This window comes from Spirochaetota bacterium (assembly GCA_038043445.1).
Lineage (GTDB): Bacteria > Spirochaetota > Brachyspiria > Brachyspirales > JACRPF01 > JBBTBY01.
Genome location: JBBTBY010000021.1, coordinates 1 through 57671 on the forward strand (window position 1 = coordinate 1; position 57671 = coordinate 57671).

The 57671-nt window shown below is 55.2% G+C and carries 34 protein-coding genes (1 of these 34 running past the window's edge); 19 read left to right on the forward strand and 15 right to left on the reverse strand.

Annotated features, from left to right (window positions below; genetic code table 11):
- Nucleotides 1–11: 11 nt before the first annotated feature.
- The 6 genes from AABZ39_03070 to AABZ39_03095 are packed head-to-tail and all read left to right on the forward strand — an operon-like array spanning nt 12 to nt 16459.
- Nucleotides 12–6329: a PKD domain-containing protein gene (locus AABZ39_03070; protein ID MEK6793731.1), complete on the forward strand. Its 6318-nt coding sequence runs from the start codon at nt 12–14 to the stop codon at nt 6327–6329.
- A gap of 12 nt (nt 6330–6341) precedes the next feature.
- Nucleotides 6342–9839, forward strand: a complete 3498-nt coding sequence (locus AABZ39_03075; protein ID MEK6793732.1) for a tetratricopeptide repeat protein — start codon at nt 6342–6344, stop codon at nt 9837–9839.
- A 10-nt stretch (nt 9840–9849) separates the two neighbouring features.
- Nucleotides 9850–12468 carry a hypothetical protein gene (locus AABZ39_03080; GenBank protein MEK6793733.1) on the forward strand — a complete coding sequence of 873 codons (2619 nt, stop codon included), beginning with the start codon at nt 9850–9852 and terminating at the stop codon, nt 12466–12468.
- A 2-nt stretch (nt 12469–12470) separates the two neighbouring features.
- The gene (locus AABZ39_03085; protein ID MEK6793734.1) at nt 12471–13694 is read left to right on the forward strand and encodes a hypothetical protein; all 1224 of its coding nucleotides are present in this window, start codon (nt 12471–12473) and stop codon (nt 13692–13694) included.
- Nucleotides 13695–13706: 12 nt separating this feature from the next.
- Nucleotides 13707–14483 (forward strand): ParA family protein, encoded by a 777-nt coding sequence (locus tag AABZ39_03090; protein MEK6793735.1) that lies wholly within the window; start codon nt 13707–13709, stop codon nt 14481–14483.
- Nucleotides 14480–16459: an adenylate/guanylate cyclase domain-containing protein gene (locus AABZ39_03095; GenBank protein ID MEK6793736.1), complete on the forward strand. Its 1980-nt coding sequence runs from the start codon at nt 14480–14482 to the stop codon at nt 16457–16459. Before AABZ39_03090 ends, AABZ39_03095 begins: the two co-directional genes overlap by 4 nt.
- An 18-nt stretch (nt 16460–16477) precedes the next feature.
- On the opposite strand, the gene AABZ39_03100 is transcribed toward AABZ39_03095, so the two are convergent.
- The 4 genes from AABZ39_03100 to AABZ39_03115 all read right to left on the reverse strand — a co-directional run bounded on the left by AABZ39_03100 (nt 16478) and on the right by AABZ39_03115 (nt 21178).
- Nucleotides 16478–17026, reverse strand: coding sequence for a GDYXXLXY domain-containing protein (locus tag AABZ39_03100; GenBank protein MEK6793737.1), 549 nt, complete (start codon nt 17024–17026; stop codon nt 16478–16480).
- The gene (locus tag AABZ39_03105) at nt 17023–18375 is read right to left on the reverse strand and encodes a DUF2157 domain-containing protein (protein ID MEK6793738.1); all 1353 of its coding nucleotides are present in this window, start codon (nt 18373–18375) and stop codon (nt 17023–17025) included. Before AABZ39_03105 ends, AABZ39_03100 begins: the two co-directional genes overlap by 4 nt.
- Nucleotides 18376–18429: 54 nt before the next feature.
- A complete protein-coding gene (locus AABZ39_03110) occupies nt 18430–20622 on the reverse strand; it encodes a LamG-like jellyroll fold domain-containing protein (protein ID MEK6793739.1) in 2193 nt (730 codons plus the stop codon).
- A gap of 106 nt (nt 20623–20728) precedes the next feature.
- On the reverse strand, nt 20729–21178 hold the full coding sequence (locus tag AABZ39_03115; protein MEK6793740.1) for a hypothetical protein: 450 nt from the start codon (nt 21176–21178) through the stop codon (nt 20729–20731).
- Nucleotides 21179–21297: 119 nt separating this feature from the next.
- Here AABZ39_03115 and fucK point away from each other — a divergent pair, with 119 nt between their 5' ends.
- Entirely contained in the window at nt 21298–22800 is a 1503-nt protein-coding gene (gene fucK, locus AABZ39_03120) for an L-fuculokinase (protein ID MEK6793741.1), read from the forward strand.
- A 983-nt stretch (nt 22801–23783) separates the two neighbouring features.
- Nucleotides 23784–24692: a Fic family protein gene (locus tag AABZ39_03125; protein ID MEK6793742.1), complete on the forward strand. Its 909-nt coding sequence runs from the start codon at nt 23784–23786 to the stop codon at nt 24690–24692.
- On the opposite strand, the gene AABZ39_03130 is transcribed toward AABZ39_03125, so the two are convergent.
- The 6 genes from AABZ39_03130 to AABZ39_03155 form a co-directional block, all read right to left on the reverse strand.
- The gene (locus AABZ39_03130) at nt 24689–26509 is read right to left on the reverse strand and encodes a DUF3604 domain-containing protein (GenBank protein MEK6793743.1); all 1821 of its coding nucleotides are present in this window, start codon (nt 26507–26509) and stop codon (nt 24689–24691) included. The two genes, AABZ39_03125 and AABZ39_03130, sit on opposite strands and share 4 nt — an antisense overlap.
- 35 nt (nt 26510–26544) lie before the next feature.
- Nucleotides 26545–27762, reverse strand: a complete 1218-nt coding sequence (locus AABZ39_03135; GenBank protein MEK6793744.1) for a cellulase family glycosylhydrolase — start codon at nt 27760–27762, stop codon at nt 26545–26547.
- Between the two features lie 26 nt (nt 27763–27788).
- Nucleotides 27789–30668, reverse strand: coding sequence for a beta-N-acetylhexosaminidase (locus AABZ39_03140; protein MEK6793745.1), 2880 nt, complete (start codon nt 30666–30668; stop codon nt 27789–27791).
- Nucleotides 30669–30768: 100 nt separating this feature from the next.
- Nucleotides 30769–32829, reverse strand: coding sequence for an SGNH/GDSL hydrolase family protein (locus tag AABZ39_03145; protein MEK6793746.1), 2061 nt, complete (start codon nt 32827–32829; stop codon nt 30769–30771).
- Nucleotides 32826–35687 carry a glycoside hydrolase family 20 zincin-like fold domain-containing protein gene (locus AABZ39_03150; GenBank protein ID MEK6793747.1) on the reverse strand — a complete coding sequence of 954 codons (2862 nt, stop codon included), beginning with the start codon at nt 35685–35687 and terminating at the stop codon, nt 32826–32828. Before AABZ39_03150 ends, AABZ39_03145 begins: the two co-directional genes overlap by 4 nt.
- Before the next feature lie 123 nt (nt 35688–35810).
- Nucleotides 35811–36773 (reverse strand): AraC family transcriptional regulator, encoded by a 963-nt coding sequence (locus AABZ39_03155; protein ID MEK6793748.1) that lies wholly within the window; start codon nt 36771–36773, stop codon nt 35811–35813.
- 212 nt (nt 36774–36985) lie between these two features.
- Here AABZ39_03155 and AABZ39_03160 point away from each other — a divergent pair, with 212 nt between their 5' ends.
- The 7 genes from AABZ39_03160 to AABZ39_03190 all read left to right on the forward strand — a co-directional run bounded on the left by AABZ39_03160 (nt 36986) and on the right by AABZ39_03190 (nt 47179).
- Nucleotides 36986–37888 carry a hypothetical protein gene (locus AABZ39_03160; protein MEK6793749.1) on the forward strand — a complete coding sequence of 301 codons (903 nt, stop codon included), beginning with the start codon at nt 36986–36988 and terminating at the stop codon, nt 37886–37888.
- Between the two features lie 12 nt (nt 37889–37900).
- Nucleotides 37901–39901 (forward strand): extracellular solute-binding protein, encoded by a 2001-nt coding sequence (locus AABZ39_03165; GenBank protein ID MEK6793750.1) that lies wholly within the window; start codon nt 37901–37903, stop codon nt 39899–39901.
- Between the two features lie 16 nt (nt 39902–39917).
- Nucleotides 39918–41165 carry an MFS transporter gene (locus AABZ39_03170; GenBank protein ID MEK6793751.1) on the forward strand — a complete coding sequence of 416 codons (1248 nt, stop codon included), beginning with the start codon at nt 39918–39920 and terminating at the stop codon, nt 41163–41165.
- A 167-nt stretch (nt 41166–41332) separates the two neighbouring features.
- Complete coding sequence (locus AABZ39_03175; GenBank protein MEK6793752.1) at nt 41333–43243, forward strand: CsgG/HfaB family protein; 1911 nt, start codon at nt 41333–41335, stop codon at nt 43241–43243.
- Between the two features lie 59 nt (nt 43244–43302).
- Complete coding sequence (locus tag AABZ39_03180) at nt 43303–43938, forward strand: SIS domain-containing protein (protein ID MEK6793753.1); 636 nt, start codon at nt 43303–43305, stop codon at nt 43936–43938.
- Complete coding sequence (locus tag AABZ39_03185) at nt 43938–45494, forward strand: ComEC/Rec2 family competence protein (GenBank protein MEK6793754.1); 1557 nt, start codon at nt 43938–43940, stop codon at nt 45492–45494. Before AABZ39_03180 ends, AABZ39_03185 begins: the two co-directional genes overlap by 1 nt.
- A 302-nt stretch (nt 45495–45796) precedes the next feature.
- Complete coding sequence (locus tag AABZ39_03190; GenBank protein ID MEK6793755.1) at nt 45797–47179, forward strand: hypothetical protein; 1383 nt, start codon at nt 45797–45799, stop codon at nt 47177–47179.
- A gap of 393 nt (nt 47180–47572) precedes the next feature.
- Here AABZ39_03190 and AABZ39_03195 read toward each other — a convergent pair whose 3' ends face one another.
- Nucleotides 47573–47947: a type II toxin-antitoxin system VapC family toxin gene (locus AABZ39_03195; protein ID MEK6793756.1), complete on the reverse strand. Its 375-nt coding sequence runs from the start codon at nt 47945–47947 to the stop codon at nt 47573–47575.
- Nucleotides 47944–48150 carry an AbrB/MazE/SpoVT family DNA-binding domain-containing protein gene (locus AABZ39_03200; protein MEK6793757.1) on the reverse strand — a complete coding sequence of 69 codons (207 nt, stop codon included), beginning with the start codon at nt 48148–48150 and terminating at the stop codon, nt 47944–47946. The genes AABZ39_03195 and AABZ39_03200 overlap by 4 nt, the downstream gene beginning before the upstream one ends.
- A gap of 356 nt (nt 48151–48506) precedes the next feature.
- Here AABZ39_03200 and AABZ39_03205 point away from each other — a divergent pair, with 356 nt between their 5' ends.
- Nucleotides 48507–48974 carry a hypothetical protein gene (locus AABZ39_03205; protein ID MEK6793758.1) on the forward strand — a complete coding sequence of 156 codons (468 nt, stop codon included), beginning with the start codon at nt 48507–48509 and terminating at the stop codon, nt 48972–48974.
- Between the two features lie 23 nt (nt 48975–48997).
- Here AABZ39_03205 and AABZ39_03210 read toward each other — a convergent pair whose 3' ends face one another.
- Nucleotides 48998–50365 (reverse strand): sulfatase, encoded by a 1368-nt coding sequence (locus tag AABZ39_03210; protein ID MEK6793759.1) that lies wholly within the window; start codon nt 50363–50365, stop codon nt 48998–49000.
- Nucleotides 50366–50373: 8 nt separating this feature from the next.
- Nucleotides 50374–50805, reverse strand: coding sequence for a hypothetical protein (locus AABZ39_03215; protein ID MEK6793760.1), 432 nt, complete (start codon nt 50803–50805; stop codon nt 50374–50376).
- A gap of 132 nt (nt 50806–50937) precedes the next feature.
- Here AABZ39_03215 and AABZ39_03220 point away from each other — a divergent pair, with 132 nt between their 5' ends.
- Nucleotides 50938–51837, forward strand: a complete 900-nt coding sequence (locus tag AABZ39_03220) for an AraC family transcriptional regulator (protein MEK6793761.1) — start codon at nt 50938–50940, stop codon at nt 51835–51837.
- Between the two features lie 6 nt (nt 51838–51843).
- Here the strand turns inward: AABZ39_03220 and AABZ39_03225 are convergent, their stop codons facing one another.
- Nucleotides 51844–52668: an AraC family transcriptional regulator gene (locus AABZ39_03225; GenBank protein MEK6793762.1), complete on the reverse strand. Its 825-nt coding sequence runs from the start codon at nt 52666–52668 to the stop codon at nt 51844–51846.
- Nucleotides 52669–52880: 212 nt separating this feature from the next.
- On the opposite strand from AABZ39_03225, the gene AABZ39_03230 reads away from it, so the two are divergent.
- Both AABZ39_03230 and AABZ39_03235 read left to right on the forward strand, forming a co-directional pair.
- Nucleotides 52881–54527 carry a sialidase family protein gene (locus tag AABZ39_03230; GenBank protein ID MEK6793763.1) on the forward strand — a complete coding sequence of 549 codons (1647 nt, stop codon included), beginning with the start codon at nt 52881–52883 and terminating at the stop codon, nt 54525–54527.
- A 112-nt stretch (nt 54528–54639) separates the two neighbouring features.
- Nucleotides 54640–57671: the 5' portion of a LamG domain-containing protein gene (locus AABZ39_03235; GenBank protein MEK6793764.1), read on the forward strand. It continues 259 nt past the right edge of the window; only the first 3032 of its 3291 coding nucleotides appear in the window; it begins with the start codon at nt 54640–54642; its stop codon lies off the right edge, out of view.

Consider the following 57671-nt stretch of genomic DNA (forward strand, 5'->3'; position numbering starts at 1 on the left):
TGACGAATTATGTGCACGGCAGCGTAATCGCGGGCACGATAAACATACGCGGTACCAACTATGAGAACTGGTCATCGATAACGGCGAATATGCTGTATACGAACGACGGATTCTATGGTGCTACTGCGGCGACATCGCCGTGGGATTTCGCGCTCAACAGCGGCTTGTTCACGAACGGCGTGCTGAAACTGGCACTTGTGACATCGAATGGTGTCGGTATGACTTTCACGAATACGTGGTCGAACTATGTGTCGAATGCCGGGCCTACGATATCGTTCACGAACCCTGCAGCCGCGATGACATGGATAACCAACGCCACGTATTCAGTGCAGGGCTGGGCAAGCAATGCCGTCGGTCAGATTACCGGCGTCTGGTTCTCGACGAATGCGATGACGCTCTTCAATCTAGCAAGCGGCAACACGAATTGGACAACGAATGTCGATGTGAGCGCGTTCCCGATAACGAATGTGTTCTACGCAGTGGCGAGCAATGAGTATGGCTATGTGACGACGAATTTCCAGACCAACCTGGTTGATGTGACCTTGCCGTTCGCGCAGCTGACGAACATAACATCAGGCGGCTATGTGTCCGGCATATTCACATTCCGCGGCACGAATTATGATGCTCAGAGCGGCATATTCGGTACGAGGGTCATCATTACGAACACAGCCGGTGCGGTTGCGAATATCGACGGTATGCAGAATTATCCGGAGTTAACGAACAATTGGAATTCGGCAGGTGTCGCTGACGGCAGATATTTTGCATACATATCAACGACGAACGGGGCAGGGATGCTCTCCAACGGCGCATCGACTATGTTCGTGGTGAACAATCTCGCTCCGGATATCAGGCAGACAAATATCACTCAGCTTGGAACGAATACCGGCACGCTTACTTTCATCGGCTATGCGACGAACGCTTTCAGCGGCATCGATCCTGCCGCGGTGTACATGATGACGAACCTCGGCACTTACGCCTTTATCACCAACGGCACGAACTTCGCGACGAATTTCAATACTACGCTGGTCACGGAAGGCACGAATCTGTTCATCTTCGCCGCGGTATCGTCGAATTTCAGGACGAATACATGGTATCAGACGAATATAATAGATAACAGTGCGCCGACTTCGGTGGTGACGAATTACGTGCACGGCAGCGTTATCGCGGGCACGATAAACATACGCGGTACGAATTATGAGAACTGGTCGTCGATAACGGCGAATGTGCTGTATACGAACGATGGATTCTATGGCGCAACAGCGGCAACTGCGCCGTGGGATTTTTCGTTCAACAGCGGCTTGTTCACGAACGGGGTCTTGAAGCTTGCACTCGTCACATCGAACGGCGTCAATCTCACGTATACGAATACATGGTCGAACTATGTATCGAATGCCGGGCCTACGATATCGTTCACGAATCCTGCGCCGATGGTGTGGATAACGAATGCGACGTATGCGGTGCAGGGCTGGGCGAGCAATGCCGTCGGTCAAGTTACTGGAGTATGGTTCTCGACGAATGTGACGACATTGTATAACCTTGCTTCCGGCAATACGAATTGGACAACGAATGTCGATGTCTCAGCATTCCCGATCACGAATGTATTCTACGCCGTGGCAAGCAATGAATACGGGTATGTGACGACGAATTTCCAGACGAATCTGGTTGATGTGACACTGCCGTATGCGCAATTGACGAATATCACATCCGGCGGTTATGTGTCGGGCGTGTTCGCCTTCCGCGGCACCAACTTCGATGCTCAAAGCGGCATATTCGGCACGCGCATCGTGATAACTAACACGGCTGGTGCGGTTGCTAACATCGACGGCATGCAGAATTATCCGGAGTTCACGAATAATTGGAACAGCGTTGCGGTCGCCGACGGCAGATATTTTGCGTATGTATCAACGACGAACGGGGCAGGGATGCTCTCCAACGGCGCATCGACTATGTTCGTGGTGAATAATTTGCTGCCGCAAATTATTCAGACAAATATCGGACAGCTCGGGACCAATGCCGGTATCCTTTCATTCGCGGGCTATGCAACAAATGCATACAGCGGCATCGATCCTGCTGCGGTATATATGATGACCAATGGCGGCACGTACTCGCTCATCACCAACGGCACGAACTTCGCGACTAACTTCGCCTCGACGCTGGTGTCAGAAGGCACTAACTTGTTCATATTCGCCGCGGTATCGTCGAATTTCAGGACGAATACATGGTATCAGACGAATATAATAGATAACAGTGCGCCGATATCGGTGGTCACCAACTATGTCCACGGCAGCGTGATAGCGGGTGGCATCAACATTCGCGGCACGAACTATGAGAACTGGTCGGCTGTCACGGCGAATGTGCTGTATACGAATGATGGATTCTATGGGGCTACTGTGGCAACTGCCCCGTGGGATTTCTCACTCAACAGCGGCTTGTTCACGAACGGCGTGCTGAAGCTGGCGCTTGTTACATCGAACGGTGTCAATCTCACATTCACGAACACATGGTCGAACTACGTATCGAACGCTGGGCCTACACTTGCGATCACAAACCCGGCAGTCGCGATGACATGGATAACCAACGCCACGTATGCAGTACAGGGCTGGGCGAGCAATGCCGTCGGTCAGGTTGCCGGAGTCTGGTTCTCGACGAATGCGACGACGCTCTTCAATCTAGCAAGCGGCAACACAAATTGGACAACGAATGTCGATGTGAGCGCGTTCCCGATAACGAATGTGTTCTACGCAGTGGCGAGCAATGAGTATGGGTATGTGACAACGAATCTCCAGACGAACCTGGTTGATGTGACCTTGCCGTATGCGACTCTGACGAATATCACATCCGGCGGTTATGTGTCAGGCGTCTTTACATTCCGTGGAACGAATCATGACGCACAGTCGTCGATCTCAGCGACAAGGATTTTCATTACAAACGCCGCGGGGATAACGGCTAATATTACAGGATTACAGAATAACGGAGAATTTACGAATTTGTGGGATACGACGGCGTTTGTAGACGGCAGATACTTTGCATACGTGTCGACGACGAACGGTGCGGGACTGCTCTCTAACGGCGCATCGACTATGTTCGTGGTGAACAATATCGCGCCGGACATCAGGCAGACGAATGTCACGCAGCTTGGAACGAACACCGGAACGCTCACATTCATCGGTTATGCGACGAACGCTTTCAGCGGCATCGATCCTGCTACGGTATATATGATGACGAACGGCGGTGCGTACTCGTTCATAACGAATGGTACGAACTTTGCGACGAATTTCGCAACGACGCTGGTGTCTGAAGGTACGAACATATTCATTTTCGCTGCGGTATCGTCGAATTACAGGACGAATACATGGTATCAGACGAATATCATCGATAACAGCGCACCGATATCGGTTGTCACCAACTATGTCCACGGTAGCGTGATCGCGAGCACAGTGGTGTTACGCGGTACAAACTACGAGAACTGGTCGTCCATCACGGCGAATGTGCTGTATACGAACAACGGGTTCTATGCGTGGACGAATGCTTCCGCGCCGTGGGATTTCATGCTCAACAGCAGCTTGTTCACGAACGGTGTCTTGAAACTAACACTTGTTACATCGAACGGTGTCAATCTCACATCTACGAATACTTGGTCAAATTACGTATCGAATGGCTCGACGCCGTTCGTTTATATCACAAATACAGTGCCGCTTGTATGGATAACAAATTCGCCGTACACATTACAGGGATTGGCGACGAATGTTTCTGGAGAGATGACCGGTGTTTATTTCAGTACGAATGCAGCAAGCGGTTATGGCTTTGTCGGCGGGACAACGACGAACTGGACGACGAATATAATTGTCGCCGGTTTCCCGATCACGAATGTATTCTACGCAGTGGCAAGTAATGAGTATGGATATGTGACGACGAACTTCCAGACAAACTTCGTCGATGTGACCCTGCCGTTCGTACAGCTGACTAACTTTACTTCAGGCAGCTATGTGTCGGGCATATTCACATTCCGCGGCACGAACTATGATGCACAGAGCGGCATATTCGGTACGCGCATCGTGATAACGAACACAGCAGGTGCGGTTGCGAACATCGACGGCATGCAGAATTATCCTGAGTTCACGAACAATTGGAACAGCGGTGCAGTCGCCGACGGCAGATACTTTGCATATGTGTCGACGACGAACGGGGCGGGGATGCTCTCCAACGGTGCATCGACGATGTTCGTGGTTAACAATATCGGGCCGGATGTGCGGCAGACGAATATCACACAGCTCGGCACGAATACCGGTACGCTCACATTCATCGGCTATGCGACGAACGCTTTCAGCGGCATAGATCCTGCCGCGGTTTATATGATGACGAACGGCGGTGCGTACTCGCTCATCACGAATGGTACGAATTTCGCGACGAACTTCGCATCGACACTGGTGTCTGAAGGTACTAACATTTTCATCTTCGCCGGGGTATCGTCGAACGCGAGGACGAATACATGGTATCAGACGAATATAATAGATAACAGTGCGCCGATATCGGTGGTGACGAATTACGTGCACGGCAGCGTTATTGCAGGGACGATTAACATCCGCGGTACCAACTATGAGAACTGGTCATCGATAACGGCGAATGTACTGTACACGAACGATGCATTCTTCGGCTGGACGGCAGCGACGGCGCCGTGGAGTTTCGCCCTCAATAGCGCGCTCTTTACGAACGGCGTGTTGAAGCTCACCGTGGTGACATCCAACGGCGTTGGGCTGACGTATACGAATACCTGGTCGAATTATGCGTCGAACGGGGCGCTCACGGCGGCGTTCACATCGGATAAGACGAATGTCTATACCTATACGCCGATAACGTTCACCGATCTTTCGACATCGGCGCTCTCCATTACGAACTGGCTCTGGGATCTCGGCGATGGATATACGACGAATTATACTTCGTTCATCCCGTCTTTCGCGCATACGTACACGCAGATGACGACATGCTGGGTCGTTCTCACGGTATGGGATACGCTCGGCAGCAATACGGTGAGCAATCAGTATGTCATCTCCAATCAGCTCCCGACAGCATCGTTCGTGCGGACGGCGGCGTCTGCATCTCCGTTCGTGACCAATTATTTCACGAATACATCGACGGACGCTGACGGCTGGATAACGAATTTCCGCTGGGAATTCGGCGATGGCGTCATCTCCAACGGCGCATCGTTCTCGAACATGACGCATCGGTACACGAACGGCGGCACGTTCAGCGTCGTGTTCACCGTGTGGGACAATAATGGAGGCGTGGCAAGCAATACCTCATCGGTCACGATCGGCGAATACGCGGCGTACTTCGTGATATACGGCTCGAACACGATGATCGCCGGCGATACGAACGAGATAACGATGATGGCCTGCGCGCCGGATGATTCGCGTGCGGCGTTCTACAACGGGTATAAATCGATGACGTTCGGCGGTGCGATGAACGCCCCCGACGGGACGACGCCGAAGGCGGAAGGGATATCGTTCGGCAGCACGGTGTTCGTCTATTTCACCAACGGCTATGCGACCAATCTCGATTTCACGATGGCGCTCTACCGTGCCGGTTCGTGGACGATAACCGCCTCGGACGGCGTTGCATCGACAGCGCCTGCGGGGACCAATGTGTTCACGGTGACGGTGACGCCCGGCGATATGCATAAGAACACGTCGGTGATAAGCGCATCACCCAGGCCGGGTTCGGTGAACACGAACGTGCAGATAACCATCGAGGGCTATGATGCGTTCCGCAACAAGACGACGGTGGCGGCGGTGCCGGCCGTAACGGTGACCGTGAGCGGAAGCAACAGCGCGGCGCCTCTCGTGGTCTACGCCGGCGGCGGCAATTACACGGCGGATTATACACCGACCGCGGCGGGCGAGGATATCATCGAGGCGTACCTCGGCGTCGACAAGATACTCTCCGATGCGGACGGCACGAGCGACGGCGTCTACCATCTCCCGATATCCGTGTTCGAGACGGCGCGCATCAGCGATCTTGCCAGGAAGGCGCGCGGTGTCACGCACGGCGGGAACATATCCGTCTTCAGCAGCAGGAACCCGGCGGCGCGCGGTGAGATCATCGATATCTACTATGAAGTGGTGACGAATTCCGTGGTGTCCATCGGCATCTATGACATGAGCGGAAAGCTCGTGAGCTCGGTCATCGAGAACAGGAAAGCCGATGTGCCCGGCGTGAGCATCGTCTACAATGTCACGGCGCCTGCGACGCGCGGGCTGTACCTGGTGGCATATACCTCGGTCGTCAACGGCGTCACGAAGCGCATTTACTGGAAACTTCTGGTAAAGTAGGATGCATAAATTATGATGACACGAATTCCGATAATACATCATATGGCCCGTATCCGATTCTTCCTTATTATATCACTGTCAGCGGCCGCACTTCACGCGAAGCCGATACCGGCGGTCTATCTCATCGATACGTTCCCGTCGTGGCAGCTTGCGGGCAGTGCATCGCCGTATTTCATGCCGTTAAGCGCAAGCATGCGCTATAACCCCTCGGTCATGGTGTTCATGCCGAAGAACGATGTGACTTTCGTGTATAAGCCGTTCTTTCTGACGCCGGAGGACATACCTATCGGGCTTTCGTTCACGCGGACGCTTTCGGAGGATATCGTCATCGGCGCGGTGTTCTCCATGTTCTCCACCGTGAATATCCTCAACATCGGACGCACCGCCGCGGATGATACGCTCACCGGCTATGCGGCATACCTTATCACGCCGTCGGTCGCATGGCGGATCAACAGCAATGTTTCGGTCGGCGGCGAGGTCGAGCTGCATTATCAGTCCTTCGCCAATGAGAGCTTCCTCGAGGTGGACTTCGGGCTTTCGGGAAGCTTCGTATACGGGAATTTCTATGCGGGGCTTTCGGTGCAGAACATCATTTCCCCGTTCGCCAATTGGGATATGCCGTTCATGATAATGAATTCTGAATCGCTGTCCTTCTTCGATAAGCGGCTCATCCTTTCGCTCGGCCTCTCGTTCCGCCTGCAGGACACGCATTTCGGCATCGCCGGCGGTGTGCGCTGGATACCGATCGATCTCATCGAAGCGTGCGTGGCGTACAATGACGGCAATATCTCCGCCGGGAGCGCGATCACCTTCGAGGCGTTCCGTTTCGATTACACCTTCGCGTTCGATATCTTCAACGTGCTTTCACCCTTCAAGCATACCGTGGGCGTTACGCTCTTCTATTCCGATCTTTTCGGCGGGGCGTCCGCTGCCGATCGGCTCGGTGAGATACAGAAGCTCATGTCGCAGGCGGATACCTTGTACTCTGCGCGGCGGTACCGCGAGGCGATAGCGCAGTGGAGCCGGGTGCTCTCGATGGATAAGAACCACGCCGAAGCGGCGCTGCGCATCGCCCGTACGAAGAACGACCTTGCGAAGCTCACCCGTGCGCTCATTCAGGACGGTCTTGCGGCGATGAAGAAGGACGATTACCCGACCGCGCTCTCGCTTTTCTCCGAAGTGCTCCGCAACGATCCCGATAACGCGGATGCGAAGACCTATATCGCGCAGATCGGCAAGCTCGCGGTGCAGGAGCGGGAGAAGTATCGGCTCATGGCGCAGAACTCCTTCGAGAAGGGCGATTTCGAGGAGGCGCTCAGGCAGGTCGATATGGCGCTCATGATGGACCCGGAGCACGCTCAGAGCAGCGAGCTCAAGGGGAAGATACAGGATTCGCTCGGACGGCAGGCGGAGATCGATAAGCGCCGTGATACCGGCCGTGAATTCGTTGCGAACGGCAGGCAGGAAGCCGCGAAGAAGAATTTCCCGAAGGCGATAGGTCTCTACGAGAAGTCGCTCGCCTATTTCGACGGTAAAGAGAAAAAGGATGTCGAGGAGCTCATTGCGAAGACGAAGAAGGCCGCCGAGGATGAGGGGAAGCTCCAGAACGCCCAGGTCTATTTCACCATCGGCAGGGAAGCGTATGCGCAGAACGACCGTGAACGTGCGGTGCTCAATCTCAACAAGGCGCTCGATATCTATCCGGATTATGACGAGGCGCGCGCACTGCTCGATGAGATAGATAAGAGCAGGAAAGAGAAAGTGAATTCGGCGCTCGCCCGCGGGAAGGCGGCGTTCGATGAGGGGAATTATACCGCCGCTTCCGCCGCGTGGCGTGAGGCGAAGTCGCTCGACCCGAAGAGCGCGCTTGCGAAGGAATATTTCGAGATGCTCGAGCGCGAGAAGGATGCGAAGCTCAAGTCGTTCACGCAGATAGCGGAAAAGGCGCTCGCAAAGGGCGATTATGCGACCGCGCGCGAGTATTACGAGAAGGCATCATCGCTCAGCCCGGAAGACAAGGCGATCGCGGACGCGTACAGCAAGGTCGTTGCCAAGGCCGTGGAAATGGTCGCGCGCCGGAAGGAATCGGCGCTCGCGCATGTGGCGGCGAGGGAGTACCGCAAGGCCGCCGAAACGTTCCAGGAGGTGCTGGCCCTTGAGCCCAATGACGATGTGGCAAAAAGCTATGTGAACGAGATACGCGCGGTCGAGAAAATGCCCGCGCTCTATGCCGATGTAAAACGCGCCGTTGACGGCAGGCGTTTCATGGATGCGAAGAAGCTCATCAATGAGATGACGAACACATCGTTCCGGTATCTCACCGATGCGGCCGGGGTGCTCACCGAGGTGCGTGCCGTCGCTGAGGCGGTCGATACGGAAGTGAAGAAGCAGGAGAAAGAGGATGCGCTCATCGTGCAGTTCGAGGCCGGTGCCGCGCACTTCAAGCGCAAGCGCTTCCGCGAGGCGATAGCCCTTTGGAAGGAGATGCTCGCACAGGACCCATCCAATGAACTTGCCAGGGAATATATCCAGGTGGCGGAAGAGCGCATAAAAGAAGAGGAAGATAAGAACTACAATAATGCCGTTGCGCTCATACAGAAAGGGGACTGGGCCGCCGCACGCGATGAGCTTGCCAAGGCGCTTTCGCTCAATCCTGATAATAACAATGCAAAGAACGAGATGACGCGCGTGAAATACGAGATCGATAAAGCGGTGCGCTCGCTCGAATCGGACGGTGAGGGCTCGTTCAAGGGCGGCGGGTATGCGGATGCGCACAAGGCCTTCGAGAAGGCGGCCGTGCTCGATCCGGAGAATTACCGCGTCAAGGAACGGATGATGCAGATAAAGGTCGCCGAGGAATATGCGAAGAAGGCCGAGGCGTTCGAGGCGGAGGGGAAATTCGCCGATGCCATGGCGGCGCTTGCTGAGATCATCGCCATGAACCCCGATGATGCCGCTGCGCAGGGAAAGATCATTGCGCACCGTGAACGCGTGCAGAAGGACCTTGAGAAGAACCTCGCCGAGGGGAGCGACTTCTATGCGAAGGGTGATCTCTACAAGGCGATCAAGCGGTGGGAGGCGATACTCCCCGTGCTTACGGGCAGCCGAAAGAACGATATTGCCGCGAAGATAGCCGAGGCGAAGCGTAAGATAGAGGAAGTGAAAACGGATATGCTCGAGACGGCGCGAAAATACAGCGCATCGCGCAATTACAGCGCGGCGATAACGGCGTACCGGAAAGCCATTGAGAACGACCCGCAGAACACCCAGCTTCGGCGCGAGCTGGAGGATGTGGAGCGGAGGATGTCTACCGCGGTGGTAGCGGCAAAGGCAGCGAGCGAAGAGGATGTGCGCAGGAAATTCGCCGAGGGTGTCGAGTTCTATAAAGCGGGCGATTACCGCCAGGCGATCGCGGCATGGCAGCGCGTGCTCCAGATGGACCCCTCCAACGAGAAGGCGAAGAGCTATATCGGGCGTGCGCGTACAAAACTGGAATTATCGGGTAATTAAGATGTGCATCATGCGATCGATCATCATCTCCGCGGCACTTTCCGTGTGCGCTTGTGCGGCGGACCTCTCGTCATTTGCCTGGAAACATTTCGGTGCCGAGCATGGTATCGGCACGGTCACCGCCCTCGCAGCGAAGGGCGGCAGCATCTATATCGGTACACAGAAAGGCGTGTTCCGCATGTCGGGGACGAATATCGCCCCGGAAAAACGCATCGCCGAGACGTTCATCAGCGCGCTTCTCGCCCTCGATGATGATATATGGGCCGGTTCTCCGGAGGGGCTGTATCTCTATCTCGGTGCGATCAGGAAGACGCTTCTCCTGACGAAAAAAGAAGGGCTCCTCTCCTCGGAAATAACCGCGCTCGCGTACGATGAATCGTTCGTCTATATCGGTACGAAATGGGGCATCAACTGCTACGACCGGCGGACGAAGCAGCTTTCAACCCGGAAATATACCGTGATAAACGGTCTGCCGTCGAACAAGGTCTATGCGCTCCATGCCGCACCGTCCTATCTCCTTGTCGGAACGGAAAAGGGGCTTGCGTGGAAGAAGAAATTCGAGGCGTCATTCGAGACGCCGGAGAAGGAATCGAACATCAAGGAGATACGCATCAATGCGGTGGCGCTCGTAGAGAACACGGCATTTGCCGCCACCGACGGCGACGGCGTATACCGCATCGATATCGATACCCTCGCGTTCACACGGTATGATGCATCGTCCGGGAAGATACCCGATAATTTCGTGAACGACATCTGCGCGGACGGGAGATATATCTGGGTGGCCACGTTCGACGGCGGCGCCTGCTATGACCGGACGGCGGACAGCTGGGCGCAATGCACCGATGTGCTCAGGAAGGGCAAGTCCGGGTCATCCGATGTGCCGATGAACGTGCTTCTCACTGACGGCGAGAACGTATATGCGGGTATCGAAGGGTTCGGGCTTTCCGTGACGACAAAGAACGTCCCGGGGCTTACACTCTCGCCGTACCTTGCATACCGCAAGCGCGCGAATGCCGCCGGCAAGCCTGCGGTGCTCTTCATCTACGGCACCGCGAGCGGAGCGTCACCGGTGAAGCAGGTGACGATCGCCTGCCGCGATGCCCTCTCGCGCAGGGAGATCACGAGCGGGATGACCGTGGAACGGCCGCGCGTCCTCGAGCATACGGGGAAGGCCGGGTTCAGCGATGACATCATCGCTGCGATCGACCTTTCCGAGAGCAGGCTCGCAGCACGGCTCTGGGATCTCATCGTCGATGTCGTCGTGACCGATGAGGCGGGGAACGAGAACAAGGTTTCGCAGCTATTCCTCTATGACGGCGAGGCGCCGTCGTTCAAGTATGTATCGTTCAAGGAATATACGGACGCAGAGACGGCGCTCATCGAAGGGCGCTGCCGCGACGCTTCGCTCTCATCGCTCGAGGTGGTATCGAACGCGGCGGTCGTCGAACGCAAGGAAATGCTCAATACTTTCTCCGTGTCGCTCCCGTTGCAAGAAGGGGTGAACCGGTATACTATGCAGGCAGCGGACGTCTGTGGGAACGTCGCCGCATACGAGATAAAGATAATCCGTGACACGCTCGCGCCGGTCATAGCGCTTGAATCGAGCGAGGTCGCCGTGCCGTGGGAGAACGATGTGCTCACCATTCCCTACAAAGAAGAGAATATCGACGACAAGCAGGTATATATCGTCAAGGAAGGCAAGCGCTTCATGTGCGATGTGAACAAGGGCGCATCGACGATAACCGCGAAGCTTGCCGCGACCGATATGCCGCGAAAGCATGTGCTTACCGTGTACGACCTCGCCGGTCACCGGACGGAATATCCGTTCAATCTGTTCCGCTCCGCGGAGATGGTCGATATACTGCTCGACCCCGTTGAGCCGGTCACGAAGAAACCCGTCGAGACGTTCCGCGGGAAGCTGTTCTCCAAGTCGGACGCGAGCGTTGCCGCACGTGATGCCGGTAATGCCGTGCTCCCGATAGCGTACAATCGCTCCGGGAAGACGTTCTCGCTCGAGTGTGCGCTCGCTCCCGGGACGAACATCATAACGTTGTTCGCGACGAACGCCGCAGGGTTCACGCGGGAAAAAAGGGTATCCATAGTTCATACGCCGGAGGCAAGAACGCTCATCGCTTCGGTAGACACGCCTCGTGCCGTGCAGACCAATGCGGACAATGAACTCGTCGAGCGCATGAAGCGGGAGAACGAGGACCTGCGCAAACGCAATGAAGAGCTCGCGAAGGCGGAGGCGAAGGCCGCAGCGACACCCCCCAAGGAGAAGGTGGTATACCGCACCATCGAGAACGAGATACCCGAGCAGTCGCCCGCTATCGTGCTCGTGTCGATGAATTTCGCCAATGAGAACGCATTGAGCGCCATGGTGAACAAGTACTACGGCAACCCCGGCATATTGGAATGGGTACTGGCGGTCAATGCATCAATACCCAACGAACAGTTGAAGCAGCGAGGGAAGATAGTCGTACCCAATAAGAAAATGGTGGAATTCCTCATCCTCAATAAAAAGAACGATTCCCTCCTGAGAAGGATACGCTCCGATGCGTACTCGCTTTTCACGAGCGGGGGGGCGAACAGGCTTTATACGCTTGAATCGCTCCTGTCGCAGCGGTAGGTATGGATACAGAGCCGGTCACCGAACACAAGCGATTCTCCGCGCCGTTCTTCGCGGTGTTCACCCTGATAGGGTTCGCGGGGGCATTGTGCGCGCTTTCCGCCGGGGCCATCGTTTCGGCCGCGATACTCAAGAAGGCCATCGAGAACCGCATTGGTACGGCGAACCGTGCGTTGATCCAGATGGCGGAGGCGCCGGAAATAAAGATGTTCAGCTTCATCGCATCGTTCAATCCATCGATGAACATGGTCGAGGAGAAACTGCGCGAGTTGAAGACATCGTGCGATGCGGCGACCTATGCGGCGATAGAGAACCATCGCGGTGCCGTCGTTGCTGCCGTTTCCTTCGACGGAAAAGCGGTGCGCACCGGCGTACCGCTTGCCGAGATGCCGACGATATCGATCGATGCCGGACGTCCGGTCATTACGCTGTTCAAGCCGATCAGCAATGTGTTCGGCGAACAGGTGGGGCGTGTCATTCTGAGCGTGGACATGGTCACGTTCTGCCGCCAGGAGACCGCCGTGCTCGGGCGGCTCTGCCGATATACGTTCGCGGCGAACAATGAGAGCGACCCCTATGTAACAACCCTTTCGATGCGTACGCACCCGCTCGGGCTCCTCGCGAAACAGCGCATCGATGCATCGCCCGGACGTGCATTCTCGCTCCTTGTCGTTCTCCGCTATCTGCATCTTGCCGCAGCACTCGCCGTTGTGCTTCTTATCGCGTTCGCGTTCGGGGGCATCCTCGAGGGGCTGCGCATGGCGCTCTACCGCCCGCCGGTCCAGCATGAGCATCATCGGCATCACCGTGCGGCGTGGGAAGAGAAAGAGAAGGAAGAGTTCATCAACAATCTCATCGATATAAAATCGACGATGCTCTCGGTGAGGAAGCGCCTGAGCGATATGAAGCATTCCGTACACGGCGGAAAACGATCGGTGCTGGAAAAGGCAATGACCATCGATGCGAATACGTACCTGACCGGCGGGAAGACGGCCATCATCGATTCCGCGGAGGATGAGCGCGAGATGGAGCAGAACGATGCCTATGATGAGAGCGAATATGAAGTGCTCGATATCGAGCGCTATGATGCGGCGTCCCGTATGGTCGTGAAAGAGAGGACCGGCGATCAGGAAGGGAAGACCGGGCTTTCGACGGAAGGCGGACCGCGGGAGATCATACATTCGCATGATGCCGCGGATTACGCATCCATTACGATACCATCATAACAAGGGCGGGTCATGGACAAGAACGCTATCGTCATCAGTGTCGGCAATCAGAAGGGAGGGGTGGGGAAGACGACATCCATCATCGCCTGCGCGCGTGCCGCGGTACAGAAGGGCGCTCGCGTGCTCGTCATCGATATGGATGCGAACGCGCTTGCGACCGCGATAATGTCCGGCGGACGCGATTTTCCCGACGGGAACACGCTTCATTTCCTCAAGGGCGGCGGGAAGAAGAACATCGTGCGCGCGGAAGCGCTCGGCATCGATTTCGTGCCGTCGCACAATGCGCTCACCGCCTTCGATACGGAACGCGGGAACGCGGGTAAGCTCAACCGTGCGCTCGATTCCGTCATTACACGCTCGGGGGTGCGCTCCGAGTACGACTATATCTTCATCGATACGCCGTCGACGGTGGGGCGCTCGCTCATGAACGCGCTTATCGCCGCGACGATAGTCCTGATACCCGTCTGCATCGATTACCTCTCGCTGCAGGGCGTCACGAAGATAGTGAATACCATACGCGCGGCTGAACGCGAGCTCGGGCGGACGATAGCGTATTTCTTCTTCGTCACACGCTACATGGAAACGTCCGAATCCAGGGAAGTGCTCGGCATGCTCACGCAGAAGCTCCGCGGTTCGCTCTTAAAGACGGTCATATCCTACGATGAGGTCTTTTCCCAGAGCATTGCGCTCGGGAAAACGGCCGCGGTGGAAAATTTCGCGCGATATGATACGATACTGAGCGCGGTGACCGGCATTCTCGGCAGGACATCCCCGAGGGAGGGGGCATGAGCGAATACACCAATGCACTTACATCGATAGTCTCCACCATTGAGAAGGAAGTTGCCGGCGAGGGGACACCGCCGGTATCGCCCGCCGCCGCCGCACCGGTGGTGAGGGACGAGAAACCGCCCTCGGTGGCATTCTCCATTCGATTGAAGCTTTCGCTCATGATCGTTTTCATCATCATCGCCGTCATCGTTTCGCTTTCCGCGACGTTCATCAATAACCAGAAGGCCGTCATGCTTGAGGCGATGGAGAGCAAGGGGCGCGTCATGGCATCGCAGATAGCCAAGGGCGTCCTTGAGATAATGATACAGCCGGAGATATACGACCCGAAGGCGCGCGAAGAGGTCGTGGTCATGAACATAAAGCAGACCCTCGATGAGAGCGCGCGGGAAAAAGAGATAATCTATGTGAAGCTTTTTGACAAGAACGACGAGCTCCTCTATGGCGCGGGTACGCACAATGCGAATGCGCTGCCCCTGCCGAAATATGCCGTGCCGCTGCGCGAGGACGGGAAGATAGACCATCAGTTCAAGATGATCGGCACCGGGAAGGCATCGGAGCCCTCCGGTGTCCGCATGCTCATCGGGAACATGCTCGCCCTCGAGAACAATCTTTTCGATATCGCGTACCCGGTCATGCCGCTCGGCGGGAAGCGGCATATCGGCATGGTGCATGTGGGCGTGAGTCAGGAAGAGAACAACAGGCGCATCATCCTTGCGGTACAGAACGCGCTCGTCATATCGCTCTTCGTGCTCGTCGGCGGGCTCCTCCTTTCGCTCATCTTCGCCACGTTCTTCACGAACCCCATACGGCGGGTAAAGGACGCGCTCGTCGCGGTATCGCAGGGCGATCTCGAGCAGCATATCCGCTCGCGATCGAACGACGAGATAGGGATTCTCACCTGGAATTTCAACCGTATGACCGAGGGGCTGCGCGAGAAGGAGAAAATGCGCGACAGGTTCGGCAAGGCGGTGAGCGAGGAGATCGTCGAGGTCATGATGAAGGGCGAGCTCAATCTCGGCGGCGAGAACAAGAGCGTTGCGATGCTCTTTTCCGATATACGCGGCTTCACCCGTCTCTCCGGCGACCTTACGCCGGAGCAGGTGCTTGAGATGTTGAACGAGTATTTCACCATCATGGAGGGTGTGGTCAAGCGCAATATGGGCGTCATCGATAAATATGTCGGCGATGAGATCATGGCCATCTTCGGGGCCGTCATCGAGCATCAGGATATCGAGGAGTGCGCGTGCCGCTGTGCCATCGAGATGATGGTCGCCCTTGAGGAACACAACAAAGCGCGCGAACAGGCGGGGAAACTTCCGCTGCGCATCGGCATCGGCATCAACAGCGGGACCATAACGGCGGGCATGATCGGCAGCCGTAATCGCATGAACTATACGGTCATCGGCGATACGGTGAACATGGCCTCACGCCTGTGCGATGCGGCGAGCAATCACGGGCTCGGACCCATCGTGATAAGCGATGAGACCTATCAGCGGGTGAAGGATTATATCATGGTGCGCTCCGGGGCGCTCATTGCGGTCAAGGGCAAGGACCACCCCGTTCCCATCTATGAGCTCATCGGCGTGCTCGAAAGGAAAAAAGCGAACAGGCTGAAACTTGAGACGCTCGAGAACAAGCCCCCCGAGCCCAACGACCCGCGGCGCGGCCATGAGCGCGTCAATGTGAACGTCGACCTTAAGGCGGAGTGGCGGCGCGTGAACGATGCGAACCGTATCCCCATTTCGCACATTGAGGACGTCAGTTTCGGCGGCATGAAATTCGTCACGAGCGAGCCGCTTTCGGAGAATGAGTGCATAGAGATGACCATAGCGCTCCCGAAGCATTCGATACGTTTCATCGCCGATGTGCGGCACGGCACGGCATCCGAGGGTACGCATACCGTCGGGGCCGAATTCGTAACGATATCGGGGATGGACCTTGCGGTATTGAGTTCGCTCATGAGCATGGTGAAGTAGCGCACGAAAGGTCCCGCGTCAGTTGCTGCCGTGTTTCCTGACGTATGCAAGTATCGGCATGCCTTCCACGATGACATCCCTGAGCACGGTCGTCCCGTTCCTGCCGACGACAACGAGCGCATGGGCTTCAATATTCCGTCTGCGCGCCGCGTTCCAATATGCCCGTTCTGCGGGAAGCGCCGCATCCTCCGGGAGATAATACCGGGAGAACGGGGGTACTACCCACACATGGCCGTTGTACGCCGAACTGATCTTCATGGTCATGTACGGAACCGACGGTACGGATGCCGAGATGTTCGTGATGACGGCATAGCCGTTCGTATCGACAGCGAGCATGGCATGGACGGACTGATGACGTGCGAAATTACTATGCCCGACATCGATGCGCATGCCGCGGAACGAAAGCGCGAGATAGCGCCCCTGGAAGATATCGACGGGATCGATCGGTGCGACGGGGAATCGATAGGCCGTGCCGGTGACGACGGTCATTTCATGCGAGATCAGAATGCCGGCGATGACGGCTATCTGCGCGAGAGCGACCGCGATGAAGAGCGCCGTACGTTTCATGCACGGCCCCGCTTGAACATGCGCGCAAGCACCGCGTTGGTCACGAGAAAGGACGCTCCGATGATGAGGAATATCACCGCGCGGATAAGGAGCGACATATGCATGTCCACGAATCGTGCGCCGATAAGCACGGCGAGAATGAGCATGCCGCCGTTGACGATGCCCTGCCGCGTATACCGTATCCCGTGCACTATCGCGGCGACGCCGAGCACGAATGAATAGAGGTTGAAGATGGATATCGGGTGGACGGGCGCCTTGAACATGGCGAGGAGATAGCAGCCAAGCGTGACGAACGGGAGCGCGCCGAAGACGAGTACGATGACGCGCCGGTGCTTCCGAAGGGCGACAATGAAGAGATGCACAGCGAGGGAGAAGAGGCCGATGAGAAGGATATAGTCCGGTATAGCGGCGAACGAGTGGAAGCGGCCGCCGGCGCGGTAATGGTGAATGCCGACATTGTACCAGCAGTCACCGAACGTGAAGATGAGCGATATGACGGCAGTGCCGATCGCCCCGATGATATAGAACGGACGCTGCCATATCGTGGGGGCTTCTTCGAACCACATGCCGCCGATGAGAAAGAGTATGGCGAGATATGAGCTGTAGATGATGACCCACAGCCCCGGCACGACCTTCTCGAGCGAAATGCCGATCGATACGCACGCGGCGAGCGAATATCCCCACGCGATGAACGATGAGCGGACGCTGTAGGGGTTCTCGCGGAAGTGGCGTATGAAATGCCATGCAATGACGGCGGCAAGCGGCCAGAAAATGAGCGCATGGCCGCCCTCGCTCTGCGCATACCCCGCCCAGGCCGTTATTCCAACGATATAAAGCAGCGCCGGTGCGCTTGCATTGAGGAGATACACGAGCGGTACGGCAAGGAGCATCCAGGTGAGCATGAACGCACCGGTATCCGCCGGGATATGGTATATCTGACCGATGACAGCGATGACGGCACCGATGAAGAGGAAATGCACCGTCCCCGCGCTTTCACCCCACGCCCGGGAGCTTCGCTTCACGAAATAGGCGTACGCGCTCGCGGCAATGCCTGCGGCAAGGAGGGCGAACGTGAGGACGGTCTTTATCGATCTCGTCATCGCCCCCCAGTTGTACGCGATGAGCAGCATGATGCCGAGCCCCACCAGCACGGACCCGGCGATACCGAACACGATGAACGCCGTGTTCCGGCGGTCGCCCGCTGCGCGCGAGTCGTAGTAGCGGCGTATATCGTCGGCGGTTTTTGCGGATATGACATTGGATGAGATGAGGACAGGCAGCTCGGAAAGAAGATGGTTGATGAACGACCGGCTCGGCGATGCGGTTTTCGGTGTATCGTCCCTATCCATCGGCATGCTTCATACTATATGTCTATCGATACGGCGTGTCAATCATGATCCTCGCTATTTCCGTACGGTAATGCCTGCCATGCTGTGTTTCGGCATATCGACGCTGAACATGCCGTCGGAGGACGGCAGCGTATACGCTACGATGCGCACCGGTTTCTCTTCGGCGCCCCAGCCGTCGAAATTCTGAGCGGCAAGCGACGCCCCGATGAGAAGCGAAACGGCGGCGTTCGCACCATCCGACCGAAAGCGCACCCGATTGGCGTTCTCCGGATCGAGATTGATGGCGATGCAGTAGCGGTTCGTCTCATCCTCTGACGCGAAAAGGTATATCGCCGGGATAGGTTCTCCGTCGATGTTCAATGCCGGCATGATATCGGTCCTGTGCAATGAGCGCTTCGTGCCCAGGTGATTCCCCCACAGACGAAGGGCGAGCATGGCAGGGTGCTCGAGCGGTGCGTCCTTTGCGAGCTCTTTCTTCGTCCAGTACCAGAGCGTCTGTATGTCACCGAGGGAATGGACGATCGCTATCTCATTCATGGTATTCTCGATGATCTTCCCGAGATAGTATGCCATAGTGATGCCGTTGCCGAGCGAATAGAAGAATCCCTGTTCGGGGCGTATCTTCCCGCTTGAACCCGGCACCGAGTACCCGAAATTGCATCCCCATTCGGTCACCGCGATGCGCACCGAACGGTCATAGGTGTTAACAGCATCGTACTGGCTCTGCATGCCCTCCTGGCGGGCGATCTTGGCGAGCGTTGCACGATACATCGAGGCGGCATCGGTGTTCGACGGGGCGGAGATATACGGATGCGGCGCAAGGAGATCGAAGCTCCCTTTGGCGATGGTGAAAAGCGCCTTGTTCCATGATACGGGCTCGTTCACCACGTTCGTGCGCGGCGTCCAGTTCGGGTCGTCCTTGAAGTTGAGCCAGGTCGCATTGAACGGACCCACCGTGCTGTTGCAGCCGCAGGCGATGATCTCGATCGATGGATCGACGGCTTTCATCGCTTTTGAATATTCAGCGACCGTTACGGCGTATTCCTCGGGCTTGAGCCATATCCAGACCTCGTTGCCTATCTCCCAGTATTTGACGTTCCATTTCTTCTCGATGTTCGCAACGCGCACCCACGCGGCGGCCCATGCGGCGGCGGCGTGTATGTCGGAACGTTTCGTCGGGTTCACGCGGTTGTCGATGGAGCCGCCTTTGCTCCCGGTGTTCACCTGGAATATCGGTTCGGCGTTCACCGCGCGGCATATCGCGATGAACTGTTCCGGTGTTATCACATTCGTTTCGCCGGTGGCGAAATAGCTCTTCGCGGGGTTGTCCCATATGTAGTGATCGGCCCACGTGCCGCCGGGGTAGCGGAGCATGCGTATCGGGACGCTTTTCCAGGTATCAAGGAGCGATGCGCTTTTCATGCGCGCGCGGACAGGCGTTGCGAAGAAATCGAATTGGCTTCCCGTAAGGAAGGGGCTTATCCGCTCATCCCCGGATCTCGTACGTACGGTGATGACCGCGTTCGGCGTTACGTGCGGTATGTGTTCCCTTGCCGCAGCGGATGATGCGTCGAGAAGTGACTTCCCTGCGGAAAGATCATCCCGCACTTCGTCGGCGCTGAGCGCGCGTGCGTATATCCCGACCTCATCGATGGTCCCGCTGAAGCCGCTGGTGCCGGACGCGTCGAACGCCCCGATGGAAAGATCCGCCCTTGACGGGAGTATATCGCCCGTACGCGGAAGTGTGCCGGCGGGCGCGCCGTCGATGTAGATGTTCATCGATGCGCCGTCATACGTACAGGCGGCGTGATGCCACTCGTTCATCGACAGAGCGCTGCTTTTGAGCGCATATCCCCACGGCTTTTCCGCCGAGGGTATCTGCCACGTCAGCGTGTTCGCTGTGCAGGTGATGCGATACCCTTCCTTCCCGGACGATTTTTTTGCAAAGATCTGTTTATCGCTCTCCGATCTCGCTATCCGTATCCAGAACATGACGGTGATATGCGGTGTGCTGAGCGCTTGGGCGTTCGGTATCGTGACGACGGATTTCCCATTGCACTGAAGCGCGGTGCCGGATATCCCGCGTGTCCATGATGCGCCGGAGGCTTTACCGTTCAAACCGTTCCCGCTCGTGTCGGCGATGATGGTGCCGCTCCCTTCATCGAATCGCAATGAGAGAACGCTGTCGTCGGCCGGAGCGAGCGTTACGCAGGCAATGGCGGTGATGAGAAAAAGATGCAGATTCATTCCATGCTCCGTGGATAACATGCGCTGCGGTTGTGAATAAAAAACGGGACCCATGGCCCCTCGACTTCGCGCGGTGACCGTGAGCCCCGTTCTCAATGCTGCATTGTTATTTCTTTTTGCCTGCGCCTTTTCCCTTGCCTTTCGCCTTCTCGTTCTTCGAGTCGGCTTTCGTTTTGAGCGCCTTGAACTCGGGGGAGCCCGGCTTTACACCGAGTTCCTTCGCTATCGCGCCCCAGCCTTTTGTCTTGTTCGCCGTATATACTTTCACGGCCTCATCGATGGGCTTTTTCGCGGCTGTTGCGAGTTCGGCGATCATGAACACTTCCGCCGGCTCCATTTTCTGCACGGTGATGAGCGAATCGAGCTTGACGACAGGGATCGCATAGGCAGCTGAAAGATCGGCGGTGAAGATCTTCACATCGGCCTTCGCGGTTACATTGAGATTGTTAAGCGAGAGATCGAGCGATGCGTCGCCCGTGTTGAAATTGAAGCTTCCCGTGATCTGTGCGGCGAGCATGCCTGCGGCCGCAAGGGAGAGAATAAAGAATTTCTTCATAGCGAACCTCCGAAAAATTGATGCTTGATTGTATCGCCGGGAGAATATATTGTCAATGTTCTGCTTGAAACCTTGACAAATCGGACAAGCGCGGTACTATCCGGAACAAGGAGCCTTCCATGAAAAAGACCGTCATCGTTATGGACTGCGGTGCCACCAATGTGCGCGCCATCGCCGTGAGCGAAAGCGGCGAACTTCTCGCCATGCATTCATTCCCGAACAATACGCAGCCGGACCCGGAGACGAAGGGCTGCCTCATCTGGGACGTGAACGAGATATGGGACAAGCTTCTGCGTTCGACACATGAAGTGCTGAAAAAGATAGACAAGAAGTCCATTGTCGGCGTAACCGTGACGACGTTCGGCGTTGACGGCGCACCGGTCAAGAAGGACGGCTCCTTCGTGTACCCGGTCATTTCCTGGGCATGCAGTCGCACGCAGCCGGTCATGGATGCTATCAGTAAATACATACCGCTTTCAGAGCTCTATCGTCTCAACGGGCTTCAGCCGATGCATTTCAATACCATCAATAAGCTCATATGGTTCAAGGAGAATCGTCCGAAAGTGCTCGACGAAATGGACAAATACGTTCTTATCCCGTCGATATTCCTCCATAAACTATGCGGCGAATACGTGACCGATACATCGATGGCCGGTACATCCATGCTTACCGATATCACGGGGCGCGGCTTTTCCGAACGTATCCTTTCCGCCATAGGCGTATCGAAAGAGAAGTTCCCGCGCATGGTGGAACCGGGTACTGTCGTCGGCAAGGTCACGAAAGAGGGCAGCGCTGCGACAGGTATACCCGAGGGTGTTGCCGTCATCGCCGCCGGTCATGACACGCAATTCGCCATCTTCGGTTCCGGCGCGAAAGAGAATGAGCCGGTCTTAAGCACAGGTACATGGGAGATACTCATGGCCCGCACGCGCGGCTACAAGGCGGACGACGGTACGCTCGCGAAGGGTGTTACCACCGAATACGACACCATGCCCGGGCTCTACAACATGGGCGTGCAGTGGATAGCGTCCGGTGCGCTTGAATGGATAAAGAAGATGTTCTATGCGAAGGAAGCGGACTCGAAGAACATATACGATACGATGATAAGCGAAGCGAAAGCCGTTCCTGTCGGATGCGACGGCGTTCACCTTCATCCATGTTTTGTTCCGAAGGTAGGCCCCTCGGCGATATACAATACGCATGGGAGCATGTTAGGTCTTACGCTCACATCAACGCGCGGTCATATCTATCGCGCCATGCTCGAAGGGCTCGCTGCGCAGACAAAGGAAGCGCTCGCTATACTTGAAACCGCCGGCAATTTCAAGGCGAAATCGCTCATCTGTGTGGGCGGCGGATCGAAGAATGCGCTCTGGAATCAGATGCGCGCGGATTTTCTCGGCATACCGGTGAAGCTCATCGAGCAGAAGGAAACGACGGTGCTCGGTGCCGCGCTCTTTGCGCTCGCGGGAGCCGGTGTGTTCAAGAATGCCGATGAGGCGCGCGATGTCATCAAATACGGCGGAGAGACGTTCACGCCGGGTGCTGATGCGTCGAAGTATGTGCCGGTCTATGAGCGTTTCGTGAAACTTGCCGCGGCATTGGCGCCGATATATCGCGCGTAGCGCACACGCTCGTTTACACTGCCCACACCGGGCTTGACCATCCGACATGGCCGTCGCGCTGAGTGCCGTCTCTATTCATCGTTTTTTCCTACGTCGCGTCTTTGCGTCGTCGCGTGATGCCTTCTTTTTCCGTATGGCATGGGAAGAATGATCTCGCAACGACGCAACGAAATTCATACCCATCCTTCTCTGCGCCCTCAGCGACTCTGCGAGCCCCCGTGTTTATTTCCATATATTCTGATTTTCGCCGCAAAACAAACACTCACCCCTCAGCTAATAAAACGTTGTTTAGAAGAAAATGTATTTGCCGCTCCCCTCTCTCACAGGGAAGTGAGAGAGGGGAGAACATGTCGGTATGCAAAAATACTTTCAGGCTGATTATTGATTTATTCCGTGTTTAATATTATGTGCAGCAAGGGGTATACCGACAACGTCACCCGTGGCGCCTAGGCCTTCCCTGGCCGGCACCAACTGCGCCCTTCTTGGCGCACGCGGAGAGATCCGCGCTATATAAGATCATGGAAGCGCATTACGACACGTTCCGTGAAGAGTATAATGTCGTCTACGGCGAGCAATACGGCACATTTATTTGAGCGCAGTAACGCTCAAATAAATGTAAGGGGGGAGATCATGCGGGCTCTCTGTGGGTGCGTTGTGAAGAAGTCAACATTCTTTGTCATTACATTTAATTTGAACGTACTCGTTCAAATTAAATGTGCGGGAAATAAAATATCGGTGACTTCGGGCGAAATGACGATGCGTGAAGGGGTGAGACGGGGTATGATCACGGATAGACGCGGGTGGACGATGGAACGGAGCTGAGCCGGGGTTGGATTTGACAGGAATTCGGCGGGTGGTATACTGGGCCGTGTAAGCGTGGCGGCTATGGCTATCCGTAGCGCCTAGGCCATCCTTGGCGCACGCGTGCGCCTGTAAGGCGCTGCCTGGCGGCGTAGCCGCTACGGAGGCGGCGATGGTGACGAATGAAAACTCCTTCTTCTCTTAATAAAATGAACAGGCAGCAAAAAATATCCATACGTTTTTTTGACGACCGTGAAGTACGAGCTTTATGGGACGAGAAAAATGCCAAGTGGTGGTTTTCAGTGCTGGATATTGTAGCCGTTCTTACCAACCAAAGCGACTATACCAAAACTCGAAACTATTGGAAATACCTTAAAGCCAGACTGAAGAAGGAAAATAGTGAAGTGGTTAGTGCCACTACCCAGTTGAAACTTCACGCACCAGACGGCAAAAAGCGTTTATCTGATATGCTCGATTATAATGGAATTATCGCATTAGGTAAACAGTTTCCTGGAAAAAAGGCAAACCGATTTATCGAATGGTTTACCTATAGTGATGAAAGCATAGACGGAAAAAGCAAAATAAAGGCCTATGCGCTGTTTGAAAGTTCATTGATCGGCAGCATAGAGATCGGTACGATCAAAGGTTTACAACAGATCCACGCGTATCTGCTTGGCGGCTTGTATGATTTTGCCGGGCAGATCAGGCAAAAAAACATTTCGAAGGGCGGTTTTCGATTTGCCTCATCACAATTTCTTGGGACCACATTAAAACAAATAGAAGCTATGCCGGAAAATTCATTCGATGAAATCGTCGAAAAATATATAGAAATGAACATTGCGCACCCATTTATGGAAGGCAATGGCAGAAGCGCCCGAATATGGTTGGATCTGATATTGAAAAAACGCCTGAGGAAATGTGTCGACTGGAGCAAAATAGCCAAAACGGATTATATGGACGCAATGGTAAAGAGCGCTGAAAACAGTAACACGCTGAAAAAGTTGCTGAAGAATGCACTTACCGGCCAAATCAACAGCCGTGAGATGTTTATGAAAGGAATCGATCACTCATATTATTATGAGGAAAATTAGTCGCAGGTCCACACCGGGCTTGACCATCCGACATGGCCGTCGCGCTGAGTGATCCGCACGTAATATGAGGCTTTTCCGCCGATGTCTTTCCATTCCATCGATACTTCATCGCGGTTCGGTGATGCGCTATACACAACCGTTCCGTTCTTTACAATATCGACTCGTTCTATCATGTCTTCGCCGATCGCCCGGACGCTTACGATATTTTCCTTTGCAAACGGAGTCTCGCTTCCCATGATCGCACCGTTCACGCGGAAGTCGATGAGCATGCGCGTCCCCGTTGTGCCGTAACATCGTCGTGCGAAAAGCGCGTCGAATATATTTTCCCTCGTGAGCGACGGCGCGAGAACGCAGGCAAGCCCGCCGCCTTCGAACGTACGATTGCCCTGACCGGGCCGTCCGATGTGACAGTCGGTGCCGGCGATGATGCCCATGCGTACACCGTGCGCAAGCGAGGATCGATAGGCGCTGTCATTCCCTTCTTCCGAAGATCCCCAGCCGCTGTATATTTCCACCAGACGCTGATGCTCGCCGTTCGCGATATTCCAGTCCGCAGCGGCGAGATATTTCGGATGATGCGGTATGGCGATGTACGGCGTGTGTTCGTCATTGAGCATTCGATAGAGTCCCGGCGGGGATTTGCTCGTCTCTCCGTCGGCGGGGAAACACTTTCCATCGGCGCCGCGATAGTAAATATTGATATGCGGTACGCCGCCCCATTCATAGCCGAGGAGTGTGACGAATCTTCCCGGCTCGTTGAAGCGGGATGCCGCATCCCTTGTCATATCCCATTTTCTGTCGGCGGGATATACCATGCTCGGCTGATGCTTCTCAAAATGGTCGGAGAGCGCTGCAAAATCGAGACCGAGCGTGTCGCGTGCGAAGCGGTAGGCATCGTCGGTGCTCCGTATCGCATCGGATAATTCGGTGTGCGTATGTATCTCACCGAAATATACATTGTTCCCGTCTGCCCAGACGCCGCGTACAGACGGATTGCTTTTGCCGGCAATGCCGGACGTCTCATTGATGACAGTCACACATCGATGCGTGTTCTGTTCATGTGCAATGATCTTTGTGGTGCCGTCAACGTCCGTGTGATTGAGCGATGCATCGACAGCAGTTGCGCGAAGGGGGAGCGTTTTTTCTGTGCTGCATGCCGGTACGGTCACTCGGTATCGCTCCGGCGTTCCGCCGACGACACGAACGGTCGGGTGGGGAAGGATCGCGGCGTATTGTCCGTCTCCGGCAGCGTCGACAGCGACATTGAAGTGATACGTGCCGTCAAAGTCTATCGGCAGTACGCCCTGCCCGCAGGTGTCGCCGATGACGAAATGAAGCGGCGTTCCCGCACGGAGAGGTTTATCGAGTATGGCGATATCGGCGACAACGTGAACCGAACCGGCGGAGGTGATAGTCCCTTCGATAACTGAGTCTCCCTCGCTGTGTGCGCTGATATGACTTGAAACATAACCGGGATAGGTGTTCGGCGAGCGCCAGAGAAAGAATGTCGTTGCGTCGCGTTCCTGCGCAATTCCGCCCCAGAATTCCGGAAGGAAAAGAATGATATGACCTCCGATGGAGATATCATGTTCTGCGGTAATGGTTATCGTTACGGACGAGCGTCGCCCGGAGATGACGGTGTCTGGCTCTGCATGCGCTTTCGCTTTCGCAGCCGGTTTTGTCAAGAGCTCGCGCCAGATCGAACGTATCTCACCGCGCGTCCATACGCGGCGGTGTTCTTCTGTCGGGAGGGAACTTGTGATCATGAGCGGCATCATGCCGTTGTTCCTGAATTCTGTGAATGTTCCTGTCTTCATACGTCACCTTCGATCATCGGTCCGCTTACGAGCGACTATCGTGTGTTCTTCTTCCATGCTTCAATGAGCACTTTCAAGCGTTCGGTCATTTCACCGCCGTCAGAATTATTGCTGCCTTTTGATCCTGCACCGAACGTGGGGTTCCATCCGTTCCATCCGCGATATGCGAAATAGGACCAGCTGATGCCGTGCTTTTCAAATATATCGATACAGTCTTTCACCCACGCCGCTCCGCCGGGGGCCCATCGGACCACGCTGAACGCCCCGCACAGCATGATACAGTCGTTCTTTTTCTTGAATGCGACAGCCTCGGCGATGTTCGCCTCAAGCTCTTCACGTCCGATGTGTACTGCGGGGTTGCCTTTGAAGTTACGAAGACCCCCCGGATAGCTTTTGTTCGTATAATCATCCCCGACATATCCGCCGATGCCCTGATGGACATAACTGTGCGGATAATAGCCATGGAACACATACACGATTTTCGGGTCTTTGACCGGCGTGAACGATGAGAACCCTCCCGGCAGTCCCCACGGTGCGGGCATGATGAGTATATAGGTGTTGGTGTCATGCCGGCGTATCGCGCTCGTGACGAGCGGAATCGTGTTCGACTGCCAGCGTTCCACTTCTTCCTTTGTATTGGGCTCGTCCATCAGATTGATCCCGAGAAGCATCGGATGATCCCCGAATTCGTATGCGATATACGACGCGATTTTCATGGTCTCGTCCTCAAAACGATAACCGGCGCTCTGCCCCGGTTCAAGTTTCCAGTTCACAGAACGGCCGATGATCTTTCCCGATGCGGCAGCGATTATTTTGATATCGTATTTTTCGCCAAGATGCAGGGCTATTTTCAACCCGTTCAAATTCTGCCGATACGGCAGAAGTGCATCATCCGCAGGCACGGGGGGCGCATCCGTTCCGCGTTTCACATCCCATGCCGACCCCGCATCGACTGAAAGCGATACGGTGATAAGATTTACGCCCCACTCTTTGAATTTCCGGAACTGCGCCTCTTTGAGAAATCCGCCGGGGTCCTGGGTGTTGGCTCCGATCGGTGCAATAGAGAATGTGTATATGCCCCGCATGCCGCTCTTCGGCCAGTGTTTCTCCGCCGTACTTTTCGTCAGCGGTTTTTCGATGAGTGAACGTGCCTCGTCGGACACATCCCCGGCAATGGGTGATGCTTTCGATTGTGCAAAAACGGATGCGGCGAGGCTCAAACCGATGGCGATGAGCGCATGTTGAATGCTCATGATTTGCTCCTTGGAAGATCCGAATATTATTGCACTGCCGTGACCGCCACGAGACCTATCATGAGCCCGGGAATATTCTGCTTCGCAATTAGCTCTATGGAATCGATAGCGTCGTCCGGGTTCTGGTTCACCCATTCGTACGACTGAAGGTTGATCGCATCGCTGGACCTTGTTGCACATTCCCACGCGAGCGATGCATCCCAAGTGTATTGATACGCCCAATGCTGCCAGCTGTTCTTCCGCGGTGCTCCGCTCAGCCAATGGACAGCATTTCTGCTGTTGATGGGTATTTCTGTACTACTCCCGTTCGCATACGTTACGCGATACGAGCCGTATGTCATAGGTGTTACCGACGGCACCAAGAGCGTAAGCCCATGAAGGAGGACAATGCTCCTTGCTTTTCTGTTGATAGAGATACGCTTGCCTGTTGCGGGTACGTCAAGCTCGGTATTTCCGGACACGACGCATGCGTTCGTGATTGCATAGTCGACACCGATCATACGCTGTGATCCCATCGGCAGAAGCGAGAGGTCCATGTGCGATCCCCCGCCGAACCAGGCATTGCCGCCGGTAAGCGTTCTGTTCGCCGATGCGGCAAGATTTATCGGCGTGAACCGCGCCCCGTGCATGCGCGAAGGCTTGTCCTTGTCGATGATAGCTCCGGCAAGTACAGCCTGCGGTGACCATGATAATGCTTTCGGCTCCGGCATCGATGTGTTCCACGCATACATGACACCGAGCATGGAGTTCGCCGCGGGTGAGCGTGTTGCGAGGAACCCCCAGTCGGTCACAAGCACGCCTTGCTGGCCGATTGACTTTATCACCTGCGGTATAAAGTAGTTGTTCTCATTCTTGAGCCATGGACAGCCGATGACTTGGAAACCGTTCGTCGAAAAATAGTTGAATGAGAGATAGGTGGTATCGATGCTCGGCCGGTAATTGTAATGCCAATCGGTTATGATGATATCTTTGTTGAGCTTCTGGAGCGCCGGGTGCACGATAAGACCGCCGTAGTGCGGATTGCCGCTGTTGCAGTTCTCTACCCCGAGCTTCTCCCAATAATCCTTTTCAAGGAGAAAGTCCCCCCATATCATCGTCCGCACATTGCGTTTTTCCAGAAAGTCACGCGTCTTGTTCACATCGTTCGCGAAGAGATCGGCGGGATCCTTTGTCTTGCACACGGGGCAGACGACCATGCCGGCTATCTCATCATGGGCGATATGCATTGCATCGCATTGTGTCGCATCGATCACTTCGTTCAGAAGATCGAACACGAGCGGATATGTCTTGGGGCGATTCGGGCAATACGCCCCGTGCGGCCATCCTTTTTTCTGCCAGTCGGGGTCCTCGGCTATCTCGGGATGCGACTTGAGGAGGTCCATCACTTTGCCGTAGGTGAATACCGCAGGAATGAAACGGAGATGATATTTTTTCGCATACGCGGCCATCTCGGCGAGACTGCTTACGGGCAGCGCATCTTTTCCCGCCACTTCGGGATGCGACTTCCATGCGAGCTCGCCCCATTTGACCTGATAGACTATCGTGTTCGCTTTGAAGTATGAATATACATTCCGTATGAGGCGTTTCATTTCCGGGCCAGAATTCCTTCCCCCGCCCTCGATATAGAATCCGCGGAACGGGAGATCGGGTCTATCCTTGATCCGTACGGCAGGTATTTCGGCGCCGTTCGCGCCCGCGCGGATAAGCTGCCGCAAGGTCTGAGTGCCGTAGAGAACACCGGCGCCGTCGGCCCCGGCGATAAGGATTTCCTTCGGCGTGACGACGAGCGTATATCCCTCTTTTTCTGTTTCGCGTTTTTCGGCGATACCAAGCCGCTTGCTTGCAGCCTCCACCGATGCATCACCGTTCACGCCCATCGTAATGGGCGCCGCCTCTGAGCGCGTCATCGATACGCCGAAACGGGAGAGATCCTCGGCGAGCACCTCGAATGCGGCCTCGTGTATTCCGCAGGCGATCGCGACTTTCTGTGGAACGGCGAAAAATCCCTTATCCTTGATGTATGTTTTCGGTTCCGGGATGATGGTGCCCGCGTTCGGGTCTATCCTGTTCTCAGTGCGGTCGGCGCTCACCTCGGCAAGGCGCTTTGAAAGCCATGCGGCGTTCTCTCTTGCAGTGGAAAACTCACGTGCGGGCTCGCTGTCGTATCGCGAAAGGAGCGATCTCATGTACGCGATCGCTTTCGCAGAACTGCGTTCTTCTACGGTGCTGAAAAAGTCCGCTCGGGGAGAGAAACGTATATCGACGGTGCACTGCGACTTCATCCCTTCTGCGGGGACGTTCTCTATCTGATGGAGAAGCGAGAATGTTTTTCTTTCGTCCGGTCCCCAGGTGCGGTCGCAGAGCGAGCGCAGTTTCCACGGAACGCCGTCGTCACTGGTAAGCGTGAACGTCCATTCGCCGGACTTCGCCGAGAGGGTAAAGCTCTCGACGTCGATGGTTTTCCACCCATCGGCGGTCAATGTTGCATCGGGCTGTTCTTGACGCTTGACGACGGCATCGGTGAATAATCCCCTCGTCAGGAATAACTCCCAAACCGCATAATGCGCGCCCGAGTTCGGGGGCACGGCCGCCTCGAGTACGGCTCGTATGCCGTTGCTTGCCAGTGTGTACGTGATGACCGCGGATACAGGCGCGTTCTTCGGAGAACGGAATACTGATTTCACGCCTTCGGCCTTTCCCTGATAGCTGTCCGTCGGCTGCGGATATATCTTTTTCCAGCTTTTATCGGCTATGCTGAAGACGTCGAAAAGCATGGCCTGTTCCATGCCGAAACTGACTGTCGCGCTCAGCGGCGTTAGATCGAGCGCCGCCTGTCCGACGACAAGTCCGTTGACCGCGCAGGGCAGGCACAGCATGAGAAGGATGAATGTTCGGCGAAAGTTCATCGGCAGCTCCCTCGGATATTCTATGCCATAACAGTATAATGTAAATTAGATGGATGAACTTTGCTGTCTTTTCCCGTCTGTTTGCTGGTTTTTATATATCCTACTGAGATTCGATCACATACTGCCGCTTTTTCGGCTTGTTCACGGTATAGACCTCATCGAAGAGAGCCGCGATGTCCGACTCATATGCAGCGGCCTTCGGCCTCACCGCATTGTATTTCGCGATATAGGCTGTAACGCGAGACTTGCCCGCAGGGGATTCGACGTACTTTTTCACCGATTCGGCGTCCGTGGTGTCGACGCCGTTCTGACGGAGTATGGCCTCGATGTACGCTGCCCAGCGCATATCCGTTTCGAGCGCATGACGCTTGGCGTTCACTCGTGCGACATCGCGAGCCTGCAGCATCTGCGGTGTTTCGAAGAGGGCGAGATTTATTCCGCGATCCAGTTCCGCTGCTGTGAATGCACCGACAGGCAGGGTGTCGATCGAAAGGGCATACGATCCCGACGGAAGGCCCTTGATGCAGAGTATTTCGCGGTTGCAGTCGTCGGTAAAAGGTACGATGCGAAGCGCCGTCCGTGCCATGGTTTCGACGGGGAAGGGAAGCGCACCGGCGAACATTGAGAACGATACTCCTTTGCCGGTGAACGACAGGTCGGAGACAGCACAGCGGTCGAATGATGTAAGCTTTTTGCTTTTTGCATCGATAGTGACGGCGGACACGGTGGAGGGCACGCGTTGCGCCTTGAGAAAACAGTATGCCATGACGAGATTGCCGACCTCATCGGGGTGAACGCGGTCGTTCCCGATGGCAGTGAAAGCACCGCCGACGCTTTTCTGCGCTGTTGCATTGATATGGGCTATCGCCCCGTGCATATCGATGATCGATGCCCCGCGCGAAATGGCGAGACCTGATACGAAATTCGCGAAGATCTCAAGCGTGCCGTCCTTCCCGGTGAGCACTTTCGATGTAATATGTGTCGCCGTTTCTTCATACGGCGTGGGCGTGAAGGCGATGATGCGCTTGCCGGTCATGGCCGCAAGGCGGTCGAACACGTTCGTCATATCGACGGCATAGGTCGCGAGCATTTTTTCGCGATAGGCATTGAGCGCATCCGGTTTCGATGCGGGCGAATAGACGGCGTCGTAACCGCTGTCATTCATGCCGAGCATGACGACAGAGGCGGTGGGCGCCGGGGACGCCGTTGCGATATCCCAGTCGAAGCGCTTAAGCACATTGCGAGCGCTGTCGCCGCCGATGCCGCGGTTGATGAAGCGGACGCGGCGGTCGGGAAAACGTGTCGCGTAGAAGTCGGCGATGTACTTGATGTATGTGCCGCGATGCGTGATGCTGTCGCCGATGAAGCAGACGACATCGCCGTCGCTGAACGGCGGTACGGAGCGTTCGGATGGAAAGAATCGGTCGACATTCGCCATTGCAAGTGTTGAAAGATCCGGCGGGAGGCCGCTGATGATAAGTGCACTGATGTCATCTGCGGCGGCATCGGCGGTCATCTCGAATGAACATGCGTCGGTAAGGCCGTTCGTGGTGATGTTCTCGATGCTGTAAAGCGCATCGAATGTGCGCAATTCCTCGGGCCTCCATTTTGCACCGGTCGACGAGCGAAGCGCCCACGCGCCGGTGCGGGCTGAACGCAGTGTAAGACGCCACGGTTGCCTTGCCGCGAACGATATTGTCTCTGCCGTAAGCTTGAGCGTTGTATTTGCAGGATCGAGCAGCATCGAAGTCCCGTCGATATTCGCCTGACAGCCGAGGAATATCTTCTTCGCGAGGAATACATCGATGACCGCGTAATGGATATCGGTGCCGGGAGGGATATCGAAGCGTATATCCGCGCGAATGCCGTTTGAGAGCGGTGTGTAGGAGACGGAAACGGCATACGGCGAGCTCGTCGTCATATGGAGTACGCCGCCGTTGGTGTGTACCGTCCAGTCTTCACGGCCGATCGGAAAGAGCTTGTTCCATCCCTTGTCGGAGAGATATATCTCCATTTTCTCCAGAATGCGTTCCCCGTTCCTGTCGAATGTGCCGCCGGTGCCGTCGACTACTGCTTTTGCGGTGCCGTAGGTCATTGTTGCGGTGAAGATCGGCAATGCGGCTGCCGCGAGTATAATGAGAAAGCGAACAGTTGTTTTCATTGCACCGCCGTGAGTGCGACAAGGCCTATCATAAGCCCCGGAAGATCTTTCGCCTGCGCCTCGACAGAAATGATGGTATCATTCGGCCGCGGATTTATCCACTCATACGCCTGCAAATTCACAGCCTCTCCCCTGCGGGTAATGCCTTCCCAAGCACATGTTGAGTTCCATGCGAATTGATATTTCCATGATCCCCAGGGATTGACGCGGGGGGTAGTGCTTGTCCAGTGGACGGCGTTTTCCGTTGTTATCGGCACAGTGACGGACGTTCCATCCGAATATGTTACACGATAGCCGCCGAATATCTGTTTGAACACTGTCGGGTTCTCCACCGATACCCCGTGCAGGAACACAAGACCTTTTGACTTTGCGTTCACTCCTATCTTTCCGCTCACTGCATCCCCGCGTTTCGTGTTCGCCGCTGCAACGACAACACCTTTATCGCCGATGCGGTAGGGTATGCCGAGGAGACGGATATCGCCTTTCGGCAGATACGTGAGGTCCGAGCGTACGCTCAGCCCTATCCATGCGTTCGAATCGCCGATAAGCATTCGGTTGGCGGCAGATCCCAGGTTCACCGGGGTGAACGATGCGCCGAACTTCTGTGACGAACGGTCGCGGTTAAGCACTGACGCCGCGAAAACCGCCTGCGGATCGTAGGGGAGTGCCGATGGTTCGGGCGTCGCGCTGTTCCAGGAATATACGGCACCGAGCAGGGCGTTCGCCGATGGTGAACGCACCGCAAGGAAGCCCCAGTCGGTGACAAGTATCCCCGCCTGGCCGATCTCGCGGACCGCTTTCGTCAATGAGTAGTTGTTTTGGTCGTTATACCAGGAGCAGCCGATGACGCGGAAACCTTTTTCCGCGAAATGGGCGAGGGTCGGAAAATTCGTCGATGCACTGTACTGCCAATCGCAGATAATGACATCCTTGTGTATCGTATCAGCCGCAGGGTGAACGATAAAATTCCCGTATGAGGAATGACCGCTGTTCGCGGTGAATCCTTTCCATCGCGCTGTTTCAAGGATGAAATCGCCCCATATCATCGCCTCCACGTTCTTTCCCGCGAGAAATCCGTGTATCTTGTTCACATCGTTCGCGAAGAGATCGGCGGGTGCCATTGCCTTGCAGACGGGACAGGCGACCATTCCGCTTATTTCATCATGTCCGATATGCATAGCATCACATTTCGTTGCGTCGATGATCTCGCTCATGAGATCGAATATGAGCGAATACGATGCCTCGTTGTTCGGGCAGTATGTCCCTGCCTTGCCGATCTTTGCCGCCGCTGCATCTTCAGCGATGTCAGGGTGTGATTTCAGGAGATTTCCCACTTTCCCGTATGTGAACACCGCGGGTATCAATCGCATCTTGTATTTCTTCGCATAGTCGGCAATTGCCGTCAGCTCGCTTAATGCGATCGCGTTCGTTGCTGATACCTCGGGATGTGAACGCCATGCGTATTTGAGCCAGTTGATCTCTACCATAAGAACATTCGCTTTGTAATATGAATAGACATTGCGTATGAGATGGAACAACTCGTCACGTGATGCCGATGCAGTATTTTCCAAGTAGTAGCCGCGGAACTGCATGTCCGGCCAGTCGACGATACTGCATGCGGGAACCTCGGCCCCGGCCTTTCCCGGGCGTATGATCTGTCTGAGCGTCTGGACACCGTAGAGTACGCCGCGCGGACCGCTTCCGGCGACAAGTATCTCAGAGGGTGTGACCGCTATCGCATAGCCTTCGGCGCGTGCGAATTCATTGGTGTCGATACCGAGCCGTACGCATGCCGCCGCTACTGATGCATCCTTCGAGGGGACACCGATACGCATTGCACAAGCCTTTTCAGATATATCGGCACGGGCGGCCGTTGAACCGTAACGGGCGAGATCGAGCGTAAGCAATTCCAGCGCCGCGTCATGTTCCGTGTTGCATGCAATGTCCGCTTTTTTCGGGATCGGATACGCGCCGATCTTTTTTACATACCGTTTCGGCTCGGGTATGATGACACCGGCACGCGGATCGAGCCTGCTTTCGGCGAGGTCGGCGGTCAATGCCGCGATGCGCTGTGCGTAGAAGTCTGCACGCTTTGCTGCATCAACAGGCATTTCACCTGTGTTCAGACGATAGCGGTCGAGTATTTTTTTCATTGAGGATGCTGCCGCTTCCGACTGCTGCAGCAATGGGTCATAGCCGGGGGCCGGGGTGAATTTCGCCTCGATGCGGAGCTTTACGGAAATGCCTTCGGCGGGGATATTCGCCATTTGATTGAGGAGGGTGAACGTTTTACGTTCTTCCGCGCCCCAGCCGCGGTCGCAGGTGGAGCGGAGCAGCCACTTTGCCGGTCCGCTTGCGGCAAGGTCGAATGACCATTCGCCGATGGCGGTTCGTATGGAAAAGCGCTCGACTTCTATCGTGTCCCACTTTGATGTGCGCAAGGGAAGCAGCTGTCCGCCGTGGAGGACGATCGCATCGGCAAAAATTGAACGCGTCAGGTACACATCCCATACACCGAAATGTGCGCCGGTATTCGACGCTATCGTGACCGAATATTCCGCCGTGAATCCGTTCTCTGCGGCCGTGAATCGCGACTCACCCGCTATCGCTGCGTTCTTTTTTGTGCGCTGTATGGCGGACGACCCGTCGACGGAGACGGCCTCAAGCGCATCGCCGAACTTCGCACAGTTCCCCCAGGTAGACTTTGCCGTGTAATACGGGTCCATTTCGAATATCTTCACCGGCCCGTGAATGACACTTATCGCTGCGGCGGATATCTCAATGACCGTATTCCCGGATTCCACCTGTACGCCGAACGATAGTGATGCGCATATCAGTGCTCCGATGATCTTTTTCATACGATTCTCCTCGCGTCGTTGTGTGCAGGGTATAGGGATGAACGTGAGTGCATGATGGTAGTATATGAAAATTTCGGCCGGACGGGTTTGCTGTTTTTTCGCGGCTGTGTTGTGTTTTTTGCATTATCGGCCGTCGAGGTGTTTCCGCTTCAGGCGGAACGCCCCCGGCGAACGGCGTAATACGCGCTTGAACGCCACATTGAAGTGCGAGATATTGTGATACCCCACCTCATGCGCGATGCGGTTTATCGGGAGCGTCGTCCGTTCGATGAGCTCTTTCGCCCTGCGGACGCGAAGCCCATTCACATAGCCGTGGAGCGTATCGCCGCTGATGCGGTTGAATATCGTGGAGAAGTACGCGGCGGAAAACCCGAAGTGTTCTGCCACCGATGCGGAGGTGATATCGCCGTGCGCATGCTCGCGGATATAGGCGAGTATCTCATGAAAGCGGGCATTGTTCGCCGATCCGGTCTCAGTCTTCGGTACGGCCATGATGAGCACGTTCTTCAGGGCGTTAAGGACGATCTCGCGTTCGCCGCCCGTGTGGAACGTCTCGAGCATATGGAAGGCATACCATGCGATGCGTTTGAACGTGTCCTCATCGGGGTGCACGACGGTGAAATGCTCATGCGCTTCATAGTCGGCGAAGGGGACGAGGAGCGCATAGTGATCGGCCACGCGTGCATCATCGAGCGAGGTGTCGCTGTAGCCGAGCGCCGAGGGGAGAAAGCAGATATCGACGACGCGGAAGTCCTCCGAGCAGGATGAGAAGTAATGTGCCGATGTATTGCTGGTGAATACGATATCGCCCCGCGATATTTCGACATTGTGCGTGCCGTTCGTATGGACGCCGCGGCCGGCGACCGCGATGACAAGCTCGAGGAAGGTGTGGGTGTGCGGGAGTTCCCCGCCGGCGATCTTCGGCGCATAGGCGATGGGGTAGATGCCGAATTCCCGGAGATGGGGCTTGAACGATATGACCTCTTTTCCGCGCGTGAGGTTCGCCTGGAAGAGCGCTATCGATGAAGCATCATCGGGTATGCGGAACTCCCCGAAGATGGGGTCGGGCATGAACGATATTTGCATTCAGCCATCCTATCACGCATGTCGGCATTATCAAGGGTTGCCTCGGTATGACAGGCACGACACCTGCGCAAAGCATTCTGGATGATCGCGAAAGAAAAGAAAACCACTCTTTGAGAATTTTGAGAGCCTGCGAACGATTGACATTGACGGGTAAAGAATGTATCCTGACCACATGCCGCCCGTGTGTTCTGCCGGGCAGAGAAGGAGACACTATGCGTACGATGATACTCGTTGCATCGGCGATGTTGTTCATTGCCGGCTGCACATCCGCCGTGAAGCTTACGCCGTCCGAAGCGGACCGGTTCTGCCGCGAGGGATGGAACACGTTCTCGCGGGGGCTTTTCTCCGCTGCGGAGAAGAATTTCCGCACCGTCGTTACCGGGGCGCCGGCGGGTTCCACCGCATCGATAGCGAACGCATGCTATGGTCTCGGCATGGTATACAATTTCGGCGACAAGATCGACCGCGCACAGGCGAAGCACTTTTATGAGAAAGCCGCTCAAGGCACCAACGATACCACCGCATGGGCGCTCCTGGCGCTCGCGCGTCTTAAGGAAGTAGTTCCGATGGGGCAGACGCCGGATTATGAGGGTGCGCGCAAGGGATATCGAGACCTTGGTGCGCGCTTCCCGGGGCACCCGGCGGCGGAAGAGGCGTTCCTGCACCTCATGACGACGTATCTCATCACCTATCGTATCGAGGACGCAAAAGTGGCGCTCGCAGAAATAGAGGAGTATCTTCGGGCGAACCCCGATACCCCGTACAAGGAGCGGCTCTACGATATTCTCGCGAGCGCGTACAATAATATCAGCATGAATCTCGGCGCGGGCTCGACGCCGGCGGAGCGTATGGCGTTCCGCACCAAGGGCTTGGCGATAAACGCCGAGCGGCTTAAGATACTCAAGGAATACAAGAACTATCCGGTAGCCAACGACATCGCATCGACCTTGTGGAATCTCGGCTTTAATGCAGCGTTCGCCGTCGGCGATCTTGCGAAGGCAAGGGCATATCTCAACGAATTGATCACATCGTATCCCTACGATTTCCGTGCGCCGCTCGCAGCTATCGAGCTTAAGCGCTTTGACCGTATCGCGAAGACCGGCCGCATAGAGTAACGGAGATACACCATGAAAACGATCGAGATCGTCAAGAAATATTACGGCATCATCATCATCGTGCTCGCCTTCCTTGTGGCGGCGCTGGCGGTGGCGCTCAATAACATCGGCAATCCGTTCTCAGCGGCGGGGCATGTCGTTGAAAGCGGCGAGACCATCGATACTATCGCGAGCAATTACGGCATTACCGCGAAGGCTATCTACGATGCGAATTATCCCGACATCAATGAAAGGACGGTGATTACACCCGGGATGCGTCTCGCGATACCGGGCGGCGGCTTGGGCAAAAAAACATCCATCATGATAGTGCATTGGCAGGTGGAACCGGGTGTGCGCGAGAGCGTCGACTACATGGCGCGTGAATATGAGAAGCTCCATCCGAACGTCCACGTCGTGCAGAACGCCATGCCGTCGCAGACCTACGGGCAATGGTTCGTCACCCAGATGGTCGGCGGTAATCCCCCCGATCTCATCGAGATTGGGCAGGGCGTGCCGTACAATATCCTTATCCAGTACTATCTCAGATATTTCCATGCGATGACCGAGTATGTTTCGGCCCCGAACCCGTACAATAAGAACAACGAATTCGCGAACGTGCCCCTCAAGGACACCATGCGCGACGGCATGCGCCAGGCGTATGTCGCCGAGGTACAGGAATACATGACGATACCGCTTTCGTTCTTCATGATACGCCTGTTCTATAATCGCCAGCTCTACGCGAAGCTCACCGGCAAGACCTCGCCCCCGAAGGACTGGCGCGAATTCATGGCGGACTGCCGGAAGATACGCTCGCAGAAATTCCTCCGCGCGCCCGATGCCAAGCGCATAGCCGAGCTTACCAGGCGCATCGATGCGCTCGCAGGTCAGCCGACGCCGGAGGCCCTGGCAGAGATAAAGAACGGTCAGAAGGAGATCGATGCGATACGGGGGCGAAGCCCGCATTTCATTCCCCTTGCGAACACGGGCGGTTATTTCAATATGACGCGTCAGTACATGATAGACCCGGTCACGACGACCGTGCGCTACGATGTCGATCTCAACCGTGACGGACTGACACCCGGCGACGAGATGTATTTCGCCATGCGTCTCGGGAAAGTGAACATGAAGCACCCCGCATACATGGCGGCGTTCTCCATGCTCGATGACCTTGCGAAGACCGCGCTCATCGAAGGGTTCATCGGTCTCAATTATGACGACGGCCCGCTCATGTTCGTGCAGCAGCGCGCCGTGTTCTACGCCATGGGCACGTGGGACGTAACGTATGTGCAGAAGTACGCCGGTGAGAACGGCTTCGATATCGATGTGATAGATTTCCCGATCCCCGCGCGTGACGACCCCGAATTCGGGAAATTCGTTCAGGGACCGGCGATGGACCGCGCATTCCAGGGCTTCCCGTTCGCCTGCCCGACACCGCATGGCGCCCCTGAACGGAAGAAAGCCGCTATTGATTTTCTCCTTTTCCTTTCAGCGAAGGATAATAATGCGCGTCTGAACGCTGCGATAGGGTGGATGCCGTCGGTACGCAATATCGAGCTTTCCGGCATCCTTGCGCGCTTCAGCCAGCGCCTGGACGGCGTGCCGGGCGTCATGGAGTGGAGCGGGTTCGGCGGCGAGACGTCGATAAAATGGCAGCAGCTGTACAATCTCTTCCTCGTCGGTCAGATATCCTACGACAAATTGGCCGCTGAGTATCAGCCGTATTATATCAAGCAGAGCGTGAAGGATATACAGAACTGGTATAAGAATTCACAGATAGGGATACAGAGCGCGGAGAAGGCGCTCGCCATGCTCCGCTCAAAGGCGTTCGCAGCGCCGAGCCCTGCCGCACGCGACGAGTATTTTGCGAAATATCGGTTCGCCACACGGCGCTCGACCGGGCTTTCCCTCGGCTACTATCGTTCGCGGGGCTGGATGGAGGAGCTTGAGAAAAGCACGAATAACGTATCTCGTTTCAATCCGGCGGTAGCGCCGTATGAGTTCACCGCCGAGGCGCGGGCGAGGATAGCGCGATAGTAAGATACTTACTCCGTTGAAAAAGCATTCGATAATCATACTGATCGCCGCCACGGCGTTCCTGAATTTCATCGGGCTTACGCTCGCATTCCCCGTGTTCACGCCGCTCTTCACGAGCACGACATCCGCCCTGGTGCCGCATGAGATGACGAAGGTCATGCGTGCGGTGCTCCTTGGTATCGCGATAGGCATCTATCCCTTCGTGCAGTTCTTCACCGCGCCGATACTGGGCATTCTTTCGGACAGGGTGGGCAGAAAACCGGTGCTGTTCTACACGGCGATAGGGAATATCGCATCGCATGTGCTCGTGGCTGTCGGAGTGACGATGAACAGCATTGTTCTCGTGCTTGCCGGGCGTGTGCTCGGCGGTCTTTTTTCCGGTGCGCTCGCGGTGACGCAGTCCGCCATGTCCGATATCTCGACACATGAGAGCCGCCCGCGCAATTACGGGCTTCTCGGCGCCATGTTCGGCGCTGCGCTCGCGCTCGGTCCCGCCATCGGCGGCGTGCTGTCCGACCATCATTACGGACCGCTCTTTACGCTCGCGACCCCGTTCTATCTTGCGGCGTTCCTGTCGCTCCTCAATGTCGTGCTTATCGGACTTCTGTTCATCGAAACGCATCGGCATGAGAACAGGCGAAGCATGGCAGTATCGTTCCTCACCGGACCGAAACAGTTCATCCATGCGTTCACGATACCATCGAGCAGAGCCCTGTTCGTCACCGCCTTCCTTCTTTTTTTCGGGTTCAACTTCTTCACCGGTTTTTTCCAGTACTATCTGATAGAGCGCTTCCATGTCACCAACACACAGTTCGGGATGCTGTTCGGCTATATCGGCATCTGGTCGATACTTACGCAGGGCGTGCTGACGCGTCCCGTGTCAAAACGCTTTTCGCCCGCGCATGTGCTTCGGGTGACGCTTCTCTCATTGTCGCTCGTGTTTCCGGTCATGCTGCTCGTCCCGAATTACTGGCTGCTCTATGCCGTCGTGTTCCTCTCGCCGATGATGGTGGGGCTCTCAGGACCGAATCTCATGACCATCATCTCAGGGCTGGCCGATGCGAGCGGGCAGGGGCGTATACTCGGCATCAATCAATCCGTGCAGGCGGCCGCGCAATTCATACCGCCGCTCGTGGGCGGATATCTCGTCGGGCTCAATTACACCATGCCGCTCTGGGTGGCCTTCGCGGCGATATTCATCGCGTGGGTGGTGTTCCTGTTCTTCTCGGGAATGCACAGGGTGCCGGGTACGCATAAGAGATGAAGAGCCGCATAGAAACGCGATAGGTGTCGGATATTCGTAACGCTATTGGTATTCAGCGATGGGGCGCTTGACAGTATGCGGGTTGGGATTATACTGTCCTCATTGTCGGGAGTTGATGCAATGAGAATCCATATTTCATTGCAGGGGCGTACTCAACCGGAGGGCTTATGAGAAAGACACATATCGTATTGCTCACGCTTGTCTGTATTACTATTGCACTTGTCCCGCAGGAAAAGATCATCTATCTCGACAACGGGGAAGTCCTCAAGGGACAGGTGAAGGAGACTGATACCGCGATCAGGATCAAAAGCGACCGGTATGGTGTGGTCGAAATACAGAAGAAATATGTGAAAAAAATACTCGATGTCGACGCGAACGCCTTACTCGCGTCCGAACGCGACCTTACCGCCACCGGCATGGCCGCGGGGTCGTCTCGTGAGAACAAGATATCGGTGAACGATTTCAACGTCACGTCGAGCAACCCCGACTTGAAACCGCTCGGCAAAGGCTTTTCCGAACTTATCTCCTATGAGGTGAAAAAATCACCGAAGGTGCGCCTCGTTGAGCGCGAGAAGCGTAATGAGCTTTTCAAGGAGATGGAAGTATCAATGACCGGTGCCGTCGATGAGAAAGATCAGGTGAAAGCGGGAAAGATACTTGCTTGCGATTACATCGTCTTCGGAGAAATAGTCGATATGGCGGGTTCTCTCATGCTAAGCCTCCGTATGACGAAGGTGGAAAGCGGCGAGGTGGTGTGGCGCAAGCAACTCACCGAGCCGGGAAAAAATTATCCGTATATCAGCGCATTCTTCGCGAAGGACATTCTCTCTGTGCTCAATCTCGGCGTGGATAAATCGATCGACGAGACGCTCGCGGCGAAGAAAGGAATGGATCAAAAGGCCGTAGTAATGCTCTCGAAGGGTATCGACGCGTATGACAACAAGGACATGGCGAAGGCGCGTACTGAACTCGCCGAGGCGAAGAAGATCGATCCTGAAAACCAAGTAGTGAAGGCGTTCATCAATAAACTCTCCGGTAATATGTCGAAGTTCAAAACCATTCCTGAGCGCTACGGCATCTATGCTAATCCCGCATACCTAGGTGTTGCAAGGACGGATCGATTGTATGCATCCGCGGCAAGCTTCAATCCACAGAATTTCGATACAAGCAAGGGCAGCACCAGCGCCAGTTTCAACTGGGTGAATTCCGCGCAGGGAATTCGCGAAGCCGGGATCGTCGGGATTATCGGATATTTCCTGCCTGTGGTAAAAGGTTTTGGAATAGCGGCGGAATATATGGCGGGCGATCAAAACAATGACATTGTCTCAAACAATCTCTCCTCGTTCGGCCGTACCGGCGAGCCGTTTCAAGGAGGTTCTTTGCGCCTTGGAATTGCCGTGAATGAGAACATCGGGATCGGGATATCCGGCGGCATTGCGAATACGCGTTTCGCTATGGCTGGCGATGACGCGGCGGTAAGCAATTTTGTTCGGGATAACACGGGTGTCTTCTTTGAGAATCACGCGTGGAGATTATATGCATTGTCGTGGAATATCGGCATCGGATTTCTTATCAAGAACAGCGATGAAACGGTCGTATTCGATACGGTGATAAATTATGACAGCACGCCGAGTATTTATTACAGCCAGGAGGCGACAAATTATTTCAAAAATCAAGTGCCGATTTTCAATGAGAACACGCTCACGCTCGCATTCAATGGGAGATGGACAAGCCTCGTCTTTAAGGAAATAAACGAGATCTATTATTCACAGGGCGGATTCGTTCTGAAATTCATCCCTGCGGCGGAGCAATGGCTTTTTGATACGGGTTTTTTCGCACTCTCCCTTCGCGCCGGCTGTGAAGCGGTTTTTGCAAAGATGGGCGCGAACCCCCAATTCGGCATCGGTGCGATCGCCGGTATAACGCCTCGTTTTAAATTTTTCGACCGTACCACGCTCGATCTTGACGTCAATTACACCTATCGCTGGCGTCCGTCGCGTATAATGCCGCAGAACCTTCTGCCGGAACATGTCGTGTATCTCATGCTGTCGTTGAGCGGATTGTTTGTCGACCGCTGACACGCCGGTAGCGCGCCTGCGCTATACACAATTACGAAATCGTGCTATAATTCCGTCCCATGAAGAACACGAACGCAATCGCGGACGGGCTTTTTGCTTCGCATCCCGTGCTGGTACCGATACGCCCTGAATTCGACAAGGCGTTCGATATCCTGTGCACGACCTACCGCACGGGTAAGAAAGTGCTTCTCTGCGGCAACGGCGGGAGCTTTTCCGACAGCGCGCATTTCGCCGGAGAGCTCATGAAATCCTTCGTCAAGAAACGCCCGCTCCCGGATGCGCTCTCGAAGAAACTTTCCGCCGGAGGCGAGCTCTCCAAACGCATGGCAGAAAAACTGGAGATGCCGCTTCGCGCGATACCGCTCTTCGGGAACGACACGCTCACGACAGCGTACATGAACGACGTCGATGCGGAACTTATCTTCGCGCAGATGCTCCTCGGCCTGGGCGATCCGGGCGATACCCTCGTCGGTCTCAGCACATCCGGGAATGCGAAGAACGTCATCGCCGCGATGGAGCTTGCCCGCGCCATGGATATCCGTGTCATCGGCATAACCGGGCGCGACGGCGGCGCCTTCAAAGCGCTCTCCGATGCATGCATCATCGCCCCCGAATCCGAGACGTTCCGTATCCAGGAATTCCATCTGCCGATATATCACACCCTTGCGCTCATGATCGAGGAAGAATTCTTTTAATGCTGAGATCCCCGTATCCCGTAACGCTTCCTGTCATCGTGTCGCTTTCATTCCTTCCCGGCGTCGTCCTTTCGCTCATTCTAGCATCGCCGTTCGTTCTTATCCCGTCACTCATGCTCGCGGTCCTCGCAGCGATCTCTGCCGTTCTCGTCAGGCACCCGATCGCGCGCATTGCGCTTATCGGCGCTGCGTTCTTCGCGTCCGGTGCCGGATATACAACGGCGCGATATTACGATGAATTTCGCTCGCCCGTGGTATCGCATGCGAAAAACACCGATGGTTTCGAGGCGGTGATAATGCAGTATGAGGGATTGAACGTGCTGCGCCATTCGCATCTGGCGAGGGTAACGCGCGTGTTCGCGACGAATGCATCCATCGATGCGTTCGGAACGATACGCCTCTACAGCAATGCCGAAGAGCCGTTCATCGCGGGCGATAGAATCCTTGTCAGGCGGCCGATACTGCTCTATCGGGACCTGCTTGCGGACAGCGATCGCATGATACTGGACATACTCGAGAAGCGGCGCATCTACGGCGTAAGCTCCATCTATCGCCGGTCGGATTATCTCCATCTGGAACATGCATCCCCGATAGCCGCGTTCGCACAGCGTGCCGCGTTCGGTGCGCGGTCGTTCATCAAGCGTTCGCTCGGTACGTATACGAGCGGGGCGACGTATGCGATAACGCAGTGCTTCATCCTGGGCGATAAGTCGCCGATAAGCAAAGATATCATGACCGATTTTCAGCGCTCGGGCACGATGCATATCCTTTCCGTTTCGGGGCTGCATTTCAGCATGGTCATCGCGATAATCGTTCTCCTTGCAGGCTTCATCCCGATGAACAGCTTCGCCCGCATAACGCTCGCCGTCGTCGTCACCGTTCTCGTCTATTCGCCCATGACGCTCTATGTGCCGCCGGTCATGCGTTCCGCGGTGATGGCGCTCCTCCTCGTGCCGGTCATGCTCTTCGACCGTACGCGCAATCTCCCCAACGTACTATTCCTCACGCTCTTCGTACTTCTTGTCATTTCGCCCAAGGATATCGGCGACATCAGCTTTCTCCTTTCATTCGTGGCGACATGTTCGCTCGTGCTCATCATCCCGCCGCTCGATGCCATACTCCGCGAACGCTTGCGCGTCATGCGCCATCCTGCCCTTCGATACGTGTCCGGCGCCGTTCTCACATCCGTTGCCGCGGTGATCTTTACCGCGCCCTTCACCATGCACTTTTTCGGCACCGTCAATTTCACTTCCATCATTTCCAATATGATAGCGGTGCCGTTGTCGTTCATCATGCTCTCGCTCTCATTTCTCGTCGTTGCGACAGCGGCCATCCCCGTCATCCCGGTGTGGTATGCTGCGGCGCTCACCGCGGTCACGAAACTGTTCATCGCCGTCAATACGTTCTTTGCCGGCGTTCCCCTGCGCATCGACGGTATATCGCTGCCGTTCGCCGCGGCTGCGGTACTATCCCTTCTCTTTGTTGCGATCGGCATTCTGCTCTCGATATGGCTTCATCGAATAGCCGAGAATTGTGCGGATGCGGAGATTGTTTGATCTTCATTAAACAGAGCATCAAGCACCTTCCATTTTGCCGTTGTACTGGTATAATATCTTCTGATAGCAAAAACACACTCACCCCATCCCCCGGCCCCCTCCCCTCTCTCACAGGGAAGTGAGAGAGGGGAAGGGGAGGAGAACTCTGAGCGATGCTGCATAGGTCGCCGGGGAATACGGGTGGGGATGAATAAACAGAAGGCGGAACACATGGCTGGATTTGGCAGCTCGACTTTAACAAGGTCGGTGCTGAGCGGTGAAATGGAAAGCGTTCTTCGATACATAGTATAAAGGACTGACGTATGCGTTCTCTTATAGTTTTCCTCCTATTCACCGCCGTGTCGGCATATCCGTTCTCAGGGCGCGTCCGGTCCGCCGAGGGCGTGGTAATGATGCAGCGCGAGGGCGGCCACTGGGCCGAGCTGTCGATCGATGATGCGGTCGTGTCCGGAGACAGCATCCGTACCAGCGACGGTATATGCACCGTTTCATCCCCTGATGGTCAGATCATCGTTGGTTCCAACACTGTCGTTTCCATCGAGAAAAAGGGCGATAGGCTCAACGTGCTTGCCGGCATGGTGCTCGCCAACACCCGCATGCAATGGTCGGCGATAATGCCCGCCGCCGAGGTGCGCTTCAAGAACGCGCGTATCATGATGCGTGTGCAGTTCGGTGTATCGCGTGTCGCCGCCGATGATACGAGCGCTGGTCAGATAGAAGTGAGCGCGCCGGGAAAGAACAATGAAGCGATGCTTCTCAAGCCGGGGATGACGGTGTACGGCAAGGCCGACGGGAGCATTTCCGCCGAGGTAGCGGTGACAGCGGAATATAATGCCTTGTTCCGGTATGCGCGTGAACGTGAGAGCGTCCGCGCCATAGTTACAAAGACGAACGAGGTCATACGTGTTGTAAAGGGTGCGACCGGAATATCGCTCGATGAACCGGAGGAAAGCGAGATAATATCCGGCCACGCCGTGAATTGCCGCGGATACACGATACCCGGCACAACGGTCGAGATAAACGGTTTCCTTCTCTCGGTGGCATCCAACGGCGCCTTCGGTCCGGCAAGCATCTATCTCCCGCGCGACGGGAAGAACCAGCTCTCAGTCTCGATAACAGGCACGCAGGGGAGGACGAATTTCGTCCGAACGATATACGCTGAGCATTTCCCGCCGACTATCCGCGATATACATTTCTCCGGTCTGCGCGATGGAGCAGCGCTCACACCTGAGCTCAGAGTGCAGGTGAAAGCCGCCGGTACCGAGCGGGTTCATGCGAACGGGTTCCCGCTCCGGCGTACCGGCGATACTTCGTTCGAGGGCTCCATAGTATCGTTCAAGAGCGGCGCACTGCCGCTCGTCGTTGAGGCGATAAGCCCCGGCGGTGCTGCATCGCGTTCCGAACGCACGGTCATATTCGATATCGATACGCCCTTCCTCATCGTCCGCGAACCGATACGGCTGCCCCTTCTCGCCGGCGTCGCATCGCGCTCGGCGCGCATTACCGTGCGCATCAACGATACCGTCGTCGTCGACAGGAAGGCCGCGGGCGGTTCATTCTCGTTCGATCTGAGCAAGGCCCTCGCCCCCTATCGCGGGCATAATGTGAAGATATCGGTGTCCTGCGAGGATGTGTACGGACGCGCGGGGACATCGTATGCGGTGACACGGTATTTCGATCTCTAGCGTTTGGGATCACGAAGATGCAGAATATATCCGTAAATGATAAAGTCTGCGATGCACGGGAATCAAAGCGATGTCAGTGATGCGCTGTAAACACCGGAAAGCGCAGTGGATCAATGAATAGATCGAACAGCGTATGCTATGAGCAACATTATTTGGTCGCCCGTTTTCAAGAGGCCTCTTCTCAACGAAAATAGTGTTTATGCAGACCGCTGAGTACAATTTCGGCCACTATTGCCCATTCCTTCTCCGCGCCTTCGTGTGACATTCTCTTTTCATCGATCTAGTTCTCATCATTATACATATGAAAACAAACCTCTCGCCAAGCCGCAAAACCCGCCAAGAATAATGACCGCTCTGTGTGCTCCGCGTACTTTGCGAGACAATTCTTCTTCTTTATTTCTTTTCGATGATAATAACGCTTTCAAGTTTTCTGAAATCATTATCTTGAGTATATATTTTTGCGTTATATTTTTTTGCTGTTGCGTATATTATACTGTCTGCAAGAGGTATTTTTAGCATAAGAGATGTTTTTCCTGCGTTTATCGCTATATCTTCGGTCAGATCAGCTACGTGTCCTTGTTTCATTGCCGCGATAGCCTTCAATGCATGAACTTCATCTTTCTCTGCTGTTACTTTCTTGAATACCTCTGCGATACATATTGTTGGAACTACAAGTTTTTGATGATCTGAAATGATACTTTCATATTGTTCTGCATATTTTGTGTCCGCAAAATATTCCAGCCAGCCGCACGAATCAACTATATTCATATGCGATCGCCTTCTCTTTCGATATTCGTATCGATCCCTTTGAGGAATCCGCGCATTTTTTTTATGCTTTTTACCGGGATATACTCGATACGGTCTTCGTATTGGATCACCTCGAACTTTTCGCCAGGATTGATATCCAATGATTCACGTATATCTTTTGGGATAACGATTTGAAATTTGGGGGAGACTGTGACTGTTGACATACCATTATCCTATCGATGCTTATATTGTAATACTATAATACTATCGATATCATCTGTCAAGTATATTATTCTTTGATTAATTTGGTTGGCCAACAGGTGATAAAATAAGGATATACGGCTCTATCGACTTGTCCTCGAGTCAATTATCCTGGTCGCGCCGTCTTTGCGGCCCATATGACCAACAACCCTCGAAATTTGCATAAATTCGCTGTTTTGCCCTGAGTCTGTAACCGTCAACTCGTATAATTACATAGAGGGTATAAAAAAGCCCTCCCCTGTATCCGTCCAGGAGAATAATTATATAGGGGGAGAGACTGTTTTTTTGTCCCCCAATAGAGAGCCCGAAGGAGCCAGATATGGCAAAAGTTCGATTCAATGCACTCGTTGACGGTATGACCGGCCGTATGGGAGGCCTTATATTCCAGCGATGGAAGTCCATTCACTATGTGCGGACCTACACCCCGCCCCGCGATGCGCGGTCACAGGAACAGCTTCATTTAAGGGGGCGTTTCCGTACGCTTGTCCATGCATGGCGTTCGCTCGATACCGCCGCTAGGACCGCTTGGAATAACGCCGCCTGGGGCTTGAACATGTCCGGATACAACCTGTTCATCAGCACCAATTTGAAGCGTTCACAGAACGCTCTTCCGACGGGTAATTCCGAATCTACTGCTGTTCAGCTGCCGCAAAAGAGCCGTTGCAATGCCGGATCAGGTAGGTTCCGAAGCCGCATTGAAGCCGTATCACCTTCGTTCCCAAGCCGCTTCCGCGTCTGTTCTTCCAATTCTCCAGCTTCACCCCGTTCGGTACCGAAGGTCGAATAACGTATCGTACGTTCTTTCATCGTTCAAAGCGTTGCGCGTTTGAAATAAACCTGACTTGCATTCCACGCATCACGATAGCCTTCCTCGATGACGAAGTCCTGCCACGGGCGGAAGCGGAGGCCGTGTTTTTCGGAAATACGTTCGAGCATGGCCGCCATCGAACGCATCGTGTCAGTTGCGTTCGTATTCGATACCAGATTCCTCATCTGATACGGATCGGCGATATCATCGAAAAGCATGGTCGGGCCTTTGGTCTCGCGGACATAGGTGTGCGTGCGTGTTTTTATGCCTACCCATGCGTCCGCACCGCGGTCCTCAGCCTGATGACACGGCACAAGATCGCATATGATGGCCCCGTCAGTGCCGGGCGCATGCTCATCGGTAAAGAGCGCCGATAGATCATCCCCGTCTACGTGCGATGCGAACGAAAGATGCATAAGCCCCAGAAGCGATACCGGCAGATCGGTAAGGCTTATTATCTCGTCGGTAACACCCGTATACGTATGCCCCGGCCAGGAAACGATGAGCGGCACGTTCACACTTTCTGCATACGGCAGCTGCTTATTGGTGAAGCCGTGGCTCCCGTGCATATCGCCGTGATCGCTCGTGTACACGACGATGGTGTTCTCGTACTGCCCGGTGCGCTTGAGCGTTTCGATGAGCCGCCCGAACTGATCGTCGATAAGCGATATGAGCGCATAATAGCCGCGGAGGCGTTCTGCGATCTCATCGCGCGTGAATGTTTTCTTCGGTGAGTGGAGCGCCGTCTGCCCGACATTCGGACGGAGCGTTATGCCGGCGCTGCGGTACATCGAAAGATATTCCTCAGGCGCATCGAAATACGGGTCATGCGGAGGCTCCCAGGAAAGCGTGAGCGCCCACGGGTCGTCATGATTCCGCTCGATAAAATCGACGGCAAGCGATGTTTCCTCAATGCACGAATGCTTTTTCATATCATGACGGATATCGTTCTCATCGAAATAGAACCCCTTTGAATAATTGTGGTTGCAGTTGTACGCTTTCCATTCAGTGAAATCGAGACGCTCGCCGTTCGGAATGGCCTTGTCGCGCGGAATGCCGCCCAGATGCCATTTGCCGATATACCCGGTATGATACGCCGCGCGGTTAAGCACGGTTGCCGTGCTTTCGAGATCAGTGCGTATCGGAAGGTCGTTGGACAAAGCGCGGTGATGCCAGGGGTAGAGGCCGGTGAACAGGGAGCCGCGCACCGGTACACAGAGGGGGCAATTGGATATGGCATTCGTAAAGCGAACTCCGGTCCGTGCGAACGAATCGATGTGCGGTGTGGCTACTGCAGTATTGCCGTAGCAGTTCAAATCGCAGGATCGGTGCTGGTCGGAAAAAACGAATAGGAGATTCGGTTTCGGCATCGCCTACATCAGAACTGATGGGCGAACGAAACGGCAAGCCCGTCCAAAGTGGGGGCAATGCTCACCTTCGGCGGTGATACGGCATCGGGGGTGATGAGCCACCAGATGAAAAGGCCCGCTGCCGCGCCGTAGCATGAATATGCAACTATGGTGTATATATTCGCGCGCGCGCGCATACCGTCATATTCTTCCCATCGAGCGGCAAAATCGCTCGTCGCTGTCGTGTAGGCTGCGTGCGCCCGATTGAGACTCGGCCCCATGGTGGCGGCTACACCGTTGAACGATCCGCCGACAACACCGGTTATGATGCAGCTGGCAAGGAGAACGTTTTTCACGGGATTCTGTTCGGGGGCGTTCTTATCGGTTTTTTTCGTCTCAGCTGCGGGCAATACTGCGGCAATGAGGACGGTGATGAAGAATGCAGATGCAATGCGTATCATGCCATAACCCTCGTTCGATAGGAGCATTATACGATTACGGCGGGTAAATGTCAAATAATCGCAACATATTGCCGAGAGCGGCGTATGGATATATAGTGTCCACAGCAACGGCGAAACGTACCGGACGGTGCTATGAAAGAACTGCTTGAGAATGCCTTCAAGAACGAACGCCTGTTCGATATCATTCAGCGCGACAGGACCTTCTCCCTTGGGGATATCGGTGTGCGCATAGCAGTGTTCCATCAGGTTCGCATGAACCCCGGCGCCGTCAATCCCGTGCATACGCATGCCTGCCATGAATTGAGCTTTGTCCGCGAGGGTGTCATCGAATATTCCACGGCACGTGCGCAGGCGCAGTGCGGTGTGAACGACTGCTTTTTCCTTACGCCGTTCATAAAGCATAATTGGCGTACGCCAAAGGGTGCCGTGGTCGATGGGTTCATGCTCGATCTTACCATGCAGACCGGTCAAGCCCTGACAGATATAGCGTCTCAAGCCGCGGCTCGGGGGCATGTATTGCGTGTGCCTGTATCGGTGCCGAAACTATTCACGGCCATCGATGCTGAACTGAAGAATGGGGATGTGTTCATGGGAGAGCGGGTGTCGATCATGATACGCGATCTGTTATTCCTCCTGTTCCGTGCGAATTTCAGCGATGCCTTTCGGACACCCGCGAGGTCGGGGCTGCCCGCCGCAAAAACTCGCGAAGAGCAGCTTTTTTCCATGGCGCGGACGTTCATTGATGATCGTCGTCGCGAGCACATTACGCTTCGCGATGTGGCGGCGCATCTCAATGTCACGCCGCGGTACGTGAACAGGATATTCAATAAATTCATAGACGTCGCCTGCGGGCGATACATTCAGGAACAGAAGCTCTGGGACGCCTTTACCATGCTGAAAATGCGTCCTGCGATGAAGATAAAGGAAGTCGCCCATGCATGCGGCTGGCGGGATTATATGTATTTTACGCGCGCGTTCACGAAGAAATTCCTTTCGACGCCGAAGAAGGTCCGCGCGAGCGTGTTCAACTGAGAGCGGCTATCCCTCGAGCGATTGTATCTCGGTCGGCGACATGCCGAACGCTCGCTTGATCATCTTCGCGAAATACCCCGCGTCGTAGAACCCGAGGCGCTGCGCGATGGCGCGTACGGTCGAGCGCTTGTCCGAGATGAGGTCGGAGTAGGCGAGGGATAGTTTTTTTTCGAGCACATACTGCACGGGTGCAACGCCGCAGTGTTTCCGGAAGAGCCGTGTGAGATGACGCTCGGATACGCCGGCGGCCTTCGCCGTGTCGGAAATGGATATGTCGGTGCGTATAGCATCGTTGATATAGCGCACCGCATTGATGAAGGCGGGGTCGATGCTCCGTTTTTCGACGGGCGGCACGGCTCCGTAAAGCGTGCGCGAGAAACGCAAAAGCCCTGCGATCATGGTGTGGCGCGCTATCGATTCCCATTCATGCCCCTGCGATGCCGCTTCGGCTGCTATCGATCGGCAGGCGGCAAGGAGTGCGCGCTGCCCGGGGAATTCGCGGCTCTGTATCGGCCGGCGCGGATCCTGGTGCAGCATGAGGTGAAAACCGAAAAAGGAAGTGTTCCCGAGCGCGGTGCGCGTGTGCGTCTGCCCGGGTGCGATGAGGATGGCGTCCGCGGGTCCGGCATGCATCGAAGTGCCCGCTATCCGGTAGCGAAGACGCCCATCGGCGACGACGATGCACTCATGGAACGGATGCGTATGAAGCGACACCGTGCGCCCTTTCGTTTCCCGTGCGAACGCGCAGTTGAGCACGAAGATGAGCTCATTGCCGTAGGTGTAAAAAAGGGGGAAGTGCATTGACAGTGAAGTATCGTCCGCGACAGCCATGACGGGGATTATAGCATGACGGCTGAAAATTCCCATATCGGTTGGGCCCAATGTTCTGCGCAGTCGATCATCGCTTTCGGAGTGCTCCTGCTAAGCTTGTGGTATGCGTGTATGTTCCTTATTGTCCATAACATTTCCACAACCGGCATATTTCTGACGCGATTTTATCAGTACTAATAGAGTGTAATGACTGCTTCTAATGGAGAAACACCATGCGCATGCCGCTGTATCGTCCGAGTATTTTGTACAATGCGATCTACACCGCTCAGTCGGGAACAGTACCGCTTCTGGGGTACAACCATGATGTGGACGTGGTCCGGTTCAAAGGAAAATTCTTTGCCGCGTGGAATGCGAATGAAACAGCCGCCGAAGGCGTGCCCGGCCAATTCAATTTTCTTTCGGTGAGCGATGATTTCAAACGCTGGTCGAACCCGGTGCGTTTGTTCATGGCGGAAGCCGGATGCGAGAACCCTGTCGAAACGGATAATCAATGGCAGCCGATCTTCATCAACTATCATGATGAAACGCTCTTCTGCGCCTGGTGCGATTATAATTCACGGCGGGTATTCGTCGCCGAATCGAAAGACGGCCGGCATTGGAAAAATATCGAAGTTGCGAATGCTCCGGCATCCATTGAGGGCAGGACCACGGGTTTTCCCACCAATCATGGACTGCTTACGCGTAATGATGTGATGCTATTTCCGTGCAGCATGCCGCCGACCCCCGAATGCAATCCGGGACGGACGATGTACGCCGCGATGCTGATCAGCGAGAACGGCGGGAAAAGCTGGTACTGGGGCGAGCCGGCAGAATCGACCACCTGGGAAGAAATAGGTGAGAAGCCGGATCTCCCCGGCGGCAATGATGTGGCTATTTGGGAGCCGATGGTATTCGAGCATGACGACGGTACGCTCGGCATGCTGATACGGAACTCAAGCTCGCAAAGCCTGCCGGAACGCCGGCCGTATGACAAGCCGCATCATATGCTGCTCTACTCGACAAGCCGCGATGTCGGAAAAACATGGACGAAGGCAAAGCCGGTAGAAGTCGATACCATCATATCGCGCAACTTCACGACCGCAGGATTCGCGACACGCTCGTCGCTTCTTATGGTGATGAACGATTGGTATCCATGGCTGGGAAATGTCATGCCGTTCGACCGAATGTTCCTTTCGCTCTACTTTTCGCCTGTCTGCGATCCGGATCTGCTGCTGCCCGGACCGGTGGTGCAGCCCTCGAGCGGGAACGGGTTCTATCCCAATGGTTTCATTGAGAATAATACGCTTTACCTTGGGTACAGCTACTACGCCATATATGCTGCAATGGTATCGTCACTCCCCGATTTCAAGGAGCCGTTCCTCCTCCCCCGCGGCGGCAGAAGCGGTCTTGTCATCGACGGTAATAGTGCGCGCTTTGAGCAGCGTCAGGCAACGCTCGGGCTTGTGCTTACCGAGGCGTTGACCTATGCAAGCGAATGCACGCTGGAATTCTCGTTTTACGTCGAATTATATCGCGGACAGTATCACCCCTTGCTGACGATAGGAGGCAAGACGCGCAATGGTACGGTGCTGCGGCTCACGTATGACAAAGCCGCGAAACAGAATATACTGGAAGCGGTGTGCGGCAGCGAAACAGTACGTATCGGGCAGTATGATCTGAAAACATGGACGAATATAAAAGTGACCATTCGGGAAAATGATTTTTCGATAGCGGTCAATGGTGCAAAGACAACGGTACCGATAAAACTTCTGCGCAAGATCGCTTTCGGCGGACTGTATGAAGCACCGGAATGGCCGATGGGTACGACGAATGTCTCGGATGTTCGCATCGATCTCGATTCTATCAACGTGAGTCGGTAATGTCTGAAAAACCCCACTCTTGTCGCCATACTCCCATCAATTCCAGAACACGGCAACTGACATTCCCTCTATCTTGTGGTATACTACAGAGTGTAATAATCGGGGAGCAGTTATGAAAGCATGCATGATCACCTGTTTCATTGTATTCACGATGTCGATCACGGCTCTATGCTATCCGGCGGGGGAAAACATTACGGACGGAGCGCGTATCGAAGCGCTGACAAATAGCCTTGTCGGTTTATGGCGTTTTGAAGAGGGAAGCGGTACGGTAAGCCGTGACTATTCCGGTCAGTCCCCCGCGCTCATTCTTCACGGCGCCCAATGGGGAAAAGGAAAATACGGCAGCGGCCTTCGATTGAACGGAGCGGAAAAACAATATGCCCTCACCCGATTCGATCATTCGGTCATAAAACCGGGCAAAGAGATCGTATCGTTCACTATTGCCGCGTGGATACTGCCGGAAAATGTGCCGGGGTCGCAGTTCATCCTGGGGCGCGAGGGATCGCATGCCGGGCTTTTCCTTTTTCGATCGGCGTCGAATGCCGCATTCCGTATGTACGCTGTCAAAGCGCTCGCTGCCGCACCGGAACTTGTATTTACCGTCGCGCCCTCGTTCTCCGATATGAGCGCGTGGCAGCATATTGCCGGGGTATACGATGATCGAAAGATTTCATTGTATGTGAACGGCGCATTGGTGAAAAGTGCCGCCCTTACGGGGGGCATACGTAACTACTCCGACGATTTCTTCATCGGCGGCTGCGGCGCTGAATTCTTCACCGGTATTATCGATGAAGTGTACGTGTACGCACGGGCATTGAACGCATCCGAGATACAAATGATCATGAAGCAGGAGGGGGATCTCGTCGATAGACCGCAATCAGCAAAAGGAACGAAGTCTGCTCCGGCGGCACTTGAGCGGGAAAAGGCGGCGTCCGCGCGAACGATCGTCGCTAAGAATCAGTTTGCGTACATCAAAAGGACTCCGGCATTGAACGGGGCCCGTCAGTTCTTTTCCCCCGGAGAAGCAGTCGTCAATGTCCCGGATCGCGCAAGCAATGCCGACTCCTGGGTGCTTCTTTCGTATGCCGGAACGGAGATCTCGCGCGGGTCGGTCGACAAAGCGAACGCCCTTGCGCTTGGAACGCTGTCGGAAGGATTCTATCGGCTGCAGTACAAAGCAGCGGACAACGTTCTCGGCTATAGCGGAATATTTGTGCGCGAAGAACCGCGTGTGCCGGCGTCGAATATCAGTTTGGACGTAGGCATGAGCAGGTTCTGGGGTCATGAGGTCGCCGGACTTGCTGCCGATATCGCGAGGAGAACAGGCGTCGGCGCGGCTCGCGGCAGATGGGCGTGGTCGCAGAGCGAGGATACATACGGGAAACGCGAGTTCACCCTGCTCAATGAATTGTTCGAGATCTTCGAGAATAAGCAGATGCCGCTCAATATCTATACCACTGATTCTCCCGGCTTTGCGAACAATTCGGGAAAAGCATCGCTCATGCTCCCTTCGAAATTGCGATACCTCTATGAACATTATCGCTGGGCGGCGGCGAACTGGCCGCATGCGATACGGATGTTCGAATGCTGGAATGAACCCGACATGGGATACGGCACCGGGGCGCACGCCGCATCCATGACAAAGGTCATGGCGCTCGCCTTGCGGTCGGTTCGACCCGATATCCTGGTGGTAACACCGTCACCGGCGACGTCATCGCTCGAGAACTACTTTGCGGAAATGCTCGCGAACGATCTTTACCCGTATGTGAGCGCCTATGCTTTCCATCATCATACGCCGCTCAAAAAACGCGGTGCAAAAGAATCCGGCGCCGGCGTGACCGCCGAGGATGTCGCCACCACCGAACCGTCGACAGAGCCCGCGGAACTCGACCGCGGCCATAGTCTGCGTGTGGAAGAGGACTCGCTCGACTATATGTACCGCCGCTACGCTTCGCACGCGAAACATTCCGGGGGGCTGCCGGCTGTGAATACTGAAGGGGCGATCAAGGTGGATGACAGAAAAGGATGGAAGGCGGAGTGCGAGCAGGCCGAAGGGCTTTTGGCGTATCTGGCGACCAGCCTTCATCTCGGAATATCGGAGCACCAATATTTTAACATCATGCTGGAGCCGGGCGCCGGGGCCGATTCGAGGGAAACTGCGATCAATCACTTCCTGACCGAATTCATGGATCAATCGCCGCGTGCGGGGCTTTTTGCACTCGCCGTTGCCGCGTCATTTTTGGGCAACGCCGTTCCTCGGGGAAGATTTTCAGTATCCGGCACTCCCTCGGCGCGTGTGCTTGTGTTTCAATCCGGATCGGCGAAGCATGCGGGAAGTGCGGTCGTGGTATTTTGGGATCTGTATCACGGCGGTGCCGCACTGCCGTACAAAAAAGCGATCGTCTTCGATCACATGGGGGGTGCGGTGACCACGCCGGATGCATCTGTCATCACGTGGCCGCCGAAATACGCCCTCGTTCCCGTTGCGGAGGCGAAAGCCTCGCCGCTCAGGAACGAAGCGGTTTTCCCTCTGCGCAAGGCGGCGGATCGGCAGATGCCGTCCGTTGTGCTTGATATTTCGCTTCCCGATACCGCATTCACCACGCGGCCGGTATCCGGGATAAAAGTGAACGACCGTGAGATGACGCTGCCGCTTTCGGTGTATAATTTCAGCGATGCTGAAAAACGCATAGCGCTTTCAGGAAAGGCGGATGATATTTCCATCTCCATCGATAACCCGGATATCCGGCTCGGTGCGCAGCAGGACACGAACATCGTCCTTCGGATACGCGCGGAAGACACGTTCTTTACCAAAGCGCACGCGTTCTCGCCGAGCAGACAGATGATCACGGCAGTTTCGGGAGGCGAAACATCCGTTTTGGCGTTCAATGTATTTGCCGATACCGCACACCTGCCGGTAGCGAATATCGTTCCCATCGAGGGTATAGCGGATGCAGGCCGTTGGTATCAGCAGAGTCATGAAAAAGGGGATCGTGGGACGGCTAAGTGTACGGCGGTGAAGAACGGCATGCAGTTCGATTTCGAATTCTCGAAACGCGGTGCACCGGGGTTTGTCATTCCCTACATCCGCTGCAAGCTTGCCGGCATGTCCGCCCCCATGCCGGATACTATCGATGCGCTCAG

What these genes read in the sequence shown, in the direction of transcription:
- AABZ39_03085 (MEK6793734.1), top strand. Translation starts at nt 12,471, where the DNA reads ATGGATACAGAGCCGGTCACCGAACACAAGCGATTCTCCGCGCCGTTC.
- AABZ39_03100 (MEK6793737.1), bottom strand. Translation starts at nt 17,026, where the DNA reads ATGAAACGTACGGCGCTCTTCATCGCGGTCGCTCTCGCGCAGATAGCC.
- AABZ39_03095 (MEK6793736.1), top strand. Translation starts at nt 14,480, where the DNA reads ATGAGCGAATACACCAATGCACTTACATCGATAGTCTCCACCATTGAG.
- AABZ39_03230 (MEK6793763.1), top strand. Translation starts at nt 52,881, where the DNA reads ATGCGCATGCCGCTGTATCGTCCGAGTATTTTGTACAATGCGATCTAC.
- AABZ39_03225 (MEK6793762.1), bottom strand. Translation starts at nt 52,668, where the DNA reads ATGGCTGTCGCGGACGATACTTCACTGTCAATGCACTTCCCCCTTTTT.
- AABZ39_03115 (MEK6793740.1), bottom strand. Translation starts at nt 21,178, where the DNA reads ATGAAGAAATTCTTTATTCTCTCCCTTGCGGCCGCAGGCATGCTCGCC.
- AABZ39_03165 (MEK6793750.1), top strand. Translation starts at nt 37,901, where the DNA reads ATGAAAACGATCGAGATCGTCAAGAAATATTACGGCATCATCATCATC.
- AABZ39_03210 (MEK6793759.1), bottom strand. Translation starts at nt 50,365, where the DNA reads ATGCCGAAACCGAATCTCCTATTCGTTTTTTCCGACCAGCACCGATCC.
- AABZ39_03105 (MEK6793738.1), bottom strand. Translation starts at nt 18,375, where the DNA reads ATGGATAGGGACGATACACCGAAAACCGCATCGCCGAGCCGGTCGTTC.
- AABZ39_03175 (MEK6793752.1), top strand. Translation starts at nt 41,333, where the DNA reads ATGAGAAAGACACATATCGTATTGCTCACGCTTGTCTGTATTACTATT.
- AABZ39_03190 (MEK6793755.1), top strand. Translation starts at nt 45,797, where the DNA reads ATGCGTTCTCTTATAGTTTTCCTCCTATTCACCGCCGTGTCGGCATAT.
- AABZ39_03110 (MEK6793739.1), bottom strand. Translation starts at nt 20,622, where the DNA reads ATGAATCTGCATCTTTTTCTCATCACCGCCATTGCCTGCGTAACGCTC.
- AABZ39_03200 (MEK6793757.1), bottom strand. Translation starts at nt 48,150, where the DNA reads ATGTCAACAGTCACAGTCTCCCCCAAATTTCAAATCGTTATCCCAAAA.
- fucK (MEK6793741.1), top strand. Translation starts at nt 21,298, where the DNA reads ATGAAAAAGACCGTCATCGTTATGGACTGCGGTGCCACCAATGTGCGC.
- AABZ39_03220 (MEK6793761.1), top strand. Translation starts at nt 50,938, where the DNA reads ATGAAAGAACTGCTTGAGAATGCCTTCAAGAACGAACGCCTGTTCGAT.
- AABZ39_03125 (MEK6793742.1), top strand. Translation starts at nt 23,784, where the DNA reads ATGAAAACTCCTTCTTCTCTTAATAAAATGAACAGGCAGCAAAAAATA.
- AABZ39_03195 (MEK6793756.1), bottom strand. Translation starts at nt 47,947, where the DNA reads ATGAATATAGTTGATTCGTGCGGCTGGCTGGAATATTTTGCGGACACA.
- AABZ39_03205 (MEK6793758.1), top strand. Translation starts at nt 48,507, where the DNA reads ATGGCAAAAGTTCGATTCAATGCACTCGTTGACGGTATGACCGGCCGT.
- AABZ39_03075 (MEK6793732.1), top strand. Translation starts at nt 6,342, where the DNA reads ATGATGACACGAATTCCGATAATACATCATATGGCCCGTATCCGATTC.
- AABZ39_03130 (MEK6793743.1), bottom strand. Translation starts at nt 26,509, where the DNA reads ATGAAGACAGGAACATTCACAGAATTCAGGAACAACGGCATGATGCCG.
- AABZ39_03140 (MEK6793745.1), bottom strand. Translation starts at nt 30,668, where the DNA reads ATGAACTTTCGCCGAACATTCATCCTTCTCATGCTGTGCCTGCCCTGC.
- AABZ39_03155 (MEK6793748.1), bottom strand. Translation starts at nt 36,773, where the DNA reads ATGCAAATATCGTTCATGCCCGACCCCATCTTCGGGGAGTTCCGCATA.
- AABZ39_03160 (MEK6793749.1), top strand. Translation starts at nt 36,986, where the DNA reads ATGCGTACGATGATACTCGTTGCATCGGCGATGTTGTTCATTGCCGGC.
- AABZ39_03080 (MEK6793733.1), top strand. Translation starts at nt 9,850, where the DNA reads ATGCGATCGATCATCATCTCCGCGGCACTTTCCGTGTGCGCTTGTGCG.
- AABZ39_03145 (MEK6793746.1), bottom strand. Translation starts at nt 32,829, where the DNA reads ATGAAAACAACTGTTCGCTTTCTCATTATACTCGCGGCAGCCGCATTG.
- AABZ39_03185 (MEK6793754.1), top strand. Translation starts at nt 43,938, where the DNA reads ATGCTGAGATCCCCGTATCCCGTAACGCTTCCTGTCATCGTGTCGCTT.
- AABZ39_03150 (MEK6793747.1), bottom strand. Translation starts at nt 35,687, where the DNA reads ATGAAAAAGATCATCGGAGCACTGATATGCGCATCACTATCGTTCGGC.
- AABZ39_03135 (MEK6793744.1), bottom strand. Translation starts at nt 27,762, where the DNA reads ATGAGCATTCAACATGCGCTCATCGCCATCGGTTTGAGCCTCGCCGCA.
- AABZ39_03180 (MEK6793753.1), top strand. Translation starts at nt 43,303, where the DNA reads ATGAAGAACACGAACGCAATCGCGGACGGGCTTTTTGCTTCGCATCCC.
- AABZ39_03090 (MEK6793735.1), top strand. Translation starts at nt 13,707, where the DNA reads ATGGACAAGAACGCTATCGTCATCAGTGTCGGCAATCAGAAGGGAGGG.
- AABZ39_03215 (MEK6793760.1), bottom strand. Translation starts at nt 50,805, where the DNA reads ATGATACGCATTGCATCTGCATTCTTCATCACCGTCCTCATTGCCGCA.